The organism is Sporolactobacillus kofuensis, assembly GCF_024125425.1.
GTDB classification, from domain to species: domain Bacteria; phylum Bacillota; class Bacilli; order Bacillales; family Sporolactobacillaceae; genus Sporolactobacillus; species Sporolactobacillus kofuensis.
In genome coordinates this window covers 57,672-115,342 of the sequence record NZ_JAMXWN010000005.1, presented here as the reverse complement: position 1 = coordinate 115,342, position 57,671 = coordinate 57,672, and the positions used below count along the sequence as shown (strand labels likewise).

The 57,671-nt window shown below is 42.7% G+C and carries 60 protein-coding genes, 1 other RNA gene, 2 pseudogenes and 1 other annotated feature (2 of these 64 cut by a window edge); of the genes and pseudogenes, 19 read left to right on the top strand and 44 right to left on the bottom strand.

What is annotated here, in order from left to right; all coding sequences use genetic code 11:
• The 7 genes in view from NIE32_RS05770 to NIE32_RS05740 are tightly spaced (at most 19 nt apart) and all read left to right on the top strand, a layout consistent with a single transcriptional unit that may run on beyond the window.
• Positions 1–918: the 3' portion of a type IV pilus twitching motility protein PilT gene (locus NIE32_RS05770; protein WP_253053795.1), read on the top strand. The gene continues 117 nt to the left of window position 1, outside the view; the window shows 918 of its 1,035 coding nt (coding positions 118–1,035); its start codon lies off the left edge, out of view; it ends in the stop codon at positions 916–918.
• A gap of 4 nt (positions 919–922) precedes the next feature.
• On the top strand, positions 923–2,131 hold the full coding sequence (locus NIE32_RS05765; protein ID WP_253053793.1) for a type II secretion system F family protein: 1,209 nt from the start codon (positions 923–925) through the stop codon (positions 2,129–2,131).
• Positions 2,132–2,150: 19 nt separating this feature from the next.
• Positions 2,151–2,621 (top strand): prepilin-type N-terminal cleavage/methylation domain-containing protein, encoded by a 471-nt coding sequence (locus NIE32_RS14220; protein WP_290443471.1) that lies wholly within the window; start codon positions 2,151–2,153, stop codon positions 2,619–2,621.
• Positions 2,618–3,370 carry a prepilin peptidase gene (locus tag NIE32_RS05755; protein WP_253053792.1) on the top strand — a complete coding sequence of 251 codons (753 nt, stop codon included), beginning with the start codon at positions 2,618–2,620 and terminating at the stop codon, positions 3,368–3,370. The genes NIE32_RS14220 and NIE32_RS05755 overlap by 4 nt, the downstream gene beginning before the upstream one ends.
• A gap of 15 nt (positions 3,371–3,385) precedes the next feature.
• Positions 3,386–4,336, top strand: a complete 951-nt coding sequence (pilM, locus tag NIE32_RS05750) for a type IV pilus biogenesis protein PilM (protein WP_381450683.1) — start codon at positions 3,386–3,388, stop codon at positions 4,334–4,336.
• Positions 4,333–4,899 carry a PilN domain-containing protein gene (locus tag NIE32_RS05745; RefSeq protein WP_253053791.1) on the top strand — a complete coding sequence of 189 codons (567 nt, stop codon included), beginning with the start codon at positions 4,333–4,335 and terminating at the stop codon, positions 4,897–4,899. The genes pilM and NIE32_RS05745 overlap by 4 nt, the downstream gene beginning before the upstream one ends.
• 5 nt (positions 4,900–4,904) lie before the next feature.
• Positions 4,905–5,738 carry a hypothetical protein gene (locus NIE32_RS05740; protein WP_253053790.1) on the top strand — a complete coding sequence of 278 codons (834 nt, stop codon included), beginning with the start codon at positions 4,905–4,907 and terminating at the stop codon, positions 5,736–5,738.
• Positions 5,739–5,817: 79 nt separating this feature from the next.
• Here the strand turns inward: NIE32_RS05740 and ssrS are convergent.
• The 10 genes and pseudogenes from ssrS to NIE32_RS05690 form a co-directional block, all read right to left on the bottom strand.
• Positions 5,818–6,003, bottom strand: a non-coding RNA gene (ssrS, locus tag NIE32_RS05735) — 6S RNA.
• A gap of 76 nt (positions 6,004–6,079) precedes the next feature.
• Positions 6,080–7,852 (bottom strand): aspartate--tRNA ligase, encoded by a 1,773-nt coding sequence (aspS, locus tag NIE32_RS05730; RefSeq protein ID WP_253053789.1) that lies wholly within the window; start codon positions 7,850–7,852, stop codon positions 6,080–6,082.
• A gap of 84 nt (positions 7,853–7,936) precedes the next feature.
• Positions 7,937–9,199 (bottom strand): histidine--tRNA ligase, encoded by a 1,263-nt coding sequence (gene hisS / locus NIE32_RS05725; protein ID WP_253053788.1) that lies wholly within the window; start codon positions 9,197–9,199, stop codon positions 7,937–7,939.
• Positions 9,200–9,793: 594 nt separating this feature from the next.
• Positions 9,794–10,240, bottom strand: a complete 447-nt coding sequence (gene dtd, locus NIE32_RS05720) for a D-aminoacyl-tRNA deacylase (protein WP_253053787.1) — start codon at positions 10,238–10,240, stop codon at positions 9,794–9,796.
• Positions 10,241–10,256: 16 nt separating this feature from the next.
• Positions 10,257–12,434: a RelA/SpoT family protein gene (locus NIE32_RS05715; protein WP_253053965.1), complete on the bottom strand. Its 2,178-nt coding sequence runs from the start codon at positions 12,432–12,434 to the stop codon at positions 10,257–10,259.
• Between the two features lie 334 nt (positions 12,435–12,768).
• Positions 12,769–13,281: an adenine phosphoribosyltransferase gene (locus NIE32_RS05710; protein WP_253053786.1), complete on the bottom strand. Its 513-nt coding sequence runs from the start codon at positions 13,279–13,281 to the stop codon at positions 12,769–12,771.
• An 84-nt stretch (positions 13,282–13,365) separates the two neighbouring features.
• Positions 13,366–15,702, bottom strand: a complete 2,337-nt coding sequence (gene recJ, locus NIE32_RS05705) for a single-stranded-DNA-specific exonuclease RecJ (protein ID WP_253053785.1) — start codon at positions 15,700–15,702, stop codon at positions 13,366–13,368.
• 50 nt (positions 15,703–15,752) lie between these two features.
• A complete protein-coding gene (locus NIE32_RS05700; RefSeq protein ID WP_253053783.1) occupies positions 15,753–16,100 on the bottom strand; it encodes a LapA family protein in 348 nt (115 codons plus the stop codon).
• Between the two features lie 27 nt (positions 16,101–16,127).
• Positions 16,128–18,384: pseudogene (gene secD / locus NIE32_RS05695) on the bottom strand (protein translocase subunit SecD).
• A gap of 75 nt (positions 18,385–18,459) precedes the next feature.
• The gene (locus tag NIE32_RS05690; protein WP_253053781.1) at positions 18,460–18,750 is read right to left on the bottom strand and encodes a post-transcriptional regulator; all 291 of its coding nucleotides are present in this window, start codon (positions 18,748–18,750) and stop codon (positions 18,460–18,462) included.
• A gap of 16 nt (positions 18,751–18,766) precedes the next feature.
• Between NIE32_RS05690 and spoVB the strand changes: the two genes are divergently transcribed.
• Positions 18,767–20,533, top strand: a complete 1,767-nt coding sequence (gene spoVB, locus NIE32_RS05685) for a stage V sporulation protein B (RefSeq protein WP_354327151.1) — start codon at positions 18,767–18,769, stop codon at positions 20,531–20,533.
• On the opposite strand, the gene NIE32_RS05680 is transcribed toward spoVB, so the two are convergent.
• The gene (locus tag NIE32_RS05680; protein ID WP_253053779.1) at positions 20,530–21,072 is read right to left on the bottom strand and encodes a YetF domain-containing protein; all 543 of its coding nucleotides are present in this window, start codon (positions 21,070–21,072) and stop codon (positions 20,530–20,532) included. The genes spoVB and NIE32_RS05680 overlap by 4 nt on opposite strands.
• Before the next feature lie 184 nt (positions 21,073–21,256).
• Here NIE32_RS05680 and NIE32_RS05675 point away from each other — a divergent pair, with 184 nt between their 5' ends.
• On the top strand, positions 21,257–21,634 hold the full coding sequence (locus NIE32_RS05675) for a TIGR04086 family membrane protein (RefSeq protein WP_253053778.1): 378 nt from the start codon (positions 21,257–21,259) through the stop codon (positions 21,632–21,634).
• Positions 21,635–21,829: 195 nt separating this feature from the next.
• Here the strand turns inward: NIE32_RS05675 and yajC are convergent, their stop codons facing one another.
• The 9 genes from yajC to NIE32_RS05630 form a co-directional block, all read right to left on the bottom strand.
• Positions 21,830–22,123, bottom strand: coding sequence for a preprotein translocase subunit YajC (yajC, locus tag NIE32_RS05670; protein ID WP_253053961.1), 294 nt, complete (start codon positions 22,121–22,123; stop codon positions 21,830–21,832).
• A 30-nt stretch (positions 22,124–22,153) separates the two neighbouring features.
• The gene (gene tgt / locus NIE32_RS05665) at positions 22,154–23,299 is read right to left on the bottom strand and encodes a tRNA guanosine(34) transglycosylase Tgt (protein WP_253053777.1); all 1,146 of its coding nucleotides are present in this window, start codon (positions 23,297–23,299) and stop codon (positions 22,154–22,156) included.
• The gene (gene queA, locus NIE32_RS05660; protein ID WP_253053776.1) at positions 23,296–24,342 is read right to left on the bottom strand and encodes a tRNA preQ1(34) S-adenosylmethionine ribosyltransferase-isomerase QueA; all 1,047 of its coding nucleotides are present in this window, start codon (positions 24,340–24,342) and stop codon (positions 23,296–23,298) included. The genes tgt and queA overlap by 4 nt, the downstream gene beginning before the upstream one ends.
• Positions 24,343–24,360: 18 nt before the next feature.
• Positions 24,361–24,561 carry a DUF2905 domain-containing protein gene (locus NIE32_RS05655; RefSeq protein WP_253053775.1) on the bottom strand — a complete coding sequence of 67 codons (201 nt, stop codon included), beginning with the start codon at positions 24,559–24,561 and terminating at the stop codon, positions 24,361–24,363.
• The gene (gene ruvB / locus NIE32_RS05650) at positions 24,561–25,535 is read right to left on the bottom strand and encodes a Holliday junction branch migration DNA helicase RuvB (RefSeq protein WP_253053959.1); all 975 of its coding nucleotides are present in this window, start codon (positions 25,533–25,535) and stop codon (positions 24,561–24,563) included. Before ruvB ends, NIE32_RS05655 begins: the two co-directional genes overlap by 1 nt.
• A 46-nt stretch (positions 25,536–25,581) precedes the next feature.
• A complete protein-coding gene (gene ruvA, locus NIE32_RS05645) occupies positions 25,582–26,181 on the bottom strand; it encodes a Holliday junction branch migration protein RuvA (RefSeq protein WP_253053774.1) in 600 nt (199 codons plus the stop codon).
• Between the two features lie 169 nt (positions 26,182–26,350).
• A complete protein-coding gene (locus NIE32_RS05640) occupies positions 26,351–27,079 on the bottom strand; it encodes a YebC/PmpR family DNA-binding transcriptional regulator (protein ID WP_253053773.1) in 729 nt (242 codons plus the stop codon).
• A gap of 244 nt (positions 27,080–27,323) precedes the next feature.
• The gene (locus NIE32_RS05635) at positions 27,324–27,944 is read right to left on the bottom strand and encodes a YhcN/YlaJ family sporulation lipoprotein (protein WP_253053772.1); all 621 of its coding nucleotides are present in this window, start codon (positions 27,942–27,944) and stop codon (positions 27,324–27,326) included.
• Positions 27,945–28,094: 150 nt separating this feature from the next.
• Entirely contained in the window at positions 28,095–29,450 is a 1,356-nt protein-coding gene (locus tag NIE32_RS05630; RefSeq protein ID WP_253053770.1) for a LysM peptidoglycan-binding domain-containing protein, read from the bottom strand.
• A gap of 489 nt (positions 29,451–29,939) precedes the next feature.
• Between NIE32_RS05630 and NIE32_RS05625 the strand changes: the two genes are divergently transcribed.
• Entirely contained in the window at positions 29,940–30,476 is a 537-nt protein-coding gene (locus NIE32_RS05625; protein ID WP_253053768.1) for a transcription repressor NadR, read from the top strand.
• A gap of 9 nt (positions 30,477–30,485) precedes the next feature.
• On the opposite strand, the gene obgE is transcribed toward NIE32_RS05625, so the two are convergent.
• From obgE to NIE32_RS05555, 14 genes and pseudogenes are all read right to left on the bottom strand, one after another.
• Positions 30,486–31,769 carry a GTPase ObgE gene (gene obgE / locus NIE32_RS05620; RefSeq protein WP_253053957.1) on the bottom strand — a complete coding sequence of 428 codons (1,284 nt, stop codon included), beginning with the start codon at positions 31,767–31,769 and terminating at the stop codon, positions 30,486–30,488.
• Positions 31,751–32,305 carry a Spo0B domain-containing protein gene (locus tag NIE32_RS05615; RefSeq protein ID WP_253053766.1) on the bottom strand — a complete coding sequence of 185 codons (555 nt, stop codon included), beginning with the start codon at positions 32,303–32,305 and terminating at the stop codon, positions 31,751–31,753. The genes obgE and NIE32_RS05615 overlap by 19 nt, the downstream gene beginning before the upstream one ends.
• 238 nt (positions 32,306–32,543) lie before the next feature.
• The gene (gene rpmA, locus NIE32_RS05610; protein ID WP_253053764.1) at positions 32,544–32,840 is read right to left on the bottom strand and encodes a 50S ribosomal protein L27; all 297 of its coding nucleotides are present in this window, start codon (positions 32,838–32,840) and stop codon (positions 32,544–32,546) included.
• Between the two features lie 13 nt (positions 32,841–32,853).
• Complete coding sequence (locus NIE32_RS05605; RefSeq protein WP_253053763.1) at positions 32,854–33,183, bottom strand: ribosomal-processing cysteine protease Prp; 330 nt, start codon at positions 33,181–33,183, stop codon at positions 32,854–32,856.
• A 12-nt stretch (positions 33,184–33,195) separates the two neighbouring features.
• Positions 33,196–33,504 (bottom strand): 50S ribosomal protein L21, encoded by a 309-nt coding sequence (gene rplU / locus NIE32_RS05600; protein ID WP_253053762.1) that lies wholly within the window; start codon positions 33,502–33,504, stop codon positions 33,196–33,198.
• Positions 33,505–33,570: 66 nt separating this feature from the next.
• Positions 33,571–33,646: a sequence feature (ribosomal protein L21 leader region), on the bottom strand.
• Positions 33,647–33,700: 54 nt separating this feature from the next.
• Positions 33,701–34,867: a ribonuclease E/G gene (locus NIE32_RS05595; protein ID WP_253053761.1), complete on the bottom strand. Its 1,167-nt coding sequence runs from the start codon at positions 34,865–34,867 to the stop codon at positions 33,701–33,703.
• Between the two features lie 71 nt (positions 34,868–34,938).
• Positions 34,939–35,781 carry a site-2 protease family protein gene (locus tag NIE32_RS05590; protein WP_253053760.1) on the bottom strand — a complete coding sequence of 281 codons (843 nt, stop codon included), beginning with the start codon at positions 35,779–35,781 and terminating at the stop codon, positions 34,939–34,941.
• The gene (locus NIE32_RS05585; RefSeq protein ID WP_253053759.1) at positions 35,774–36,562 is read right to left on the bottom strand and encodes a M23 family metallopeptidase; all 789 of its coding nucleotides are present in this window, start codon (positions 36,560–36,562) and stop codon (positions 35,774–35,776) included. Before NIE32_RS05585 ends, NIE32_RS05590 begins: the two co-directional genes overlap by 8 nt.
• Positions 36,563–37,060: 498 nt before the next feature.
• Positions 37,061–37,858 carry a septum site-determining protein MinD gene (minD, locus tag NIE32_RS05580; protein ID WP_253053758.1) on the bottom strand — a complete coding sequence of 266 codons (798 nt, stop codon included), beginning with the start codon at positions 37,856–37,858 and terminating at the stop codon, positions 37,061–37,063.
• A 23-nt stretch (positions 37,859–37,881) separates the two neighbouring features.
• Positions 37,882–38,580 carry a septum site-determining protein MinC gene (gene minC, locus NIE32_RS05575; protein WP_253053757.1) on the bottom strand — a complete coding sequence of 233 codons (699 nt, stop codon included), beginning with the start codon at positions 38,578–38,580 and terminating at the stop codon, positions 37,882–37,884.
• A 117-nt stretch (positions 38,581–38,697) separates the two neighbouring features.
• Entirely contained in the window at positions 38,698–39,213 is a 516-nt protein-coding gene (gene mreD / locus NIE32_RS05570; protein WP_253053756.1) for a rod shape-determining protein MreD, read from the bottom strand.
• Positions 39,210–40,079, bottom strand: a complete 870-nt coding sequence (gene mreC / locus NIE32_RS05565) for a rod shape-determining protein MreC (RefSeq protein WP_253053754.1) — start codon at positions 40,077–40,079, stop codon at positions 39,210–39,212. The genes mreD and mreC overlap by 4 nt, the downstream gene beginning before the upstream one ends.
• A gap of 42 nt (positions 40,080–40,121) precedes the next feature.
• A complete protein-coding gene (locus NIE32_RS05560; protein WP_253053752.1) occupies positions 40,122–41,165 on the bottom strand; it encodes a rod shape-determining protein in 1,044 nt (347 codons plus the stop codon).
• Between the two features lie 124 nt (positions 41,166–41,289).
• A pseudogene (locus tag NIE32_RS05555) lies at positions 41,290–41,523 on the bottom strand (JAB domain-containing protein); the annotation flags it as partial.
• Between the two features lie 199 nt (positions 41,524–41,722).
• Between NIE32_RS05555 and NIE32_RS05550 the strand changes: the two are divergent.
• Together NIE32_RS05550 and NIE32_RS05545 are read left to right on the top strand one after the other, a co-directional pair.
• Positions 41,723–41,896, top strand: a complete 174-nt coding sequence (locus tag NIE32_RS05550; RefSeq protein WP_253053750.1) for a hypothetical protein — start codon at positions 41,723–41,725, stop codon at positions 41,894–41,896.
• A 245-nt stretch (positions 41,897–42,141) separates the two neighbouring features.
• A complete protein-coding gene (locus NIE32_RS05545; protein WP_253053749.1) occupies positions 42,142–42,354 on the top strand; it encodes a helix-turn-helix transcriptional regulator in 213 nt (70 codons plus the stop codon).
• Positions 42,355–42,468: 114 nt separating this feature from the next.
• On the opposite strand, the gene NIE32_RS05540 is transcribed toward NIE32_RS05545, so the two are convergent.
• A complete protein-coding gene (locus tag NIE32_RS05540; RefSeq protein ID WP_381450712.1) occupies positions 42,469–42,663 on the bottom strand; it encodes a helix-turn-helix domain-containing protein in 195 nt (64 codons plus the stop codon).
• Between the two features lie 216 nt (positions 42,664–42,879).
• On the opposite strand from NIE32_RS05540, the gene NIE32_RS05535 reads away from it, so the two are divergent.
• From NIE32_RS05535 to NIE32_RS05505, 7 genes are all read left to right on the top strand, one after another.
• Complete coding sequence (locus tag NIE32_RS05535; protein ID WP_253053747.1) at positions 42,880–43,182, top strand: hypothetical protein; 303 nt, start codon at positions 42,880–42,882, stop codon at positions 43,180–43,182.
• Positions 43,183–43,276: 94 nt separating this feature from the next.
• Entirely contained in the window at positions 43,277–44,407 is a 1,131-nt protein-coding gene (locus tag NIE32_RS05530) for an FtsK/SpoIIIE domain-containing protein (protein ID WP_253053746.1), read from the top strand.
• Positions 44,400–44,996 carry a hypothetical protein gene (locus NIE32_RS05525; protein WP_253053745.1) on the top strand — a complete coding sequence of 199 codons (597 nt, stop codon included), beginning with the start codon at positions 44,400–44,402 and terminating at the stop codon, positions 44,994–44,996. The genes NIE32_RS05530 and NIE32_RS05525 overlap by 8 nt, the downstream gene beginning before the upstream one ends.
• Positions 44,993–45,280, top strand: coding sequence for a hypothetical protein (locus tag NIE32_RS05520; RefSeq protein WP_253053744.1), 288 nt, complete (start codon positions 44,993–44,995; stop codon positions 45,278–45,280). Before NIE32_RS05525 ends, NIE32_RS05520 begins: the two co-directional genes overlap by 4 nt.
• Positions 45,281–45,315: 35 nt before the next feature.
• Positions 45,316–45,930: a hypothetical protein gene (locus NIE32_RS05515; protein WP_253053743.1), complete on the top strand. Its 615-nt coding sequence runs from the start codon at positions 45,316–45,318 to the stop codon at positions 45,928–45,930.
• Positions 45,931–46,240: 310 nt separating this feature from the next.
• Positions 46,241–46,633, top strand: coding sequence for a hypothetical protein (locus NIE32_RS05510; RefSeq protein WP_253053742.1), 393 nt, complete (start codon positions 46,241–46,243; stop codon positions 46,631–46,633).
• A 42-nt stretch (positions 46,634–46,675) separates the two neighbouring features.
• Positions 46,676–47,146 carry a helix-turn-helix domain-containing protein gene (locus NIE32_RS05505; protein WP_253053740.1) on the top strand — a complete coding sequence of 157 codons (471 nt, stop codon included), beginning with the start codon at positions 46,676–46,678 and terminating at the stop codon, positions 47,144–47,146.
• Positions 47,147–47,247: 101 nt separating this feature from the next.
• On the opposite strand, the gene NIE32_RS05500 is transcribed toward NIE32_RS05505, so the two are convergent.
• The 9 genes from NIE32_RS05500 to NIE32_RS05460 form a co-directional block, all read right to left on the bottom strand.
• Complete coding sequence (locus NIE32_RS05500; RefSeq protein ID WP_253053739.1) at positions 47,248–47,526, bottom strand: phage holin; 279 nt, start codon at positions 47,524–47,526, stop codon at positions 47,248–47,250.
• Positions 47,526–48,218, bottom strand: a complete 693-nt coding sequence (locus NIE32_RS05495; protein ID WP_253053738.1) for a M15 family metallopeptidase — start codon at positions 48,216–48,218, stop codon at positions 47,526–47,528. The genes NIE32_RS05500 and NIE32_RS05495 overlap by 1 nt, the downstream gene beginning before the upstream one ends.
• A 13-nt stretch (positions 48,219–48,231) precedes the next feature.
• Entirely contained in the window at positions 48,232–48,495 is a 264-nt protein-coding gene (locus NIE32_RS05490; RefSeq protein WP_253053737.1) for a DUF6275 family protein, read from the bottom strand.
• Positions 48,496–48,536: 41 nt separating this feature from the next.
• Entirely contained in the window at positions 48,537–48,866 is a 330-nt protein-coding gene (locus NIE32_RS05485) for a hypothetical protein (RefSeq protein ID WP_253053736.1), read from the bottom strand.
• A gap of 136 nt (positions 48,867–49,002) precedes the next feature.
• The gene (locus NIE32_RS05480; protein WP_253053735.1) at positions 49,003–50,067 is read right to left on the bottom strand and encodes an SGNH/GDSL hydrolase family protein; all 1,065 of its coding nucleotides are present in this window, start codon (positions 50,065–50,067) and stop codon (positions 49,003–49,005) included.
• An 87-nt stretch (positions 50,068–50,154) separates the two neighbouring features.
• A complete protein-coding gene (locus NIE32_RS05475) occupies positions 50,155–52,467 on the bottom strand; it encodes an SGNH/GDSL hydrolase family protein (RefSeq protein WP_253053734.1) in 2,313 nt (770 codons plus the stop codon).
• Positions 52,467–54,083 carry a phage tail protein gene (locus NIE32_RS05470; RefSeq protein ID WP_253053733.1) on the bottom strand — a complete coding sequence of 539 codons (1,617 nt, stop codon included), beginning with the start codon at positions 54,081–54,083 and terminating at the stop codon, positions 52,467–52,469. The genes NIE32_RS05475 and NIE32_RS05470 overlap by 1 nt, the downstream gene beginning before the upstream one ends.
• An 11-nt stretch (positions 54,084–54,094) precedes the next feature.
• A complete protein-coding gene (locus NIE32_RS05465; protein ID WP_253053732.1) occupies positions 54,095–54,919 on the bottom strand; it encodes a phage tail domain-containing protein in 825 nt (274 codons plus the stop codon).
• Positions 54,920–54,924: 5 nt separating this feature from the next.
• A protein-coding gene (locus tag NIE32_RS05460; RefSeq protein WP_253053731.1) for a phage tail tape measure protein crosses the window boundary here: on the bottom strand, positions 54,925–57,671 show its 3' portion. Its footprint extends 733 nt past the window's final position; the window shows 2,747 of its 3,480 coding nt (coding positions 734–3,480); its start codon lies off the right edge, out of view; the stop codon is at positions 54,925–54,927.

The following is a 57,671-nucleotide window of genomic DNA, read 5'->3' as shown; positions in this document are numbered from 1 at the left end:
GACAAGCCGAATGTTAAGCCTGAGAATACCGAAGAAATGGTGCGCGCCATTCTTTCTGATGCTCAAATGGAGAAACTTGAGGAACATGGAGAACTGGATTTTTCTTATAGCATTCCGAAACTGTCGCGCTTCCGTGTGAATGCTTTCAGGCAACGCTCTTGCTATAGTCTCGCCTTCCGTGTAATTCCGCAGCAAGTGCCGAACCTTGCTTCCCTCCAACTGCCGGAAGTGCTTCAGTCGCTCGTTCATCGCCCACATGGCCTTTTTCTCGTTACCGGGCCGACCGGGAGTGGAAAATCAACGACACTTGCCGCGCTGGTCGATGATATGAATCGTTCGATACGTCGGCATATCATTACCTTGGAAGATCCAATTGAATATTTGCATCGCCATGATCGTTGCATCATTCAACAGCGCGAAATCGGTACGGACACGCAATCTTTTGCTCTTGGGTTACGCTCGGCGCTTAGAGAAGACCCCGATGTGATTCTCGTTGGTGAAATGCGTGACCTGGAAACAATTCGCACCGCACTCACCGCAGCAGAAACCGGACACCTTGTCCTTGCTACTTTGCACACCAATGACGCTGTTTCGACCATCGACCGGATTATTGATGTCTTCCCTGCCGAGCAGCAAGGTCAGATTCGGATTCAGCTTGCTGCAGAACTGGTTTCTGTCGTCTCCCAGCGTCTCTTCCCGACACCGGACCACAATGGACGCCGTGTAGCCACCGAGGTTATGATTAATAATAAAGCAATCAGCCATTTGATTCGGGAAAAGAAAATCTACCAGATCCCCAGCGTGATTCAGGTTAATCGTGCACAAGGGATGCAAACAATGTCCGCTTGCGTCCAAGATATGCTGACGCGACGCGAGATTGCCAGTGAATCGGTGGAGACCTTTTTGTTGAGGGGGTAAGTACATGCCGCTGTTCGATTATATCGGGACAACGATGCAAGGCAAGACCAAAAAAGGCCGTGTCACAGCGGTAACACGGCAGGAAGCCCTGCTTGAGGTTGCACGACAAGGCTTAACGATCCGCTCGATTCATGAGCATAGCGATTCGATATGGTATAAAGAACTGTCGATCGGCCAGCGTGTCAAGCTCCAGGACAAAGTTGTGTTTCTACGTCAATTTGCCACAATTATCAAGGCTGGGGTCACGGTTTCAGATGCTTTGGAGATTCTGACCGATCAAGAGGAGAAAAACAGGTACTTCAAGCAGGTCATCATGGATATGGCGAATAATCTTCGCGAAGGACAGTCACTATCGCAAGCATTTGAAAATCAATCAAAGGTGTTCAGTCCAATGATCATCCATATGATTCGTGCAGGCGAAGGCAGTGGCCGACTAGAGGAAAGTCTTGATCATCTGGCTACTTATTACGAGCGTATGCATAAATCCAGGCAGAAACTTTCAACCGCAATGGTCTACCCAGCATTCGTTTTTATTCTGTCGATCGGTGTCGTTCTCTTTCTGCTCACCAGCATTATTCCCATGTTTCGGACGATGTTTGCCAGTCTGCATACTCAGCTGCCGATGATCACACGCGCCATCCTCAGCATAAGTGACTGGCTGCGTTCATTTTGGTATCTCTTGTTCCTTCTTGTTATTGTTGCGGTAACATGCGTATTTGTTCTATTACGAAATAAATCTAGTAAATTAAGACTAGATTATGCTATAATCAAGCTACCTTTACTAGGTACAATTATCTATAAAAGTGAACTTTCTCGATTGCTTTGGATGCTTGCTTTATTGCTCTCAAGCTCCGTTCCGGTGATCGATGCCCTGAATTCCATCGAGAAAATCACGTCAAATCTTGCCATCCGAAAGGCGATACATAATGTCGCTGAGGCGCTCGATTTCGGTCGGCCTTTATCAGAAGCTTTTCAGCAGGAAAAGGTATTCCCGACCATGGTTCACCACATGACCGCCATCGGTGAAAAAACAGGTATGCTCGATCAAATGTTAAACAGCGTCGCCAAGTACTACGAAGACGACGTCGAGCAGATGACCGAACGCATGAAAGTCCTGATCGAACCGCTTGTCATCCTCTTCCTCGCAGTTGTCGTCGGTCTCATTGTCCTTGCGATCATTATTCCTATGTTTCAAATTTATCAGAACGTTTAATCCATTGGGAGGAAAATCTATGCTCAAAAAAATCATTGCGAAAGCAAAGGCCAACAAGAAAAATCAAAAAGGCTTTACCTTGATCGAACTCTTAGCAGTAATCGTGATCTTAGCAATCTTGGCTGCGATCGCAATTCCGAGTGTGATTTCGATTATTAACAAGCAGAATGATAAGGCTGCAGTGCAGGATGCATTAACAGCTATTCATGCAGCAAGATTGTATATCGCAGATCATAATACTACTGGAAATCAAGATCTTGGTGAATCAGAACTAAAATCATACATCGATAATTCGGTCGAAAGTCAACTACCTGGCGATTACGAAGTTCATTACGATAGTAGTGCAAATAGTTATTCAATTGATGATACCAAACTACCCACTTCTTTTGGTGGCAACGCTACAGAAGCAGAACTACTAGCATTTAATAAAAGTGGTGCAACGCCTACTGGAAGCAGTGACGCTTCTAGTATTGCAGATCAAGAAGAATGATTTTTGTAATAATTTATGTATTTGCTCTTGGCCTCACCTTAGGCTCTTTCTACAACGTCGTCGGTTTGCGGGTGCCTGCAAACCAGTCAATCATTACGCCGCCTTCGCACTGTCCGTCGTGCGGGCGGCGTTTGACTATCTTGGATTTAGTACCAGTATTTTCCTATCTATTCTTACGTGGCCGCTGCCGTACATGTCACAGCAAAATCTCGCCGATCTATCCAACTAGTGAAGCGGTGAACGGATTTTTGTTCGTGTTCAGTTTTCTGCATGCAACGTCGATTGCCGAAATGCTGTGCGGATGGCTGCTGGTTTCATTACTGATGATTGTCCTCGTTTCAGACTTGGACTATATGCTGATTCCGGATAAGCTATTGTTATTCTTTTTGCCACTGTTTGCAGTGTTCCGAATCGTTTATCCAACTGATCCATGGTGGGATGCGCCGGCCGGGTTGGTGGCAGGATTTGCGCTACTGGCGTTGATCGCGTTAATCAGCCGCGGTGGTATGGGCGGCGGTGATGTCAAGCTGTTTGCCATCATGGGGCTACTGGTCGGAATAAAAACAATTATTCTCGGATTCTTTTTATCCGCTTTCTTTGGCGCAATCATCGGGATGATTGGGATGCTTTTCGGCATGATCAAACGCCGACAGCCGATCCCTTTTGTTCCATTCATTGCTTTAGGTATGCTGACCAGCTACTTTTTTGGCGACCAGTTAATCGCTTTTTACCTTGATCTTATCTTTTGATTAGGAATGATGTCTGTGTTTGAGAAATGGTTACAACTCTTTCAATCGCATGCACGTGTCGGCCTTACCATTTCCGATTATTCGATCCGCATGGTGCTGTCTCACGGTACAAGCAATGATGCTGCGCATCTCGATTATTGGGAAGAATGGCTGAGCCCCGGCATTGTTGAGAATGGCCGCGTTAAAGACGAAGAAGCATTTACTGCGCATCTTAAGGATATGGTGCATGCGTTGAAAGCAAAAGGCAAACGGACGTACTTTGCAATTCCCGATTCGCAGCTGATCCTTCGGCAGTTCGATTTTCCCGGCATTAAATCGGATCCTGAGCTGCAGAATTACTTTTTCATCGAGATTGGCAACAAAATACAGCTTCCGTTTGAACAAGCTGTTTTTGACTTTCATGTCATCAGCCGAGCAGCAACCGGTACGAAGGTACTGCTGATTGCTGCACCGGAAGCAATTGTGACACAATACCGGAAACTTCAGGGAAACGCCGGTCTGAATCCGGTAAATGCCGAATTCAGTGCACTTGGCACCGAGCGCTGGGTGCGGCAAAATTATCCCCAGTATAGCGACAAACAACGGATGTATGTGCAGCTGGAGAAAGAAGCACTTTATGTATCTATTTTCGATCAGGAGATTCCAATGTTCGTCCGCCAAGTTAGCCTCAAGGGCGTTGATCAGGAAGTCGCGCAGGAAGCTTTTGCACTGAATGCTGCGACCGAAATCGAACGGATGCTGAATTTCTACCAGTACAGCGTGCGAAAAGGAACGGATGAAGTGACGGCGATCTATCTGCTTGGCGATACCGAGCAGAGCGACCAACTCAAGGAGACCCTGAGCGCAATGGTGACGCAAGACGTGAACACCTTATATTTTGACCGTGAGCGCCTTCAAGATTCGGATTCGATGAGTACGGCATTTATTCCCGTCATTGGTCTCGCATTGAAGGAGGGGATGAAATGATTGATATTAACCTCCTTCCCTATGAACAAAAGACTTCACCGAAAATGATCCTCTTCATTATTGCATTCGCTATATTTTGTCTTGCAGGGCTGATTACATTAGCAGTATACAATTGGCATCTAAATAGCGAGCTGCAGTCGGTTCAGAAACAGGAAGCAGCCTGGAAAGCGCGCGCGAATAAAACGATCGAGTTTAAACAACCGGAAGTGAGTACAAAGCCGACGCCTGCCGATGCTGTCAATGAGATTCTACTTAACCGATTAACGCTTTTCACAACTTGGGCAGAGATGACTAAGGAACTGCCGACAAGCGGATCGTTCACAACTATTGACTACGATACAACCGGAAAAATGACCGTAACCGCTGACGTGCCGTCTTTTGCCGATATACGTCCCTATATTGATAGACTGAGAAAGCAACGTTACTTCTCAAAGGTCGTCGTAACTCAAGTAAATCAAATAGATCCCTCGAGTGGATCATCAATTGATCAAACTAAGGGTTATCAGCTAACCTTTACCATGCACACAGCAGCGAGCTTGCCGATCACTAAGAAAAAGGATTAATCGCCATGAATAAAACAGGCTTCATTAGCATTCTATCCATATTCATCGTCTTGACCGGGTTTACCCTCTTCTATTTTTTAAAAATCGCGCCTGTTCAGGATGATCTTGCGTACTCAAAAAAGAACATAGCTATGTATAAAGACACGGTGGCACTCAAGCAGAAACAGCTCAAAGAGCAAAAGAAAGCTTTAGCGGAAAAAAAGAAACAAGCGAAAGAGGAAGAACTGCTCGGGCAGAAAGTGGATCAATCGATTTTGCCAAAGGACCCGCGCGTGGAAGCCTTCTTCTCTTCTGCTCAGAATAAGGCTGCATCTATGGGCATTTCCTTTGTATCAATTGTTAAGAGCAATACGGATTCTGGAGACAGCGCTTTGTCGGGGACGTCATCATCGAGTGGTCCCCCCGACTCAAGCAGCAGCTCAAGTACGGGCGCCAAAGCGGCTACGCAATCAAAAGCTGATCTGAATAAATTACTCACAGCGAACACTTATCAGATCACCCTAAATTCATCTACGAATGCTCAACTTTATGCATTTGTCGGTTACCTTGAAACACAGAGAAGGCTGCTGGTCATCGATAAGGTAACCTCAACACGGACAAGCCAGAGTTCAAACACCGGAGAAAGTTCTGTTGTTTCATCCTCCGATGATTCCTCCTCTACAGCACAGAAGGAACCATCAGCAGTTCAGACAAACGCGGATGGTTCGGATGACCAGACAAGCACGTCAGACAGCAGTCAGACTGATGCTCAATCACAGAATGACAGCAGTTCATCTTCTGCTGCATCTGAGCCGTCTGCTCAGATGGTACTGACTATTACCCTGTACTCAGCTAAATAATATTATTTCTAAAATAAAGCAAAAATCCGGAACTGGGGATGTGATCTCCCGGCTCCGGATTTATTTTTCTGCAAAATAAAAAAATCCCGAACGTGCCGTTGCGAAGCCGCAGCTTTGAAACCCGCACTTATAAGCAGGTGGGTGCCCTGTTCCACAGTTTGCGGGTCCCTTGCGCGGGCATGCGCTCCGAGTGAAAACTTCAGACTCCCTATCAAAACATGTTCGGTCAAAACATAACGACATTCGACTAACACTTCAGGATTTTCTTCTTAACTGATGCATTTATCTTAACATATCTGAAAGCGCTTATCAAGGCTGTTCAGCCTGGATAATACTGGCAGTTATTTTAGAATCGTTGCGACATCAAGATGCAGCTCACTCAGCTGGGCAAGGCTGACTTCGCTTGGCGCCTTAGTCATCACGTCACTCGCGCTTGCGGTTTTCGGGAATGCGATGGTATCGCGCAGACTTGTGCGGCCGGCAAGCAGCATCACAATGCGGTCGATACCAAGCGCCATACCGCCATGTGGCGGAACCCCGTATTCAAAGGCATCCAGCAAGAATCCAAATTGCTTTTTGGCACGTTCTTCAGTAAAGCCGAGCAACTTAAACATACGTTCTTGCATCTCAGGATCGCTAATACGCTGAGAGCCACTACCAAGTTCAAAGCCATTCAAGACCATGTCGAAGGATTGGGCGCGTACGCTACCCGGATCGCTCTCAATTCGGTCGAGATCCTCGACAACAGGCATCGTAAACGGATGGTGTTCTGCTACATAGCGATGCTCTTCTTCGCTGTATGAGAGCAATGGGAAATGCGTTACCCATAAGAAATTGAAGGCTTTTTCATCGATCAGACCGAGAATCTTGCCAAGATGTAGACGCAAAGCGCCCAGACTGTCGGCAACAATTTTCTTCTTATCGGCAACAAAGAGCAATAAATCTCCCGGTTCCGCATTCGTCCGTTCAATAATACGCGCAGTCAATGCTTCGTCAAAGAATTTCGCGATTGGGCCTTTCATTCCGCCTTCTTCAACTTTCAACCATGCCAACCCTTTAGCTCCATAAGGTGTAACAATAGCTTTCAGATCTTCATCGACTTGTTTGCGTGAGAATTGCGATGCGGCACCTTTGGCATTGATCGCTTTTACGAGTCCGCCTTTTTCCTGAACTTCCTTGAATACCTTGAGTGTGCTGTCTGCAGCGATGTCAGTCAGATTAATCAGTGTCATGCCGAAACGCGTGTCCGGTTTGTCGCTGCCGTACAAATCAATCGCTTCTGCATAGGTCAAGCGTTTAAATGGACGCGGGATTTCAATCCCCTTCACGTCTTTCATCACACGAACGAGCATGTCTTCGATCATGTTTTGGAAGGTCTCCACTTCGAAGAACGACATTTCCATGTCAACCTGAGTAAATTCAGGCTGGCGATCAGCACGCAGGTCTTCATCACGGAAACAGCGAGCAATTTGATAGTATTTTTCAATTCCGGATGCCATCAGTAATTGTTTGAACAACTGTGGCGATTGCGGCAGCGCATAGAATTCGCCAGGATGAACACGGCTCGGGACAAGGTAGTCGCGTGCGCCTTCCGGAGTGCTCTTGGTCAGGATCGGCGTCTCGACATCGAGAAATCCTTTCCCATCAAGAAATTCACGCAAGGTATGTGTAATTTTGTGGCGCATCTTCAGAGTTTCCAGCATTTCCGGACGCCTAAGATCGAGATAACGATATTTCAAGCGTACATCTTCTGATGCGCCAATTTCGTCTTCGATTGGAAACGGCGGCGTCTTTGATTTATTTAACAAGGTAATATCGCTGATCATGACTTCGATCATACCGGTTTTAATCTTCTCATTGATCGCTTCCGGTTCGCGCTTTGTGACTTCACCGGTAACAGTCACACAATACTCACTGCGCAGTTTGTCTGCCTTGTTCCATGCTTCTTGAGACACCTGAGGATTGAAAACGATTTGAACGATTCCGGAACGATCGCGCAGGTCAATAAAAATGACACCACCCAAGTCCCTTCGTTTTTGCACCCATCCGGCTAAGGTTACTTTTTGACCGGCGGATACTTCGGTTAATTCGCCGCAATTCGCGTTGCGATACATTACTTTTCCTCCTTAGAATCAATCAATGGTATAATTCATTGCTCACAGGGTTCACTTTACAGTGAAAAATATCAGCTGTATGAATCAAAGCTTTTCTTTTAGATAATTGGTTAATTCATCAAATGCGATGTTTTCCTGCGTACCGTCTGCCATATTCTTGACAACAGCTTTCTGTGCGTCAAGCTCTTCATCGCCGATCACAATCACAAATCGTGCACGTTCGCGATCTGCCTGTTTAAACTGACCTTTGACCTTACGGGCCATATAATCCTTGTCGGCACGTAGACCGGCTTGGCGCAATTGATTCAATAGTACCGGTGCTTTCTGCTCAGCAGGATCGCCGATTGCGACGACAAAACAATCAAGCAACGCATCCGCATCGAGCTCAATCTTTTCAACTTCAAGCGCAAGAAGCAGACGTTCAATGCTTAGTGCAAAGCCAATACCCGGTGTTTCCGGACCGCCAAGTTCGCTGACAAGTCCGTTATAACGACCGCCACCCATCAATGTAGTGATCGCACCTTGGCTCGCACCCATGATCTCAAAAGTGGTGTGGTTGTAATAGTCAAGCCCACGGACAAGCGTTGGATCTAGCTCATAATCAATGCCCATCCCATCCAAAATCGCCTTAACTTTTTCAAAATAATCATGCGACGCCTCATTGAGGTAATCAACAATTGAAGGTGCTGACACCATCAATGGATGATTGTGGTCCTCTTTGCAATCGAGAATACGCAGCGGATTCTTTTCCAGACGATTTTGGCAGTCTTCACAAAATTCTCCGATCGACGGTTTGAAATGTGCGATCAGCGCTTCTCGGTGTGCTTTACGGCTTTCCGGATCACCGAGACTGTTCAGCACGAGTTTCAGCTTCTTCAAGCCGATTTTGCGATAAAAAGACAGTGCAAGCGCAATGACTTCTGCGTCGATTGATGGATCCGCTGATCCAAGCACTTCGCAACCGAATTGTGTAAATTGGCGGTTGCGCCCTGCCTGTGGCCGTTCATAACGGAACATCGGTCCAATGTAATAAAGTTTCTGCGGTTGATTTGGCGCTCCGTATAGCTTGTGTTCAACATAAGCGCGGACGACCGAAGCTGTTCCTTCCGGTCGTAACGTCAGATCGCGATCACCACGATCCTTAAACGAATACATTTCCTTTTGTACGATATCCGTGGTATCGCCGACGCCTCGCTGAAATAAGTCGGTGGATTCAAAGATCGGTGTTCGTATTTCTTTGTAATTAAATAAGGCGCAGATCTCTCTTGCGATTGCTTCGATTTTCTGCCATTTTACTGCATCCTCAGGCAGGACATCATAAGTACCGCGGGGAATTTGAATAGTCACAGAATAGTTTCCTCCTTTAACCATGTTCGCATCAATGCCGCTTATCGCAGCAACATCTCTTTCTGTGCAAAAAATTTAATTTATGCGTCCGGTAAACTGGGCACGCCAAACCTTTGGAAATCGCTGAATTTCCGCTGGATACGGTGACTTCCACATTGTACAGCGGACGTACGCGTGGTTAGTGGAAGTCCATTTCAACTTCCTTTATTGGGTCGTAAAAAAAGCTAAAAAAAACAAAAGCCCTTGTCCATCGGTAAACCGACAGACAAGGGACGAATGAACATTCGTGGTACCACCCTCATTTGAAGCATTTCAAAAAACGCTTCCTCTGAAAACCGGTTAACGCCCGGAATACGTTTCCCCCTACTGAGTGTTGATGTACAATCCTCAACCTGTTCAAAGGAACGCCTCTGAAGTGTCTGTTGTCTAGGAATCTTTGCCGACATGCTCTCAGCCCATGGCATGCATTCTCTGATGACCGATTTCCCAAAAACCTCTTCGTCACTGGCATTGTTCGTTCTTTTATACTACGTATCTTCGATAAAAATGTCAAGGGTTCGCAAAAAATGCCTTTTCTGACCATTTGCTGCTTTATTAGTGATTTTTACTTTCCACTATAAGGGTAACTGGACCGTCATTGACCAATGAAACAGCCATGTCTGCACCAAATACCCCCGTTTCAACGTGTAAACCATTTGCACTCAAGTTCCGATTAAATCGCTCATAAAGCGGCTTGGCTATTTCAGGCCGTGCAGCCTCAATAAAACTTGGTCTTCTCCCCTTTGATGTATCCCCATAAAGCGTAAACTGTGACACAGAGAGGATTGCCCCGCCGGCGTCCATAATTGATTGATTCATTTTTCCAACCTGATCTTCAAAAATACGTAAACCCACGATTTTATCCGAAACGTATTGAATATCTTCCTCGGTATCACCCATTTTGATCCCTACGAGTAGAAGTAAGCCATGGTCAATACGCCCGACAACTTTATTTTCAACCTCGACTTGTGCATGTGTCACACGTTGCAAAACAACTCTCACTGAATGTCACCCTTTTCTATTGCATCACACGGCGTACAGAATAAATTTCTGGAATCCGCTTGATTTTCTCAACAACGCGGTAGAGATGATCAATATTAGTGATTGCAATGGTCATGTGAATTGTCGCTACTTTATTTTTATCTGCTCGACCGGAAACACCATTTATAGGCGTATGTGCATCCGATACGCATTGAAGCACTTCATTTAATAATCCGCTTCGATCATAGCCCATAATTTCGATATCGACATTATAAGCTTTCGATTTCGATTCATTATTTTCCCACTCAACGTTCATTAATCGCTGATGTTCTTCATTCTTGATATTGGGGCAATCGATGCGATGAATCGTTACCCCTCGGCCACGGGTAATATAGCCGACAATTGCATCACCTGGAACCGGATTGCAACATCGTGCAAGCCGAACCAGCAGATTATCAACACCTTTAACACGAACACCAAGCGATGTTTTCCGATGTTGATTTGCACTTGGCTTATTTTCTGAAAACTGCTTGATCCGTTCTTCTGCTTCTGCTGCTTCAGATGGTTTGTGATCATCCTCTGTCAGCCGTGTCACCACTTGCTTCGCAGTAATGCCACCATAGCTAATCGCTGCGAACAGCTCATTTTCATGAGAAAAATTGAATTTCTTCGCAACGTGCATGATTTTTTCTTCAGTCAAATTGTCCTTCAAGCTCAGATTCTGGCTGCGGAGTTCCTTTTCCAGCATTTCGTGTCCCTTCGCCACATTTTCTTGACGTTGCTGACGCTTGAACCATTGTCTAATCTTATTCTTAACCGCTGAGCTTTGCGCAATCTTCAACCAGTCTCGACTCGGCCCATATGAATGGGAGGACGTCATTACATCGACAATATCCCCGGTTTTTAACTTATAGTCCAGCGGGACCATTTTCCCATTAACTTTTGCACCAACGGTCTTATTCCCAATCTCAGTGTGAATTCTATAGGCAAAATCAATCGGAACGGAACCTACCGGTAATTCAATCACATCGCCTTTTGGTGTAAAGACAAATACTGTATCGGAAAACAAATCCATTTTCAGAGATTCCATGAATTCTTTGGCATCATCCGTTTCTTTTTGATACTCAAGAATTTCTCGGAACCACGTCAGTTTATCTTCAAATTTGTTATTGATATTCTTAACTTTTCCTTCTTTGTATGCCCAGTGCGCAGCAATACCATATTCAGCGACATCATGCATCTCTTCAGTACGAATCTGAACTTCGAGCGGATCGCCTTTAGGACCGATTACCGTTGTATGGAGTGATTGGTACATATTGGCTTTCGGCATGGCAATGTAATCTTTAAATCGCCCCGGCATTGGTTTCCAGTGTGTATGAATAATACCTAAGATGGCATAGCAATCTTTTATACTCTTCACAATGATCCGGACAGCAAACAGATCATAGATTTCATTGAACTGTTTATGTTGATTCACCATTTTTCGATAGATGCTGTAAATATGCTTTGGCCTACCTGATATTTCAGCATCAATATGTACGGACTTCACATATTGCTTCAGATCTTCAACAACCTGTGCAACATACGCTTCACGTTCATCTCTTTTTTGCTTCATCAAGTTGACAATTTTGTAATATTGCTGCGGCTTCAGATAGCGCAGAGAAATATCCTCAAGCTCCCATTTTATCGTGGAAATACCGAGACGATTCGCCAGAGGGGCAAAGATCTCCATTGTTTCATTAGCCTTTTGAATTTGCTTTTCATGGCTCATGAACTTAAGCGTCCGCATATTGTGCAGACGGTCTGCAAGTTTCACAATCACGCAGCGCAAATCACGCGCCATCGCCACAAACATTTTACGATGATTTTCCGCCTGTTGATCTTCCTTAGATGTATACTCAAAATGCCGTAATTTGGTCACGCCATCAACAAGTTCGGCAACGTTGTCACCAAATTTCTCGCGGATGTCCTCTAAAGTAATCGGCGTATCCTCCACAACATCGTGCAGAAAGCCGCTCACAATCGTAATCACATCCATCTTCAGTTCTACCAGAATACCGGCAACTTCAATGGGATGCATGATATATGGCTCGCCTGATTTACGAACCTGTCCCTTATGCGCCTCATTTGCAAATTCATAGGCTTTCTTGAGTAGTGCAATATCATTTTTATCAAGATAGGTAGAAGCCTGTTGAATGAGTTCATCCATTGTCATCATATCATCACCTATAAGCGCAATCTCTTATCGAGACTCATGTTATCAGATTCTTGTCATTCATTAATAAAGGAGGAATAAATGATTATCTTAAAATAAGACCCAGCTAATTCTTTCACAGATCGTAACACGCATTTGTTCACTTATGTCATTGTCCTATTGATAGCAATTAACCAAAAAACTCTGTACCTTTAATGATCATTATCAAAGAAACAGCCAATAATGTAAAGTATTTATCAGTTTGTCCATTCGAACGGACGATAAAACCCCACCGACATGAATCCAATAGAGTAGAAAAGGGAGTGCCCTTCTTCAGGCACTCCGATAAAAAGATTTAGTATTTAATCAATGAGCATACATCGTAATCTTTGAGCAATTCGCTTCCGTTAAGTTCTGTCAATTCAATCAGAAAGACAACACCAACCACGATGCCGCCTAATTCCTTCACCAATTTAATCGTCGCTTCAATCGTTCCTCCTGTTGCCAAAAGGTCGTCAGTGACGATGACGCGTTGCCCTGGCTTAATTGAATCCTTATGGATACACAAAGTGTCTGTGCCATATTCTTTTTCATAGGAGACAGTGGCAACTTCACGAGGCAGTTTGCCTGGTTTCCGTACAGGAACAAACCCGATGCCTAGCGAATAGGCAAGTGGGCCACCAATCACAAATCCACGCGCCTCAGGTCCGACAACAATTTCAGCATTCTTGCTTTTTGCGAATTTTGCTAAATCGTTAATTGCGGATTGGTAAACCGGTCCTTCCTCAAGCAATGAGGTAATATCTCGAAAGTTAATCCCTTTTGATGGGAAATCCATGACTGACTTAATATACTTTTCATAATCCATGCTTTGTTTTCTCTCCGTTTCGATTATGTTTCCTGTCTCTCTTCGATGATGAGTACGTCTTTACATTTTAAAAGTTCCTTTGCATTACGACCGTTCAACGAGATTTGTGTCTACACTCAGATGACGACGAAACCATTCTTTTATTGTTGCCATCGGCGAATAACAGAAAAGTGCTTCTATTTCTCGCATCTTCTTCTCATGTTGATATACTGTTGACGTTGTTAGCGGTACCTTTTCAGGTGCAGGAACGTCCGTTAAAATACCCTTATCTATTTTAACAAAACCAAGATCAAAAAACACCTGTGTCATAAATGAAATCGCATGCTCCGTCCACCCTTTGTATCCTGAAATCTGACGAGTCATCGATGCGAGATCAAATGAGTGTCTTTGACGAATCAGTGCATAGTACCAAACAAAATGTTCACGATCTGGAAATGCAGAGAAATAATGATCCTGCGAATGGTAAAACACACAATAGAAACGATTGATATGCCTGTTTTTCTGAATAAGTTGCACAAGCTGATCTTCAGTGTCCGGTAAATCGAGCAGTACAAGTGCATTGTCTGAAATGCTGATACCTGATTCAAAGAGAAGAGTATCTGCCCCCAGCTGAAAATGATCAATCGTCTCTTGATGAAAAGCGAGAAATGTTACTGAGTCATCAAGCAAGAGACTCATTTTCTCTGCGAACATCTTTTCTGATCGCCAATCATACACCTGAACGTCTTCTACGCGCAGATCTCGAATCATCAGTTGTGGTTTTCTAAAACCATTCCATTCATTGATACTTAACTCACCAACAGCAGCAACTTCATCATCCGGAGAGATCATGTTCATCCATTTTCCAAAGCCAAAACCAATAGCATCTAATTCTTTCTGCTCACCCTTAAAGGTCATTTTCAAATGACTACTGTCACGTCCAACCGCACCAATTTTTGAAATTGGAGTCTTTTCAATCTGGAAAATCGGTCGTGGATTGTCCGTGCCGAACGGTGATAGCTTTGCTATTTCTTCAATTAATTCAACCGAAAGATCATCCACTTTAGATATTCCATCACAGATAAGCTGAGGCACAAGATCCTCTGGATCAAGGGCATGTTCCGCCGCCGCAACAAAAGTCTCTCTAAATTGATCAATTTTTGAGCTTGCAAGGGTTAAACCGGCCGCCATTTGGTGACCGCCAAATTGAATCAGAGCATCCGCACTATCCACCAACCCTTGGTAAAGGTTAAAGCCTTCAATGCTCCTCCCAGAACCTTTCGCAAGACCTGTCTCAGGGTCCACACTTAGAATGATGACCGGTCGGTAGTACTTATTTACAATTTTCGAAGCGGCAATGCCAATCACGCCTTGATGCCAATTCATCCCGGCAAGAACAAGAGCCTTATCTCCGCGTTCCACGTAACCGGCTGCCTGTTCATCTGCCTCTTTCGCGATTTGTTCAACAATTGCTCTTCGCTCCTGATTCAAACGTTCCAGCTGTTCGGCGAACATTGCCGCTTCCTCTGTGTCATCAGTGAGCAACAAATCCAGTGCAATTTGTGCATCATCCATTCTTCCTGCCGCATTAATTCGTGGAGCCACCTGAAAACCAATCACTTCGCTATCAACCGGACCTGCTCCTGATGCCTTCGTTTTCAGCGCATCAATTCCGACCAATGAGCCTTCGTTTATCCTTTTCAACCCTTTTACCGCAATCAGTCGATTTTCGGCGATAAGTGGAACAAGATCTGCTATGGTTCCGATCGCAGCCAGTGCAACCCAATTTTCATCAAATAAATTTGGTGGACAGATTGCTTGAACCAATTTAAGCGCTACACCTGCTCCAGAGAGGCCTTTGAAAGGATACATGCAATCTGTTTGTTTTGGATTAAGGATCGTGTCTGCATCCGGAAGGTGGGCCGGTGGTTCGTGATGATCCGTAATAATATAATCGATACCTAGTTTTTTGGCTAACTCAGCAGGCTCGCGAGCCGCAATCCCTGAATCTACAGTCACAATTAAGCGAATATGATCTTTTCTTGCTTGTTCCACAGCTTCAACATTAGGTCCATAACCATTTTTAAATCGATTAGGAATATAGCTGGAAACTTGTGCACCCAAAGCGCGCAATGCACGGACAAGTATTGCAGTAGACGTCACCCCATCAGCATCATAATCACCAAAGATTCGGATCGGCTCTCCACGATCGATAGCCTGACAAATTCTCTCAGATGCAGCATGCATTCCTTTCATTTTCAAAGAATCATAGAATGTAGTCTCGTCACAGTGTAAAAATTTCCGAGCAGCTTCGGGATCTTCAAGTCCGCGCGCCACAAGTAAACGTGCAGTAATCACAGAAATATGCAGCGACTCTGAGAGCCGCTGCACCTTTTCTTCATCTATTTTTTTTATTGTCCAATGGTTATTCGATTTCAGCATTCCGCCTCTGCGCCTCCTTCAATAATCGGATCCTCGGCTGAGGCTTAACTTCATCGTTTTGATCGCCGCTCAGCGGTTCGTGTCTCTCTCGCCGTGTCATCTTCATCAGTGATTTCTACTTTTATCCGATCGGAATCTTCCGGATGAAGTTCGATTAATCGATGAAGTTCACGTTCCAATTTGCTTATTCGGTGCCGCTGCTTGTAGATTGTCGAATAGGTAAAGAATCCAATCAATAGAGCACCGATAAGGATTGAACCGATAATGACAAGGATTAACGGCATTCTTAACGATCCGAACAAGTAACTAAAACGCACCGTATCCACATTTGCAATGGAAAAAAGAACAATGATTAACGTGAATACCAATACAAGCAGTATTCTCCATTGCTTTTTCACTTTACGGACACCTCCAATTCCTCCGGATTACTCTGCTTGCGTCTGAACTGTTCTCTTTTTCTTCCGTCTATCGAGATAGCGAACTTTCATCACAGCCCAAAGTGGGCAAGCAATACAGATGGATGAATAGACACCGGTAATCAACCCAACAAACAAAGCGAGTGTGAACGTACGAATCGATTCACTCCCGAAGATCATTAACAAGATAACAGGCAACAGTACCGTTAATACAGTATTGATTGATCTTGTTAATGTCTCGCGAATACTTAAGTTCACAATCTCGCCAATTTCTTCAATTGTCGATAGTCGTCTGCGGCTAAGCTTCAGATTCTCACGGACACGGTCAAAGGTGACGATCGTATCATTAATGGAATAACCGACAATTGTCAAAATGGCTGGAATAATTAAAATGTCGACCTCAATATGGAACAAACTAAAGACGGTCACGATGAAAAATGCATCGTGAATCAAGGCAAGCACAGCAGTTAAACCTTGGAGAAATTCAAAGCGAATCCAGACATAGATAATGATCCCAATTGATGCAAGGATTAAAGCAAAAATCCCGTTTTTCGCAAGATCTCGTCCGACTTGAGGCGATACAGTGCTTACATTAGGCTCAATTCCGAATTGATCCTTAATTTTGCTCTTAACTGCAGCAATTTGATGCTGATTAAGTTCTTTGTTAATACGCACGGTTGCGATATTTTTATGTGTACCGGAAATTACCGGACGTTCCGGGTCATAATGCATTGCCCGAAAAGCTTGGTCAACTTTCTCAATAGAGATCGGCTGGTTGCTTTGTACATCTACCCGGGTACCGCTTGAGAAATCAATACCCAGATTCAGTTTAAACACAAAGAGTGAAACAATACCCAGCAGTATAAGAACAGCAGAAAGAGTAAAGAACACATTTCTGTATTTCATAAAATCAAAGTGGTCATAAAATTTATTGTAATGTTTATAATTCATTTTATCATTCATTTCCACGAATATCCCTCCTCTTCACGCCAAGCAGCCATGGGTGGTCATTGAGAACGCGGCTGTGAACTAGAAGTCCGAGAAGCAGACGAGCACCATAAACGGATGTCAAGAATGTAACCACATTACTGATCAACAGCATTACAGCGAATCCTTTAACTGCACTGACGCCGAGTACGAATAGAACAGCTGCCGCAATGATCGTCGTTAGGTTGGCATCGACTACAGTCGGCAACGCTCGATGATTTCCTGCCTTGAATGCAGAGAGCACCGACTTGCCACCCCGTAGTTCATCTTTAATACGCTCAAGCGTAATAATATTCGCATCGACGGCCATTCCGATACCAAGAATCATCGCGGCGATACCTGGTAACGTAAGCACTGCTTGCAAGCCCACAAACACGCCCATGACAATCGCCATATAAATGACCAGGGTTATGTTTGCGATTAAACCACCCAAACGATAGAACGCAAGCATGAAAAGCATGATCGCTGCTATCGCAAGTGCACCTGCATAGATTGTTTCTTTCATGGAGTCTTGTCCGAATTGTGCACCTACTGAAGTAGAATAGATTTCATCCATCCGTACTGGCAAAGAACCGGAGTTCAGCAAATCCTTCAACGTAGTTGCTTCTTGCATCGTAAAGCTTCCGGTAATTTGTACATCGGATGTATTCAACTCACTGGTTACACTAGGGTCTGAAATAAATTTATGATTCTTTTTCCCAACTTCTTTTTGATAAGAATCGCCTTTCTTGTAATCCATCCAAATAACAAGCACATTATCGCGATTTGGAATGCTTGGATAACTCGAAATCTTCTTAGTAACATTTGCGAATTTTTCAGGATCTTTGAGCTGAAGGGTAACCATCGGTTTATTCATTTCATCGAAGGCAACCTTCGCCTTTCCCGGTTTCAAATCCGAGCCATCCATCATCAGCCGATCCTTATAATCGCGAAATTCCAATTTTGCGGTTGTCGATAGCAACTGACGGGCACGTTTTTCATTTTTAACGCCTGGAAGCTGAACCCGAATTCGATTTCCGTTCTCAATCGAAATGTTTGGTTCACTAACACCGAGCACATTGATTCGTTTATTAATTGCTGCTACTGCGTTGCTCATTGTATCACTGTCGATTTTTTGACCTGCCTTCAGTGGTTTGACCTGATACAGAACTTCAAAGCCACCTTTTAAGTCAAGTCCCAAGTTAACCCTATGTATGATGGGATTTACTGCAAAACCAATGATGATTCCCAGCACAATTATAAGTGCGAAAAAGGAAAAAATCGGTCCTTTTTTAACCATTGTCTAAGCCTACTCCCTTCTCTTTATCCAGCTCTCGCTTAAAAGCGAAAGCACCCCCCCGTTTGCGAATCTCATTTATCTGAAGAACGACGGGTCGCGGTCTTTCGAACTGTTTTTGAACAAGTCAACGCGCAACTTGTTCATATAATCATTCACTGTAAGCGCCATGACCGCCGCTACCACTTCATGTATTCGTTCGGGTTTTTCATCTTTCTTTTTTTCCAGTGATTCTTTCACGAATTGCCAGAACTCATCCATTTTCAAGTGATTAAGGCCAAGCAGATGAAACTCATTTAATTTGCTTTTAAGAAATGGCTCGATTATCGTTCGCCATTTTTCCATATCATCAATTTGTCCATCCGGCATTTCGATTCCTCCCATAATGCCTATAATAGCATATTTGAGAAAGAATACGAAACACAATTTGAATGGACTGACCGCCTATTTCATTAAATATGCAGAAATCAGTGACAGCTTGTCATGCTTATCCATCCTCAATGCATATAATTCAATTAGCCCACAGCTAAGTGTACAAACACTTGTGGTAAACCAAGGCGAACTTTATCTAAATGCAACAGTAAAAGGCGGACAAACAATGACAAGACAATCCTTTTTAAAAGGCTCCTTTATCTTAATGTCTGCGGGACTCGTTACACGCATTCTTGGAATGATTAATGGGATGGTTCTGGCAAGAGTTATTGGTGATGAAGGGGTCGGGCTGTTTATGATGGCGTTTCCTGCAATGCTCCTTGTTGTCACTTTGACTGAAATTGGCTTACCCGTAGCGATTTCAAAGCTCGTGGCAGAGGCGCAAGCATTTGGAAACTATCGAAAAATAAAATTAGTTTTGGTTTGGTCACTCGCTATTGTGAGTATTGTCAGTGTCATTCTGACAACCGTGATGCTCCTTATCATTCCTATTACTGCAAAGTATTTATTTGCCGATACCCGTGTTGTCTATCCATTGCTTGCCATTACCCCTGTTATACCGATTGTTGCGGTGAGCTCAGTGCTTCGCGGCTATTTTCAAGGGATACGAAATATGAAGCCTTATGCTTTTTCAGGAATTGTCGAACAAATCGTTCGTATTTCCCTTGTGGCAACGCTTGCTAATCTGCTTATGCCTTACGGTGTTGCCTATGCTGCTGCGGGTGCAATGATTGCCGGTTCAGCTGGAGAATGTGCCTCTCTCCTTTATATGCTTCATGTATTTAAACGCGAAGAGCGCATTAAGCTTAAAGGGCCAAAGAGGAAATCTTTGAGAGGAACACGTGAAATTCTCAGTGAATTGCTCCGTATCGGTTTACCGACGATGGGAAGCCGTCTCATTTCATCGCTCGGTAACTTCTTTGAACCTATGATCGTTTCACATGCATTGGTAATTGCTGGCTTTTCCGTCGCAACGTCTACACAACTCTACGGACAATTAACAGGGTACGCCATGACGCTGCTCTTATTGCCGAGCTTTATTACTCATGCACTACACGTTTCACTCGTCCCTGCAGTCAGTGAAGCGTATGCCCGTAAATCTTATCATTTGATTCACTATCGCTTAAACCAAGCACTTCGAATCGCAATGCTCACCGGTGGTCTTTCCATTGTTGTGACGTATATGTTTGCAGAGCCTTTAATGGAGATCATATATGATTCCCCGGAATCTGCACAATTTTTATATTGGATGACCCCATTCTTTCTTATTTTTTATTTCCAAGCGCCCATGCATGCGGTACTTCAGGCCCTTGATCTTGCCAAAGCAGCTATGTATAACACCCTCATCGGAATGATTGTGAAAACAGCAATGCTTTTCGTGCTTACCTGTCGCCCTGAGTTTGGAATTAGGGGCACGGCATTAGCAATTTGTACGAATGTTGTCCTGGTTACTGTTCTCCATGCGGTGGTCATGTTCAAAGCGATTGGATTCTCACTAATTATTCGAGACTATATTCGGACTGGCATCCTCATTGCCTTTTCAGGTTTTGTTGCACACATTCTGATTCAGCGTAGTTTCACAGGTTTAGCGCTTCTGCCTCGCACGTTCATTCTGCTCAGCTTAATCACCATCTTTTACCTGATGCTTGCTTTGTTTCTTGGCCTCCTGCAAAAAGAACAACTGAGCCAACTTCCTATGATTGGGAAATGGTTCAACTAATCTTTACGCAAGCGTTTATTTACGTCCATGTAGAAATTACCAAGAAGATCCATGGTCAGATAATTCACCTGTCGAAGGTTGCGGTAACCAAACTTTCTTAATTCCTGTCTTAGCCAAAGTGGCGTCTTTCCGATCTGTTTCAAGTGATCACCGCGAACCTTTCCGTCCTCGATAAGTGCGATTCCCATCCTAGGCGGCTCGTTAATCGCCGATTCGTGTTTCGTCGATGTTTGACGTTTCTTTTTTAGCTCGTGTTTATCCAAAAATTCAATAAGGCGATTTCGATTCGACCATTCCGCCATGATCCGATAGCACAAAAATCGTCCTCGGTAGAAACAAATAAGAATAAGAAGAGGAACTAAAATAGGGAGCAACGGTTTGTACGGTTGAAGGATCGCTGCAACGGCGAATTCCACAGCAGAAAAAATCATCAGAACTTCCGAACATGATTGATCCGACATTTTGGTGGATAATGACTTTCTAAATCCAAAAAACATGAGTAACGCCAATACAATGATCCGTGTTGATGAAGTCCCCATTCCGCTCCTCCTCATAATTCTGATTCGTATTTATTATGAGCAAAGCACAGAATTTCATGAATCGGACAGGTCATCAAAAGTGTCTTGTCCGAATAAACATAACTATGAATAGGTCATGGTGTAGCATTTGACAGTTACCTTAAGTTACTTTTTTCATTGATATTATCCAAAGGAGGAATGATACATGTCTCGAAATTGGCTAAGTGCCGTCACTTACGGAATGATCGCTGCGATCATCATTGTGCTCGCTTCTGCCTTCTTACTGGCTTCACTTTTGCGTTTCACGTCATTTGCTGAAGGCAGCGGATCGATTCTTCCCATTATCATCTCAATTCTCGCTTTATTCATTGGCGGAATGATCTCAGGATCAAAGATGAAAGAAAAAGGATTAGTAATTGGTGCTTTAACAGGGCTTGCTTATAGCTTGTTCAGTCTTTTTTTTCAGTTTCTTGGACTCGATCAGCACCCAAGTCTAAATCAATACCTCTTTTCTATCGCCAACATTGCTGCTTCATCACTCGGCGGCGTAATTGGCGTTAATCTTTTTTCCTTAAAGCATTAAGTGATCAAGAAGGTTGTGTAAAGAAACGTTGTATGTATTTGAGCGCATCCTACTTATATGCATGAAAAAAAGCGGCCGAAAGAATACTCGGGCGCTTTTTTCATCATTAATAAAGTAATTCTGCAAAATCTGAAGTATGTGCAAAGAAGGTTCAGTCTAGGCCGGAACGATGGCTTAACTGACAGTTCATGATCTTTATTTTTCGCTTTTTTCTTCCGCTTCCGCAGCCGGTTCAGGTGCATTAGCCTTTTTCAGGACCGAACGGATTGCATTACGTTCGAAAGTCAACTTGTTTCCGCCGCAACGAAGTACTGCATTCTGATCGTCAATGGAATCGATCGTACCTTGGAGTCCACCGACCGTAATAACCTTGTCGCCTCTGGACAATGAAGCCTGCATTTCTCTAGTTTGTTTCGTTCTTTTTTGCTGCGGGCGAATCAGAAGAAAATAAAAAATCGCCACGAACACTAATAACGGTAAAAATTGCATCAGGTTCAATGAATATCTTCCCTTCTCATTTCAAAAGTTTTTTGCATCCGGTTTGTTAAAACCGTAAGAATCAAAGAATGATTCCCTGAACTCAAGCAACCGATCTTCTCTGATTGCGGCTCGGACACGCTTCATTAATTTTATCAGAAAATAAAGGTTATGGTAAGTAGTTAGACGAAATCCGAACGTTTCATTTGCTTTCACCAAGTGCCGAATATAAGCACGCGAATAATTTCTGCACACTTTACAATCGCATGAAGCATCAATTGGCCCGAAATCATGGGCATATTTTGCATTTCGAATGACCAGCCGCCCATGTTCGGTCATGCAGGTACCATTTCGAGCAATTCGCGTCGGCAAGACGCAATCAAACATGTCGATGCCTCGGATTGCGCCATCAATTAACGAATCCGGAGACCCAACCCCCATCAGATAGCGCGGTTTATTCGATGGGAGTAACGGTGTCGTATAACTCAGCATTTCGTTCATTTTTTCCTTAGGTTCACCTACGGACAAGCCGCCAATTGCATAGCCTGGAAAATCAAGTGAAGTTAGATCACGCGCAGACTGTTCGCGCAGTTCTTTAATACCGCCACCTTGAACAATCCCAAACAAAGCTTGCCGTTCCGGGTGTATGTTTGAAGCGAGACAGCGCTCCGCCCATCGACTGGTCCGTTCAACTGAGGTTTTCATGTAATCGAAAGATGAGTCAAACGGAGGGCATTCGTCAAATGCCATCATAATATCTGACCCCAGTGCATTTTGAATCGCAATCGATTTTTCAGGGGACAAGAACAATTTTTCACCGTTTAAATGATTGCGGAAATGTACACCTTCTTCAGAAATATCTCGAAGCTTACTCAGACTGAACACTTGAAAGCCGCCGGAATCAGTGAGAATGCCTTGATCCCAGTTCATGAATTTGTGCAAACCACCGGCTTCTTCTACGATTTGTTCACCCGGTCGCAGCCACAAGTGGTAGGTGTTGCTGAGGATAACGCCAGCACCCATCTCCTTCAATTCTTCGGGGCTCATCGTCTTAACGGTTGCTTGTGTCCCAACGGGCATGAACATCGGCGTGTCAAACGTACCATGTGGTGTATGAAGTTTACCTAGCCTTGCACCGGTTTTTTTATCCGTCTTGATTAATTCATAAGTTACTGCAGCATGGTTCATGAATGATGAATTCCTTCCTCAATAAACATAGCATCGCCAAAGCTGAAGAAACGATACCTTTCCTTAACTGCTTCACGATATGCTTTCATCGTAAAGTCTTGACCCGCAAATGCACTGACAAGCATGATCAATGTTGACTTTGGTAAGTGGAAATTAGTGATCATACCATCTATAGAACGATAACGGAAGCCTGGATAAATGAAGATATCCGTCCAACCGGAAGTTTCTTCAAACTTGCCGTCAAATTTTGCTGTTATGGTCTCTAGTGTACGAATAACGGTCGTCCCACAAGCAATAATACGTTTTCCTTCTTTGCGCGTTTTTGTGAGCTGTTCTGCTGCCTGAGCGGACATCTGATAGAATTCAGAGTGCATGGTATGTTCCTCGATCTTGTCCACTTTTACAGGTCTGAACGTGCCGAGTCCGACATGCAAGGTGATGAACACAAGATGCACGCCTTTCTTCTCAATTTCCGCAAGTAATTCTTTTGTAAAATGCAAACCTGCTGTTGGTGCTGCTGCTGAGCCGCGATGCTTCGCATATACGGTTTGGTAGAGATCCGGATCATCGAGTTGTTCTTTAATGTAAGGCGGTAATGGCATTTTCCCCAGTGCCTCAAGCACTTCATAAAAAATACCTTGATAGTGGAAAGTCACCATGCGACGGCCTTCATCAAGTTCCTCCGTACATTCTGCCACGAGCGTTCCATCACCAAAGGAAATACGTGCACCTTCATGCACACGTTTCGCTGGCTTTGCTAAACATTCCCATGAATCTCCTTCTTTTTGCTTCAAGAGCAAAAGTTCAATCTTCGCACCCGTTTCTTCTTTATGACCGATTAAACGTGCAGGAAGCACTTTGGTATCATTCAATACGAGACTATCGCCAGGATTCAGATAATCAATAATTTCACTAAAAGTATGATGCGCAATGCGGTCCTTATTCGGATTCAATACCATGAGACGGGATGCTGCGCGATCTTTTAGTGGTGTTTGTGCAATCAATTCTTCCGGTAGTTCATAGTCAAAATCTGATACGTCCATTTGAGCACTCTCTTCCATTTATCTAAAATGATTAATAATATACATAATTAGTGATAAAACAAGACTAATGATAATGCATGAAACAATAGGGAAAATTATTGTGACATTCCCTTTTTTAACAAAGAGGTCACCGGGCAAACGACCCATGAGCGGCCAACAGAGGCCAATTAAAAAGAGGACAACACCAATGATCATAAGAACTTTGCCGAAGTCACCCATCAGTTCCGTTCCTTCCTCTCCATATGAAAGTGCGCATAGGCTTGTTCCGTTGCAACACGTCCGCGGGGCGTTCTCTGAATAAAGCCAATTTGAAGCAGATAGGGCTCATGAACATCTTCAATGGTATGGCGTTCTTCACCAATCGCAGCGGCCAATGTATCCAATCCAACCGGTCCCCCATGGAACTGGCCGATGATCCCGAGCAGCAGCTGGTGATCGACGCGGTCTAAGCCTGCTTCATCAACATGCAAACGTTTCAAACCATTACGTGCGGTTTTCTGATCAATAATACCGTCACTTTCCACTTGTGCGAAGTCACGTATACGCTTCAACAAACGATTGGCAATCCGAGGTGTACCACGTGAGCGGCGCGCAATTTCGAAGCATGCATCCTCTTCGATATCTGTGACCAACACTGAAGCGGTTCTCTTAATAATCATCGCCAACTCTTCCGGTGTATAGAATTGCAATCGGCTGATAACGCCAAACCGATCTCGAAGCGGCGGAGAGAGATATCCCGCACGAGTGGTCGCACCAACTAATGTAAAAGGCGGCAAGTTAATCCGTACTGAATGTGCGGTCTCATCTTTTCCAATGACAATATCCATACAAAAATCTTCCATCGCCGGATAAAGGATTTCCTCAACATGGCGTGGCAAGCGATGAATTTCATCGATGAAAAGCACATCACCGGGTTCAAGCGAAGACAGTACTGCTGCAAGGTCTCCTGGGCGTTCAAGTGCCGGCCCTGAAGTTGTTCGAATACCAGCGCCCATCTCCGCTGCAATAATCATAGAAAGTGTCGTTTTTCCAAGGCCTGGCGGTCCATACAACAGTACATGATCAAGTGGTTCCTGCCTTTCTTTCGCTGCACGAATAAACACTTTTAGATTCTGTTTGATTTCTTCCTGACCAATATATTGGTCAAGATCTGAAGGGCGAATGGACCGGTCAAGCCCTTGATCTTCAAGCATGGAGTCACTTGAAAGTAAATGATCGTCTTCCAAAACATCGCCCTCCTTAGCGTTTTGATAGTTGTTTCAGAGCTACTTTCACATAGTTTTCAGCAGATAGGTTCTGTTTTCTTAATTCTGGAACAACCTTGCGGATCTCACGTTCGGAATAACCGAGCATGGATAGAACATCAACGGCTTCAGCCAATGTGTTCTCCAGTTGTGTATCGGTTTCACTTTCCTTTGAAAGGGAAGGTTGAATCGAAAATTCTTTAAGTTTCCCTTTTAAATCAAGCACAATTTGTCCTGCGGTTTTACGACCAATACCCGGAAAACGTGTCAGAAATTTTTCGTCCTCTGCTTCGATAGCCTGAATCACCTCATCCGGATCACCCGAAGCAAGAATGGCCAGTGCATTTTTAGGACCGATTCCCGAAACAGAGAGTAATCGAACAAAAAGTTCTCGCTCTTCTCTTGTTTGGAACCCATAGAGCAGGCTTGCATCCTCACGTAAATACTGGTAGAGATAAACCTTTGTCTCTTTGTTCAGCAACGGCTGATAACTAAAGGGATTGGCACAAAGTATACGGTAGCCGAAACCACCATTTTCGATAACAATACCATTACCAGAGAGATACGTCAGAATGCCTTTGATATAATCAAACACGAATTTAACCCCTCATCTATCGATAACTTCGATCTTTACTTAACCTTCGTCTATCATATCATAAGGCAGACGTTTGCCCCAAGAAAAACCAAATAGACGCTCAACCGATAGAAAAGGACATTCGGAGTCGAATGTCCCATTAAGTCTATCCACATTATTTATTCAATCATTAATCCTCATCAAGATTGCTGTAGATATCCTGAACATCATCGTTATCTTCAAGTGTTTCAATCAGAGTTTCCATCTTTTCCAGATCCGTACCCGTCAACGCTGTTTTTGTCGTTGGAATCATCGTGACTTCAGCACGATCAATTTCATAACCTTTCTCTTCCGTCAACGATTTCCGAACATCCTCGAATGCTTCCGGTGTTGTTACGATAATAAAACGATCATCCTCAGTTCTCATATCATCGGCACCGGCTTCAACAGCATCCATCATGACTTCGTCTTCATCCAGACCGTCCTTGGCTTCGATCTCAATAATTCCTTGTTTATCAAACAAGAAAGATACGCTCCCAGATTCACCAAGATTACCACCGCTTTTTGTAAAGGCGTGACGGATATCTGAAGCTGAGCGATTTCGATTATCCGTCAATACGTCAACCATGACAGCAACTCCGCCTGGTCCGTAACCTTCATAGGTAATCTCCTCATAAGTGACGCCATCCAAGTTACCAGTCGCTTTCTTGATTGCCCGGGAAATGTTATCGTTTGGCATATTTGCACTTTTGGCCTTTTCGATTGCATGCCTCAAGCCGGCATTCATGCTCGGATCTCCGCCCCCATGACGGGCTTCAAGAAAGATATCCTTAGATAGCCGCATAAACACTTTTCCACGTGCGGCATCCATTGCATTTTTCTTATGTTGTATGTTATTCCACTTTGAATGTCCAGACATTGTCTTTTCTCCTCTCAAGATGATTGCGGGTTCGAACAACGTAAACTGTACAGAAAAAAACATAAACACTAAAAAGAGCCGGTCACAGCCGTACCCCTGATGACCCCACTTTTTAGCGGGTTATGTTCCTCGCCATACGTTCAACGTACTCCGCAAAACTCATTCCGTTCCCATTATACCCATTTTTTATACTAAAAAAAAGAGCAAGGGTTTGCCCTTGCTCTTTTCCTGGAACATACTTTACTTATTTCGTGTTATTTTGAAATGGACGTTTGATTGCTTTGGAAAGGTCATCCATGATCCCAACAATGTCTGAACGGACTTCTCGAGTGGCTTTTCCTGCATTAAAGTTGGCTTCTGTTGCCGTAATACGTTTGACATACCGTTTGTCGGTAGAGACCAGTACCTCACGATCACCGGCAAGTGGCAACACAGCTAAACGTACTTTTTTTCTAAGATTTGCGTAATTGTTCTGTCCTTTTTCAGGAATGGCACCAATCGCTACATTATTCCCTGTCACAATAACATGAGCCTCTTTTATGCCCTTTACCGAATTCGCACGATCTGCGATCCGTTTCGCTAACCGTTTCTGATCCGTGTAGCTGACCCTGTTAATTTGGTTACCATTACCATTAAAGTTTGTGTAGTCCGGTGATGTAGGCGGTACACCATTGGCATTCGGATTGTTATATCCCATTCCATTTGGATTGTTATACCCTGTGCCATTTGGATTGTTATACCCTGTGCGATAATTTACGTCACGTGGTGTTCCCGGTCGATTATAAGCAGCATTATCTGCCTGACAGCCAGCAAGAAATGCGCTTAATGTCAGTACTGTTCCCAATTTCATAAATGCTTTTTTCACTTTTACTCCCCCTTTCACATTTAGCATGTGTGAAGAGGAGCTTTTTTACGCTTAAGAATTTTTTCCGTTTAATTAACAAAAATTAGAAGAAATAGGTGTCATTCATCCTACGTTAAACCCATTATCCCGGCGATTTTTGAACGAATGCTTTCATTCACGTTTTTTTGATGCTTCTGGTTGATAAATCGGTGCATTTGGATTTGACAATGCTGAATAGGGCATAGGCTGCGCTTGCGGCGGTTGATTTCCTGCATAATAACTTCCAACAGGCATTTGTGCATATGGAGAATAGAGTGTTGGCCCTCCACAATCCGTACATGGTCTCTTCGCTGCCGGCATGTATGGAGAAGAATAACCACCAACTTTTCCCGATCCTGCCGGGGATAATTTTCCTGTACTTGGTTTCATCATTGATGGATTACTTTGCGTCGATGCGCTCGCGTTTTGCGTATTCGACCAAGGAAGTGTTTTCGGCATTGTTTCACTTACACCTGCATAGGGCTGATCAAGCTTAATTGTTCCATGACTAACCGGATACTGAGGTTTATTCCCGCTCCATGGCGTCATCGGTGGATAATAGGGACTCATCTGCCCCATTTGAGTGGTCGGATGATAGGGATTCATTGGTGCGACCTGCGGTGTTGATTCGCCTGCCATGCTTGTCGGTTGAGGGTAACTCTTTGCATTATTTTCCTGCATCGCAGGACTCATGACATTTCCGCCACTTCCCATTGGATAATAAGGGTTGACACTTGCTCCCTGCATCATCGGATTCACAAAACTCCCCATAGTACCAGCTGCATTGCTTCCCGGGGTCATGGCAGGACTGATTAAACTGCCGCCATCGTCTGTGGGGTAATAAGGATTGAGCGCATTTCCCTGAGTTTCCGGACTAACCATCCCCCCAGTATTCGGATAGTATGGACTTGAGACTCCTTGGGAAGCAGGGCTAACTGCATTCCACATCGTACCTTGAGTCGCAGGACTAATGCCTGTTTGGCCATGAGGTCCCGAACTATTTGGATAAGCGTCTGCTCCCGATGTAGTCCAATTCTCTTGCATCATGGGATGCTTCGGATAAAAAATATTCGGATACTCTGTCGGTGCTGCTTCTGTACCTTGCAAACCTGTATTCGCCGATGGTTGTTGTGCTGTTGCTCCTAATGTAACGTTTGGTGTCATTGGCATTTGTTCTGGTGTTGGGGCAGGTGTTGGTGCTTCCATAGTTGGTTGTTGTTGGCTTGTTGGTTGTTGGTCAACCGGAGCTGATGGCACTTGTTGCGTCTGTGGTGCTTGAACATGTGGTGCCTCAGCTCGGTCATTTGCCTGAATAACTCGTTTGAGTGGCTGCTTTCCAATTGCTACTTTTACTTTCATCCCTTGTGTTAGCGATTCTTCGGATAATCCTGTATTCATTTTCCTAAATTCGTCAATGGTCATGCCATGCTTACGCGCAATTTCCGCCAATGTATCATCTTTTTGGACAACATATAGTTTCACGGTCATTCATCCCTCCTGTGAAAGTCATTTTATATATATGGCCGGTTTAGGCTTTTTGCCACTCTTTCCTTTTGAAAATTATGCGCAGAAGTTGTCTTTTGTTTATACTATAAGTAGCCAAACTTTCTCAGTGAGAAAAATTTGGTTAAGCGACGTTCTTGGCTGTCACTCTTTATGCAGCTTAAATCTTCATAGTTGTGCATCAATACCATCACTGACACTTCAGTTGCTGACATAAACGGGTGCGACCGTGGGTGATCCGGAAGCCTGATTGATCCGCTGTTTCGGGTCTCCCCGAACGCGCATCACTAGAGCCGGTCCGGCAGGAATCTCGCACATTCGTGTTTGATCCTCTATTTTGACAAGGATTTTATATTTTCATTCAAGCGGTGTCCCACCGCCCCAAGTGAGTCATGAATGGTTCTGATCTTTTTTAACAAGAAACTTCATGTCCTAACCGACCACAACACAAATGAACGATTGGAGTGTATCCCTATGACACAGGCAAAAGAGAAACGTATATCCGCTCAGGTACGCAGAAATTCAATCTTAAAGCGTTTGCAAAAAACATCAGATCCGATAAAGGGAAATGACCTTGCTGAATTCATGAACGTAAGCAGACAAGTGATCGTTCAGGATATTTCTTTACTTAAAGCAGAGGGTCAGCCCATCATTGCCACTTCACAGGGTTACCTCTTATTAAATCAAGCACAAACAAATGGGATTAGAAAAATTGTCGCCTGCAATCACACTGTAAGCGAAACAGAAGATGAATTAACACGAATTGTGTCCTGTGGTGTAACTATTCTCAATGTAACCGTAGAACATCCTTTGTATGGAGAAATAACACGTTCATTAATGATTCGCAATCGATCTGATGTCCAAAATTTTGTTCAGAATCTCGAAAGTACAGGTGCATCATTACTCTCATCATTGACAGATGGTGTCCACCTACACGAACTCGAAGCGGAGAAGCCTGAACAAATGGAAGAAGCAGTTCACTCATTAAAACAGGCAGGTTATCTGCTGTAACCCGCCTGTTTAGTCTGTATATTCAAATTCAAAATCCATGATCCGTACGGTATCTCCTTCAGTCACGCCTTTTGCCCTTAGTGCATCATCTACACCCATACCTCGCAATTGCCGTGCAAATCTTCGGATCGCTTCGTCATGCTGAAAGTTTGTCATTTTGAACAACAATTCAACTTTTGGCCCAGATACATTGAATACACCATCATCATCCCTCGAAATAACAAACGGTGCCTCTTCCTTTTCATAAGTATAGAGAGCCTTTTCATCTGTTGTTTCTTCCTCTTCTAAAGGAAATTCAGGAGTAGTTAAAATGCGATCATAAACAGCATTGATTAATGCTTTCAATCCTTCTTGAGTAACAGAAGAGATCGGAAAAACTGGAACATCAGGATCAATTTTCTTTTTAAATTGTTCAAGATTCTTCTCTGAATCCGGCATATCCATTTTACTTGCAGCAATAACTTGTGGACGCTCAAGTAAGCGCAGCTGATAGCTCTTTAATTCTTCGTTAATTTTTAAATAATCTTCGTAAGGATCTCTTCCTTCGCTTCCTGACATGTCCACAACATGAATGATCACTCTTGTGCGTTCAATGTGACGCAGAAACTGATAACCGAGACCCGCACCGCTACTCGCACCTTCAATAAGACCAGGAAGATCAGCAAGAACGAAACTTCGCCCTTCATCAACCGAAACAACGCCTAAGTTAGGAGCCAACGTTGTAAAATGATAAGCAGCGATCTTCGGTTTTGCTGAGGTTACAATGGATAATAACGTTGATTTCCCAACACTTGGAAAACCGACAAGTCCGGCATCAGCCAGTAATTTTAGTTCGAGCTGAACTTCTCGTTCAACCCCAGGCTCACCATTTTCAGAAATATAGGGTGCAGGATTTGCTGGCGTTGAGAAACGTGTGTTGCCACGCCCACCTCGTCCACCTGCAGCAATTACTGCAGTTTGACCATTCTCTGTCAAATCGGCAATCACTTCACCAGTTTCTTTATCCCGTACCACAGTACCTGGCGGAACCTGAACAACGAGCGAACTCGCACTTTTCCCATGTTGATTTTTGGTACGTCCGTTTTCACCTTTTTGACCTTTAAAATGCCTTTTATAGCGAAAATCCATCAAAGTTCGTAGTCCTTCATTAACGGCAAACACAACATCGGCGCCTTTGCCTCCATCTCCACCAGCAGGACCACCGTCAGGTACATATTTTTCACGTCTGAAGGCAACCATTCCGTTTCCTCCGTCGCCGCCTTTAACGAATACATTTACTTGATCGACAAACACATCGTCCACCTCACACTTCCATCACTGTCTGTATTTATCATATAGTGTTCAACCCATTGAAAAGATTGATTCACTGGCACCTTGCTTAATTGCTGTGAAGCTTTTTCTTTCTCCTGTAATTTTCCTTCAAAAATAAGAAGAATACGCAATTTCTCTTCCGTATCGAGCACAATCCGAACACTATTATTCCCCACTGGTGAAGAACTTTCTTCAAGAAAAGCGAACAATTGCTGAAACATTTCTGTCAGATCGTCATCATACTGTGCAAGATTGTCTTCATGTCCAAGAACTTCATAAGTCAATCGAAACGCATGAGATGAGGACCAACCATACTGCATGAGATAAACCGAGCAGTTTGGCAAGTGTAAATGCGACAGACGCGATTGCTGATTCAACTTTTGTGTGACTCGTCCGATAATTTCTTCTGCTTTATCCGGCTTCTTCAAAAAAAGATATCCTTTAATCAATTGAAGATCATTGAGAAAATCATGCCGAGCAGAACACAATAAATCGACTTCATCCTTCGGATTGAACATAGTACATTGCCAACCTCTCCAAAAAAATCCTATTTCTAAGTATATCAGAAATAGTCTGGTTCGGATTGAATTCGTGCCTAAACCCATTAGCCTCGATTCATTTTTTCGGATCCTCTGAGTGATTAGACACTTCTCCCCATTTTGAAGATAACAGAATAAAAAGGCGGCAGATGTCATTCTTTGCTTGAGCAAAAAAATCATCTGCCGCCTCAAATTGCTATGTGCTTTAAAGGAGAAATTACGCTTCTTTAACAGCTGCTACAGGATAAACGCTAACTCTTTTACGAGCATGTCCGAACTTTTCGAACTTAACAACGCCGTCCACTTTGGCAAACAAAGTATCGTCACCGCCACGGCCAACATTTGTGCCCGGATAAATCTTCGTGCCGCGTTGACGATAGAGAATTGATCCACCTGTTACCAATTGTCCGTCTGCTCTTTTCGCACCCAGACGTTTTGAGATGGAATCACGACCGTTTTTTGTACTGCCGACACCTTTTTTGGATGAAAAATACTGAAGATCAAGTTTAAGCATGTTCAGCACCTCCTTAATCAGTTATTCGTATATATTGCCCGTAGGACTTTTCAATCGTTCGCATTGAAACAAGCATTGCTTCCAAGATCAATTGGGCCTTCTCCAGATGAGCATCAGCCGGACAATCGGAAATTTCACATTCAAGATATCCGCCCTCATCCCTTTGCGCCACATCCATTCTTAGTTTAGCAAGAGATTCTACGGCATTCACTGAGCCAAATGCTATGGCAGAGACGGCTGCGCAGACCAAATCTTGTCCGTGAGGTCCGCTGTCCGCATGCCCAGTCAACTTAAATGCGACAATTTTTCCATAATGATCCCGCCGAATGGTTAGCTTAACCACTGGCGTTCACCCTTAGGCATTAATCTTTTCAATAATGACTTTCGTGAACGGTTGTCTGTGTCCTTGTTTGCGACGATAATTCTTTCTTTTCTTGAATTTGAACACGATGATTTTCTTGTCTCGGCCTTGTTCTACAACTTTCGCTGTAACTGTTGCACCATCAACAGTTGGAGCGCCAACCTTCACAGATTCGCCACCAACGAAAAGCACCTTGTCAAACGTAACCGTGTCACCTGCTTCAGCAGCAAGTTTTTCAACAACGATCGACTTTCCTTCTTCTACCTTAAGCTGTTTGCCGCCAGTTTCAATAATTGCGTACATTCTGATGCACCTCCTTTAGGATCATGTTTGAAATACATGGACATACCATGTCTTCAAAACATACTCTGTCATTCTCAGACTCGCCAGAGAAAGGCTGCCGGATTGGGCATTGAAGGCCTGTTCTGAGCGGTTGGAGCGAGATGCTCCTTAGTCCTCTAACAACACAATAACAAGTTGATAGTAACACAAAGATCAATTAACTGTCAACATTTCTTCTGGTGTTCCTTCGGCGATCTACGGTTCGATCACGGAGCCCATACCGCTTTCTTTTCCTTGTCAATTCGACAAGTCCCATCTTCGTATAGCCATGGATATGTACTAAACTTGGATCTGCTGTTGTGTACTTTGAAAATTTTTCAAGCAACTTTTCCCTACTGGATGCTTCTTTCATTCTGAGAAAATCAATCAGAATCATACCGCCAATCTGCCTAAGTCTCAGCTGCTTTGCTATTTCTTTTGCTGCCATACAATTGATCTGATAGGCAGTATGTTCCCAATTATCATGAAAACGCATTGCACCCGAATTCACATCAATGGTTGTCAAAGTCTCCGTATATTCAATAATCAATGAGGCACCTGATTGAAGCGGTACTGAAGGTTGCAATGCAGCCTCATAAATAGATTCAAGATGATGAGCTCGGAATGGATGTGCTTGGATCGTCGATTGAATGATTGTAGATGCGGACAATCCATCTAATGAAAGTGCAACATTGGAATACAGCAAACATTTTGATGGAAAATGATTTTCATTGATCAATGCGGGAACAAATGAGAACTGGCGAAAGATCCGTTTCTGTTCGTTCTCAACCTCAAGTTGATTGATTAGTTTATGCCATCTTTGTTTCAACGCCATAAATTCCGCGTATAGGGTGTCATCGTCCAGCTGTGCCGCAGCAGTACGAATGATTGCGCCTTCCCCCTCGGAACACCAACCGGATACCATCCTTTTTAAGCGCTCACCACACTGAACAAGAATCTTCTTCGATACCGCTACATACGATCGTCGGGGCAGCAAAATAATGTGCTCACCTGTGATTTGAATATTCTCAGTTAGCCCCGCTTCTTTACCGTCCCGTGCTTCTTTATCAATCTGAACAAGACGGAACGCTCCCGTCTCAGGCAGTGGTCCATTCCCACATTTATTCCTCGGTAAAAATCCGGTTAAGTCATTACCTAGGGAAATAAACCAACCCACTTGGCTTAAGCGGTTCTCTAATACTTTGCCAAGAAAGAGGTCCCCTAGGTAGCCCTCTTTTGTGTCGGATTGGAAGTAGAATGAGACAACCTCATCATGTTCTATGAGAGCAGCCCGCATTCCTTCATCTTCTTTTTCCACAACCAACGTTATCTGTTCACTCGACACAGCATCACCCGCTACCTGTATTCTCCAAATATTATCGCAAATGACAGAGACAGGTGCAACATAGAGGGTGATCACCGATAGTCGCCGATTGTATCGCCTTCTAAAGTGCCATTAAAATAGGCATTGGCTAATCTTTTCCCATCAATGGGTGGATCATTCCGATCTTTGATCCGAATATGATGTTCTGCATTTCTATAGAACAGAGTGAAGATTTCTGCAAAGGTTGTGCCCTTTGTGACTGTAAGATTTTTGAAACGCGGGTATACGTTTTTTCTGCTCGAGACAGCGAGTAGAAAGCGAAGTAGACGAAGAGGGAGTAACCGCCTCTCTTTATAGATTGCAAATAGGATAAATATGACAACCATCCAAAGGTTTACAGAGAATGGATAGTGCCAACAGACGAGCAACCCAAAAACAAAAAGTGCAGCAGTCGAGAAGTAAAGTACGCGTTTGTAGGCGGACTTATACGGATACACCATGTCTAGAAAGACATGCAAAAGTCTTCCACCATCCAGTGGCCAAATAGGGAGCAAATTAAACAAAAGCAACGCGTTATTCTGAGCAAGAAAAATCTGATGTTGCGCCTCCCCCCAAAAGGAAAAATTCAAAAGTCCAAATGAGAGCAGCGGCAACCAGAGATTCTGCAATGGACCGGCAATCAACACAAGACATTCTTCATGAAAAGGATGTTCATTATGGCTATCAATTTTTGCTACTCCCCCAAAGGGCAGCAATTCTATTTCGGTTACGTCCCAGCCAAACCATTGTGCGACAAGCGCATGACCAAGTTCATGAATAAACACAACCGTAAAAGCAATGACTGTCTCCCAAAGATGTCCAGTAAGTATTCCAGCAGCGATCATCAGCCAAAAAAGTGGATGTATGCTGATCTTTGAAAATCGATGACTATTCAAAAGACATCACCTGTATTGGATCAATAAATTTTTCACCTTTTTTCAGAGCAAAGTAAACCGTTCCTTTTTTATCTTTTCCGGAGGTTATGCCGATATTCTGGCCTTTCTTCACCTCCTGGTACACTTTTACATTTGCTTTATCAAGCTTACCATACCAAGACTCATCGCTATCTTTATGCTGGATGATGACCGTCTCACCAATGTTCTTCTTATGACCGACAAAGACAACTAGTCCGTCTTTAACCGCTCTAACTGATGAATGAGATGAAGTTTCTACGGTTACCCCTTTGGTTGTGTTGCTGTAAGGAGATTTTACCTCCCCAATCACCGGCTCAGCAAATGAGGACTGTTTGTTTTCTGCACTTAACGAATGATCCGTAGTGGCTGACTGCGTTGTTTTACTGGAAAAACTGGGCAAGAAGCTCATCGGATCGCCTAGATTTTTCTCATACCAGTTGGAGACAGCGACAAATTGAAATTCTTGTGTCATTGCCGTTTGAACAGAACTTTTTAATGCGTGAAAGTGACTTCCACCGCTTGTATTGACCCAGTAAACGGAACCAACAAGCATTGCCGAAACCATACACTGAACGAGAAAACGACGTGTAGGATTGACCTGAGGTCGTTTCGGTTCATCGGGAAATTCCCAATAGGGGGAACCGTTCCGATAATGGCTTGTCTGTTTCGGTTCCTGGTAGGCTTTCGGGTAAGAGTGAAGAGCCATCAATTTTTTTCTTTTACGATCTAAATGCCTTTTTTTATAGTCCATAAGTGCGCTCATAAAAAGCTCCCTTTCTCCATTGTCCGACTTAATCGTAAGGATTAATCATGGATGGTTTAAGCGTATGTCAGAACAAAGCTTCTATGGACACTTTATGCGCAGGTGGACAACTTTATGTATTTTGTTATCTTTGTGAATATCCACGGTTTTTGATAATCATAGAAACAAAAATGAGACTATTAGAATGCTTGGCGAAGCCAATCGTCAGCGACGGATGGGGCTTAGTTGCATTTTTTTTATATCGTATTAACGCGTTGAGAAAACACTGAGAAAATACTGTCCGGTCCTTATTTTGCATCGGTTTTGATTCGATTGCTCGTTTGCCGCGGGCGCACCGCGAGCCTCCTCGAACAGGCCAGAATCTGCGGGGTCTCGCTGGCACGCCGATCATCTGGAACAGTCCCGCTGGCGTCTCGCTTCTTTGCTGCTTTTTAGCCCAAAAAAATAAATCGCCACGCAGTATTTTCTACGTGACGGTTTTAGTCAAGTATTCTCTTTTTAGCGCATTCCAAGCAATGATTTGAAGCGTTGGAAAAATCCGTTTTTCTCTTCAATCGCCATTAATGGGACTGTCTCACCAAGAATTCTACGCCCGATATTACGGTACGCTTGAGCGGCCTTAGAAGACGGATTGAGTGCTACCGGTTCCCCTTTATTTGAGGAAGAAATAACACCGTCATCATCCAGAACAATACCCAATAAATCAATGGCGAGTATGTTCATAATTTCGTCGATCTCCAGCATTTCTCCCTTTTTGAGCATATGTTGGCGAATTCTATTAATGATCAAGCGAGGCGGTGTAATTTGCTTTTCTTGCTCGAGTAGTCCTATGATTCGGTCGGCATCCCGGACCGATGAAATTTCCGGAGTGGTGACGACAATCGCATGGTCGGCACCCGCTACGGCATTTCGAAAACCACGTTCGATCCCCGCCGGACAATCAATAATGATGTAGTCAAAGTCAGCTTTTAATTGATCAACCATTTTCTTCATCTCTGAAGGTTTTACTGCGGTTTTGTCAGTCGTCTGGGCAGCCGGAAGCATACTCAAACAGTCAAAGCGTTTATCTTTGACGAGTGCCTGATTTAATTTACACCGGCCTTGAGCGACATCAACAAGATCATAGATAATACGATTTTCTAGACCCATGACTACGTCTAGATTCCGTAAACCGATATCCGTATCCACAAGACAAACTTTCTTTCCCTGCAAAGCAAGAACTGTGCCGACATTTGCCGAAGTTGTCGTCTTGCCGACACCGCCTTTGCCTGAAGTCACAACGATTGCTTCCCCCATGGTTGCACCCCTCTTCAATAATGTTACATTTTCTCAAGTGAGTAAGGCAAATTATGTTTTTTCAGTACGGCTTGCATCCTGTCAATGACAATTTTACCAATCGTTCCATCCAGATAGGCACATTCCGGTATATGTTTATTTATTGTGTCTTCTCGACGTTCTTCATCATCAGTCCGACTGATTACCTGACCAATCTTCAACTGTGTCGGTAACATAACTGATGCAACAATTACAGCGTGTTTGCCATCGTCTAATGAGCCAGCAATCGCAACCCCGCGTAGTGTACCAAGAATATAAATATTTCCCGTTGCAATAACGGTACCTCCTGGATTTACATCGCCAATTAATAACAGATCTCCCTCAACGGAAAGCTTTTGTCCGGAACGGATAATTCTTGCTATCGGCACGATCCTTTCTTGTGCCTTCTTCTTAGAGAATTCCTCAACAGTCATCACATTTGAATGTATATCTTCAACCTTTAAATAGTCAAATGTATGAATCATTTGTTTTAATTCTTCTCTTTGAGACTCGCTGAGATAACGATTTCCTGCTTGAACTTTTACTGAGATATCCGGACCATTTTTCTGATACATATTGGTGTTCATCGTCAATTTTTCTTTCAGTTCATGCAACAAATCGTTATAAGCACAAGAATCATCCATGACAAGTACAAGCCCGTCTTTTCTGCCTTTAATCGTCACAAATGGATGATTGAGTGACATCGGGATTTTCACCTCGATACGTTTGATATTCAATGTAGAAGTACTAAATTCCTTCATTTTTGAATCGGTATTCGCAAAAAAATAGTGATACTGTTTAATTTATCGGACGAATAACGATTAATTTTCAGGCCCGTTCGTTATCTTTTCCAAATATCTTCTAAAGGGTAAATAAATAATCGCTGCGAATAAAGCATTAAGAACAACTGTAGGTAAAAGGCGCAATTGTATAAAATCAACAAATGTTTGATCCGTTAAACCAATCATCAAATAGATTACGTACACACCTAACTGCATGAAGCATACACCTACAGCGCTTAATAATAGCGTCATCGCCGTATTCATGTTCACCCATCGTGAGATCGTGTACACACAATAGACCGTGAGTACCAGACAGAAAGCATAAACACCCAGAACTGTTGAGTAAGTCAGATCGATTAAAAAGCCAAATACCATAGCATACTTAAGTCCCCAACTGAGCGAACCAAAGAAAGCAATCATAAGCAGGGCAACAAGCACAAAGTCCGGAATAAACTGTAGATTTTTCCACAGTCCATTCATGGGAATCAACGGCATAACCGTACCTTGAATGAGAAAAAGGATGAAAAGAAAAATGAAGACTTTTATCTGCTTCAATTGCCTTTCACCCCACTGCCAACAGTTGCTGCCTTTCTCTCAATGACCATCACATTCGTCAGATCATTCAAGTCGGCGGCAGGCTTCACCTCGGCTGCCTTTGTAAGTCCGTATTGATCTGTAGTCACATGTGTGATCTTGCCGATAATTAAACCGCGTGAATATTTGCCACTCAGACCTGAAGTTGAAACAACCTGGCCCTTCTTGACTTTTGCTTTAATAGGAATTTTTTGAAAGAGCAATACACCTTTATTCTGATCATAACCTTCGATCATCCCATAGACTCGAGTGCCTTCAATTACTGCCGAAATTTGATTCACATTTTGATGATCAGAGATCAATGAGACCTTACTTGTAAAATTACCAGTTTTGGTAATACTTCCGATTAACCTTTTACCTGAAGTAATAACCGGCATACCATTTCTAATGCCATTAACTTTCCCTTTGTCCAACGTCACCAGTTGATTCCATTGGTCAAAAGATCTACCAACCACAGTAGCTGAGTACTTTTTGAAATCGGATAAAGAAGGATCATTGAGCATTTTCAGTTGAGCTTTTAGCTCTTTGTTCTGAACAGAAAGATCGCTGTTCTGTTGCTCAACGCTTGCATAATTTGCTAGATTTTCTTTAAGATGCTTGTTCTCTTTATAAGCGTTTTCTATATCATTGACATTCTGAAAGAAACCCGCTACATAGCGAGCGGGTACATTGACTACATATTGGAACCCTCCGACAATATCCTGAACAAATTGTTCCGACCAAGTTGCTCGGGCACCCTCTTTTAACGAATAACTAATCAGGGCAATCAATACGATAAGTCCAGTGAGAAGGATAATCAATTTTTTATTTGAGAAAAATGAAGGCATAGGGACACCTGCTTAATCATTTACATTCCGTTTCAAGCGAAATTATTTTTTATTTGACATTGATACTGACTTAGCTTTTGCACGAATTAACGGCAAATTTTCCAGTGAACGACCTGTTCCGATGGCCACGCAGTCAAGTGGATTTTCCGCAACCATAACCGGCATTTTCGTTTCGTCACTAAGTACGTGATCCAGGTTATTGAGCAGCGCACCGCCACCTGTCAGGACAATACCACGATCCATAATATCTGCCGCAAGTTCCGGTGGTGTTTTTTCCAATGTAACTTTGACGGCTTCAACAATTTGATTCACCGAATCATGCAGTGCTGATGCAATTTCTTTTCCGGAAATCTCAATTGTCTTTGGAAGACCGGTTAACAGATCACGACCACGAACTTCCATCTTTGCATTTTCCATTTCTTCCGATCCACCGGCAGAGCCTATTTCAATCTTCAATGATTCAGCAGATCGCTCACCAATCATCAAATTATAGGTTTTCTTCACGTATTGGACAATTGCCTCGTCCATATCATCGCCAGCGATTCTAATGGATTGGCTCGTTACAATACCGCCTAATGAAATAATCGCTACTTCAGTCGTTCCTCCGCCGATATCAACAACCATACTTCCTGTTGGTTCCCAAACCGGAAGATCAGCACCAACTGCAGCTGCAAAAGGTTCCTCTATTGTATAAGCTTCACGTGCACCTGCTTGCTTGGTGGCATCTTCTACCGCACGTTTTTCAACTGCTGTGATTCCAGAAGGTACGCAAACCATTACATTCGGTTTACGGGAAAAAATTGACCGTTGTTTTTGAGCCTCATCTATAAAATATTTCATCATTGTTGCTGTTGTTTCAAAATCTGCAATCACACCATTTTTCATTGGTCGTACAGCTACGATATTACCTGGTGTTCGCCCAATCATATTCTTGGCTGGCGTGCCGACCGCTTCGATCAGACCAGTGTCCGTATGCAATGCGACGACTGATGGTTCTCTAACAACCACACCTTTTCCTTTAACATATACCAACGTGTTGGCTGTTCCGAGGTCAATGCCCATATCTTTAGAAAATCCGCCAAACATCTATGTAATCTCCCTTCAAGTTGCAAAACTCATGCACTTTATTATATCTTAATTGATCTTGAATTTGTAGGGCTTGACTAAAATGAACACAAAAACTGCTCACTAACGGTTTAGACATAGACCCTTAGATTAAACTTTTTTGCTTTAGACTAATAAATTTACGGTCACCTATGACGATATGATCCAATACATCAACACCAAGCATTTTTCCGCATGAGACAAGTCTTTTGGTCACATCGATGTCTTCTCTACTAGGCGTGGGATCTCCGCTCGGATGATTGTGAAAACAAATGATCGATGCCGCTGACTGTCTTACTGCTTCCTTAAACACTTCACGGGGATGGACGATCGATGCGTTTGGTATTCGAAATATCATCTTGTGTTAATTAAGAATTAAACAGCTTGTCTAATGCTTTTTAATTTTATTGATTGATTAACTTAGCTTGATAAAACTTGCCTTAAATTATTTGGTTTGTCACTTTTGTGTCACCTGATGACTTAATTAACTTTCGCAAAAACTCTAGTGTTTATGTAGGTTAAAAAGGAGCGAACAAAAAATGATTAAATTTAGCGCATCAGATACGCTGATTACAGCAAATAATCACAAACTGAGTGTTCTAAGAAAATACGAAATAGACCATCGTCACAACTTACCAGTAGATGCGATTTACTGGGCAGTCGTTCATGAGATCGAATACCTTGAACAACAAAATAAGGAGCTTGCCGATTAAGGCAAACCCCTATTGAGACTCCATTGTGGGGTCTCTTTTTTTGTTGGCCACTCCGTTATTTTTTTGCAGTTACCGCACTCTCTGATGATTGTTTCCCTCATTGTGTCATAATCAAACGTTTTGAAAATGTGTACCTCATTTCCACAAAAGCGGCAATACTTATTTTTTCTCTCATCAGTCATACCGTGTCCCCACTTTCGTTTGTTGTTTGCTATAATGTTGATATGTAATTAAGGAGGAAAAATATGGCACTCCGTAAAGGGAGATGTCGTTTAAAAGATCAACTCAATATTTCTCAAGCTGAATTTGCCCGAAAGATGGAAGTCACAGAATCGACCGTATCACATTGGATTACTGGCAGACAAAAAATGAATTTAGACAACGCTGTCCTGGCTTCCAGAATCCTGCATTGTAAGGTTGAGGACTTATATGAGTGGATTGAGTATAAACGGCTTTAGGCGGTTTTTATCCGCCATCCCTGCGGGGTACTTGGTTGTTGACCAAGTTATGAATACAGTATAAGATTTTTCTGTAAATTTTGAAATGGTAAATGTAACCAATTTATTAGTAATTTAATCCATATTTCCCCATAGATCCTCTACAGTCGTTCCGAGTGCTCTGGCCAGTCTTATAGCTACACTTAAGGATGGCTCTTTTGTTTCTCCACTAATGATCTTCGATAATGTACCCGGCGAGATTCCGCACTTGTTTGCAATAAATCCTTTGCGTAATCCTTTTTCTTCGATAATCCGTGCAATTTTATTCACGTCCATTTCACCTCTGCTTATCATTTCTTCAAATTTTCTGCTTGTCCTTTATTTATTTTTAGTAAAGGACAGGCAACGGACAAGCCCAATTGACCATAGTATCTACCAGAGCAGCTGCCCAGGGCATCACTCGGGTAGACGTACCCGAGTTTATAATTTGTCCTTACCTAATACAAAAGGGTTTTTAAAATTTGTAATGAAAGGTGTTTAAAAAAAATGTATTTACAAGTGGTCGACTGGCGCGAAATTTTTGATGAGCAAAAAAAATGCCGAATTGCTCCTGTAACAGCCGGAAGTTTGCTCACTCTTTCTCCTCAAATGGCACTTGGTCTTGGAGTTATTGTCATTGTTGGAGGTAGCGCAATTTTAGCTGCACATCTGGAACGAAAGCTTGCCGAACGTGGGAGCTATCGAGCACATGAAGTTGCCGTTTTTGTAATTGGCACTTTAATGGTGCTTGGCTTTGTCGGCTTTGCCTGGCTTGTTATAAAAAATCCATTATGGGGGTTGTTTCGATGATCTATCTACTTATGTATCTCAATTATTTTTCTTTTTGTGGGCGTTGCGGAAGGGTAACAGAACATGAAGGGTTTTATTGTAAGGAGTGTGGCAGATGATCTTCTTAAAATGGGATCCGTACTATAAAAGACTACGGCATTGTTTTCGTGCTGCTGGTCTCTGCCGACAATGGACGATCGGCAACAATACGTATGAGGTGCGCCCTACGATTCATGCGGTGCAGCGCAAATTGTCCGAAACCATCCTGACCTTTACTCTACCGACTGGTATGGATCCGTCATCGGTAAAAAAGTGCGACTATGCTTTTAAACAAGAGTTTGGCCGCAACACGGTAGTTGTCGGTGACTTAAAAAAGTTCACCGTTCACATTTATCGGCACAGCATGCCAGCAGCGATCAAATATAAGCCGGATGATGTTAAAACGGCCATCGGCGATATGGCTATACCAATCATTGCTGGCTACGACCAAACTGCTTCACTTATTGCTTATGACATGCGAAAACATCCACACCTACTCATCGCTGGTGAAACAGGATATGGCAAGTCTACGGAGCTCCGGGCCGTTCTTACTACACTCATGATCTGCCGACCATCTGTGCGTTTTATTCTTGGTGATCTTAAGCGTTCAGAGTTTCACGTTTTCCGAAATTGCGAACCAGTTGATGCACTCTGTACAGATGCTGGCCAGTTATCCATCGCTCTTGATAAAGTGATGTCCGAACTAGAAAAGCGTGGCAAACTGCTTGATGATAAAGGATTGACTAGTACGGCAGAAACGGATCTTCCAGATATCATCGTTGCGATTGACGAGGTTGCTCTACTCAAAAAAGAGAAAAAGATCATGGCTGCAATTGAGGATATTAGTGCAATCGGAAGAGCACTTGGTGTTTATCTAATCCTGTCCATGCAGAGACCAGATGCACAGGTATTAGACGGCAAGCTAAAAAACAACTTGACTGTTCGGATCTCCTACAAACAAGCGGATAAAGTTAATAGTCGGATTGTACTCGGTGATTCCGGTGCGGAAGATCTCACTCACCCGGGTAGAGGTCTGTTAAAGATTATGGATACTCGGGCTGTACAGTCTCCATACTTGGACGTTGCCCGGGCAAGAACGCTACTTGATCCAATCCGTACTCGGGTAGATGACGGCTTGTCTGAAATCGTACCCGAGCAAGAACCGAAACAACTCTTTGACCTACTCGGGGGTGCTGACGATGCGTGAGCGAGATACCCGGATACTCAAAGACCTGGCACGGTTCCGCTGCCTGTCTCGAGACGATTTAATTGATCTTCATTTTAGTGGCCTGGTTAAAAAAATATCTCGAGCGAATGAAGTTCTGCGCCGGCTTGCAGATCGAGGATTGATTAAAGTCGATCGGACGCATAGCCCGTACCTTTACTTTCCAGCCGAATTTAACATTAATACCAATAGCCAAAAGATTGAACATTTCCGAGGTATCTTTAAAGTGTATAAGGATCTGCGTCGAAACGGATTGCTCGAGCGATTTGATGTTGAACCAAAGCTTGGACCGAAAGGAACAGTTGAGCCCGATATCTTTGCCATTTGGAAACGCGCACCGTTTTTTATCGAGGTCCAGCAATCCAATTATATTAACAGCATTATTACAAAAAAGTTGGCTAGATACGAGAACTATAAGTACAGCCGTGAATGGGAAAAACTCGACTGGCAGCGTCATGATAAGAAGCTATTCCCAAATATTTGGATCATCGGCGATCGTCGTATTGAAGGCGCAGGAGTGCTGCAAACACGCAATGTTGAAGAATTATTAAAAGGAGCTGTTCAAAAATGAAAAGCTATGAAGAAATTATCTCTTTTTGGGCCGAACTTAATAACGATTGTAGAAAAAATTATAACAATATGATTAACCTCTCAGGTAAGGCAAAGGTAACGCTTGGGATTTCGGAACTTGAGAGCGAATTTTTAAAGCATAAATTATTGGCCCAAAAAGCATTTGTGCTTGCATATATCAATGCCCGTAGGAGCGGAATGAATAAACATGAGATATTCGGTTTATTAGAGGCAGAAGCGAGGGAGATAGACCGGAAAATTGATGCCGCACATGAGGACGATTAATGTATAATTAAGGAAAAAAGACAGGGGAAAATTTAATGAACAAGAAATTAGCCATCATCGGTGGTAGCATTATCGGTGCTATCCTACTCGTAGCCATCGTCATTTTTAGCGTCAACCAAGTACAGCAGATGCAGGAGCGCAACGCTAAAGCCGCTGCGCATGAAAAAGCGGTTGCAGTGCAAGCAAAAGCAGCCAAAGCAGAAAAGCAGAAGAAAAAAGACTTTTCAGGTGCATACGATTTATTCGTCGGTTTTGCAACGACTACGGCTCAAGATGCTGAAGAAATCGGCGGAAAATACCACGATGTATGGCAGAAGACAATTTTTGATGATAGCGTGACAATCAAGGGGAAACGATACACTGATTTCAATGACTCAATCCAAGCACAGTATGATGTGTTCGAAGCCAATGGTAAAAATAAAGATGCCAAAGAGGCTTTCGATTCGATGAAAGTACAGTTTGACATTATGACTGATTCGTTAACATTAGCCAATCAAGCAAAATATGATGATGCCAAAAAGCTATACGACTTAGTAAGCAAATTTTACAATTTATCAATTGATCCTTCAGGTACGTTGCAGTCCTATACAGAAGATTTTAACCAGTACGATAATGACGTGGCAAGCCAACTTCAAACACTACAGAATTAAAAAAAATCGTAGCATTTAACCATTCGTAGTGTATAAAACTATTCAAATTAACTACTTTTAACCGTTATTTTTAGCAAAAAGGTAATTTGCGGTATTTAAAAGTTTTATGCATAATAAAGTTGTTGGGAAGGCTGCCTAGTCAGCGGCTAAATGGCATAGTACCCGTCCTTAGGTCAGGACGGGTATTTTTATGCGCTTTTTAATGATCCATCTTATAAAATATTTTTTTATAAAACCCTTTACATGCGGTGTCGCACATGGTATATTATATACATGAGATGCGATAACGCATTATAAAGGAGCGATTAAAATGACTACTGTACTCACTAACATGTCCGAAACAATCAAAAAATTGGCTGATGATTTGTACTATGATTACGATGTTGTCGGTGTACGCTTCGAGGATAAGGATCGTGTGATCGGTGAAATTTGTGAAAACAGCCGCCACAACGAAGATCGTGAAGATGAGCGAGATTTTCCGGAATATGGAACAGACGAATATGAAGAAATGGAAGAACTTGATGGCACATGCGCATGGGATACCGATTGTGAGTTTATCCGTGACATTGATAATTATAGTTACAGCAGTTTTACAACAAACCATTGCTACTTTATCGCTGGAGACTATGGACGCACGAACGAAACAGGTGATGTTGGCGAAGTCGTTATCAAAAACGCAAAGGTAATCGCTAAACTGTTTTGATCTAATCGACATTGGCTATACTGCATAATTGGAGGGATTACATTGGACAAGGAACTTAGGGCAGTAAAATTTGGTCAGGCATTAAGCATCTTAGATACACTTTACAATCAACTTTTTAATCACAAACAACAATTGTTGACCAAAGAAAAGTTTGACCGTTTTGCTCAACGCCCTGTTGATGGATTGATGGAGTTGCATAAGGACGTGATGCAATACGCGCCACAATTTAAACCGTCACAAGGCTATTTGTTTAAAATGCTAGAAGAAATTATCAGTTCGCTTGATGACGACGAATATACAAACGATCCGCTCGATCCTAAATTTTTATATGGATATTACAAAAAAAATACTGATTTAGATATGTTAGCAGGTGTTGACTATGCAGCAGATATTCTAAACCTATCTCCTGGTACAGTAAAAAATAAATGTGCTTCCGGAGAAATACCTGCAAAAAAGATAGGTAAGACATGGATTATGGACAAAAATGACCTAATTAAAATAAAAGGAAAATAACTCCGGCAGTTGACCGGGGTTTTATTATGTATGGAGGCATCCTTTGGCTTTCGCCATCCGACACCATGATGCCCGGCTATGCCAGGCAATAAATCATTATGTCATTTCTTAGGTTCTGTGTATGTCAATGCTTGCTCACTATCACCCACACCTGCAGTTGTAGGGTCATGGACGATGCCGAGTGAACCGAGTGCCCCAAACACTACGGTGATTGCATTAAGCGTCACACTCGTCACCTGAGCACTATCAAACTTAATCGACCATAATCCTGCCACATTACCTAGATTGACCACAGCTGATGCTACAGCAATACTTGCAGTGGCAATTGCCATCACTGTTACCTTGTTTTGTAATCTAAGTTTCCAATTAATCTTTGCCATCAAAACATCACTCCCCAAGTTTTTTCACCGATAATGCCATCAGCAACAAGCCCATGCCGCTTTTGGTAGGCTTGTACCGCTTTTTTAGTTGCAGGACCAAACTTGCCATCCGCTTTTACGCCAACCGCATTCTGCACGCGTTGAACGTCTTTACCTTTGCTTCCCTGTTTCAAAATACCGGGGAACTTAACGACGGATATTGTCGCCTTTTTCGATGTTTTCGGTTTCGTAGGTTTAACAGACTTTTTGACGGCAGTCGGTGCTTTCTCTCCACCTGCTGCGTCATACAATTCAAAATGTGGATTATCCTTAAATGAACGCCAGTCACCGCCCCACTTGAAACCTTCTGCCTTCATGGCCGCGACAACCTTGTTGAATAGTCCGCCTGTTTGCCAGGATACGGAGCTGCCGTCTGCCGAGTACAAGCATAGATCCACGGCAACACCGAAGTTGTGATTACTCTGACCACCACGTGCGTTGGTGACAATCTTGCCTGACTTGGTACGACCAAGTGCGTACAATGTATCCTGGTCAGCCTTTGAACGATATCCTTGTGCCACGCAGATATAGATGCCTTCAGCCGCCAATTTTTTAATCACGGCTCGTGTCTTGTCGGCAACCGCCGCCAACATGCCTGTATCGTCTAGTTTTCTATTTGCCTTACTGATTAACCAATCTACTGATAATGTCATGTGAATCCCCTCCTTATTTGCTGTAACGACCGTTGCTAAATTTCTTGTAAGCATCAAGATAATATTCTTCTTTGTCACCGTTGTAGGTCACCTCATAGTACATACCGTCAGGAAGGTTCGTACTTAGAAGCACCTTAGCGTTCTGTAGAGTTTTAGTAAACCAAACAATGTAAACTTCTTCTGGTTTAACTGAAACTGAGTCTGTTTTATCAATGTGGTGATTTGTGTACTCAGCAACCAGTTCCTTTGCTCTAGAAACGAAATTGAAATCATACATAGTAAATCCCTCCAATTAAAATAGGCACCCGATTGAGTGCCTTAATGAAATAAGCTAATTAATACAGTTACGATCAACCCGACAACCGATAACAGTACACCGACAAGCCACCTGCGTGTGCTGACTCGGTCTGCTTGCAGCTTGTCCTCTCGGCGTGCTTGATTTTCCTTGTGCTGTTCAATATCAGCCTTAACCTCCTGAAGATCGTGCTGACCTTCCATTGCGATTGCCAGCGCCTTACGTGATCGTGCGTCTGCTTCATCAATTTTTGCGACTGATGCGTTAAAACCTTTTAACTCACCCTTTAATTCTGAAAGCTCCTGCCTTATCTGCAGAAGCATTGCCCACACCCTGTCGTCTCCCACTTCCATCCTCATCACCTCGAAAATTATGCATAAAAAATAGACCTCGAAAAGGTCTGAAGATGGTTCACCTCTTTTAATGGGGTATGAAAAAAGAGCCATGATAGGCTCTTAATCAATTTTTAAGTTGTTGCGCAGTAGTGTCCTACTGCAACGCATTTATCTTTTCAGCACTCTTCAATATGCCATTAAAATATCCTAATTTGTTCATTCTTTCGTACACTGCTTTACCAATTATTTCATATCCATATGATTTAAAATGGACTTGGTCAGATAATAAGCTTGGTGGAACGGCTCCCTCACTCATCGCTTGCTTATCAGCTGAGGAAGGTTTTAAACCAGCTAATTTAATTCCGTTTTTGCTGATAAATTCTCGAAGGTTTAGATATTTTTTGCCAAATTCATTTTCCATAGCTTTTTCTAATTCAGATCTATTAACCGCATTACCTGAGGTCAAGCCAAGAACTAGGTACTTTTTATTTGATTTGCTCAAATTTAAAATTGAATGAATTTGCTTTATTAAGTCATCTGGGGAAGCATATCCTCCGTTTTGTCCCATGAAAACAACGGGAACATAGTTTTCAAATTTAGATTGTGAATCTATTTTTACAACTGTTCCATCTCTAGCTTCTTTACTTATCCCTGTTCCCAATCGTTGAAAATTGTAAGCAAAATTTTTACTAGAAACCGAGTCTTGTTCAATGCTAATAGTCCCTTTAACACCATCAATAGTTACTGGATTTATTCCTCCGTCACCTTGACGCAGTGGAGCAACCTGATTTCCATTAGATGATTTTATATTAATTTTAACTTTTGATGTATCATCTGGAATAGTGAAAGAATCGGTCACAAAATTTTGACTACCTGCCCTTGCCATAATTGTTTGAGTATTCTCTCCGCCTACACCCATATTAATAACGGGAATATCAAAAATATTTTTTGTGATCAATTGATGTAGTACGTCAGGATAGGTAGTACCATTTCCTCCTGCACCCTGGGTTAAACTGTCTCCCCAAACTACAATACCTGGTATATCATTATAAATTGATTTTTTAATTGAATTAATTTCACCTGTTTTTTTGTCAACTTCAGCTTGATAAGCTAAAGCTCGATGATTTGTATTAGCTAGATTAGAATCATAGTGATGTTTTCCAATTAAAATAACACTTAAACATAAAATTGCAACGAATATAACGAATATTTTTTTCACAAACACACCTTCTTAACTAGATATATACAATCTAAAAAATTATATCATATTATTAATAATGAATTTGTGTAGTTGGAAAAAATACCGTTACCAATATCCTAATTCTTGTCCACGCTTATATATTTGATTAGCAACAATTGGATATCCATGTTCATTGAAATGTACTGTATCTACACGCAGCGAGTCAGGAACAATTCCTTGGGACATCTGATCCATATCAGTACTAGTTGGTATTAATCCTGCGTCATCCATGCCATATTGTGATATATAATCACGCAAGTTTACATAATGCCTTCCAAATTTTTTATTCATTAAGGCCTCAAGAGACTGTCTATCTGCTGCAGAACCTGATGTTAGTCCGATCACTAGATATTTTTTATTGCCCGCATAATCAATCATCATTTCATACTGATCAACTAAAGTTTGAGGATCGTTATTCCAGCCGCCATTTTGACCTATCCAAATAATAGGAATGCTCCTTTTTTTATTCTTTTGATAGTCTGTAATCAATGCTGTTGGACGATTAATAATGACTGCATCACCAGCGGTTTCTCTTGTGAAATAATAAATAACATCAGTAGATGAAATAGATGTTTGGCTTATAGATAGTGTTCCTTTGACCCCGTTTATATAGCAAGGATTTACACCAGAACTACCTTGACGCAATGGAAATGAATATGTTCCGTAATTGGTTAAAATTCCAGTATTTGTCCCACCAATCTGAACAGGATTTGTATCCGCTGGAATGGTTATGTTATTCACTAACATCACCATGCCACCTTGCCTGGATGCTATGGTTTGCGTCTGTTCTCCTCCTACACCATAGTTAGTTACTGTGTGGTCAGTGCCTAACAAAGACTGTAAAACATCTGGGTATCTTATGCCATTTCCGCCCGCTCCTTGAGTCAAGCTGTCCCCCCATGAATCTTCACTTTTATCACTATCATCAGATGAACTTTCAATAGCTTTAACCGTATTAATTACTATAGAATACAGTTCCGAAAAACCTTTTTCATCATTCCATAGTTTAAGCAATTTTCCATAAGTATCAGTACTTAAATTAGGATTATCCATAGGAATAAGCATAAGACTATTTATCGTATACGTTAGTGCTTGATCGGCTGTTTTATTAGTTACAGTTATATACAATCTAATGTCCCCAGACAATTCATAATCTGAAAACGATCTACTGAACAGTATAAATCTTCTCTCGTTGACATTTATTGGAGAAACAACTGCCTGAACGCCAAGATTGTTATTACCGCTATATATTAATATAGTTAATCCTGGGTTAGAGTATCCCTCAATCTTGTTAAAAGCTGTGGATAAATCAACAAGAAATAAATATTCAACGTTAGAACTTAATTCAGTTGTTAATAATCCAGAATTAAGATAGCCTCCAGTTTTGGGCGCACCAATATTTGTTGCATAATTGTAAATCAAATTTTTAAATGCTGCTATATTTGATAGATTAATCTTATCATCAGTTACAGACTTATTTCCTAACTTTTCTGTAGTAACTGCCCCATCATTTATATAAAGATTTACTTTAACATACATCTCAATATTTAATGCGGCTGACACATTAATTACTGGATCCCCATTTGCTCCAATAGCGAATTTATAATATGGGTGACTCATCACAACATCCATATCTGAATTATATGAAGATTTCCCAATATAATTTTTATCGTCATCAAAATAGAACATACTTAATCCATAACCAGCATTCACATGAAGATGAATTGTTTCCCCGCTAAAGCCGTGAAAGTTCGCTGTTCTTATTCGTTGATTTGATGATGCATTATTCCCATTTGCATCTAAATTGCCAGACTCCCAATCACCGGGTTCAAATTTAGATAGACCTGTTACCATGGTTTTTTCTATATTTGTTATCCTGTCACCAGATGTTGTAAAAGAACTGCCAATCGAATCTGATCGTATCCCTAAAAGTTCTGCATTGCCATCAGTATTTCCAGCATTTGCGACCAAAGTATTAAATTGTGACTGTAGAGAAACTACATCGCTTTTTTGAGCCTTTTTAATTTCTAAATCTTCATCTTTAATTTGTCTTTGTTGCGCCTCATCCGCCAACTGCGCAGCAACAGAATCGTTCTGAGTCGCCAACTGCGCAGCAGTGTCTGCATTAATTACCGCCTGTGCAGCTTCTGTTTTCCCGATCTCGCCAAGTACCATATCCCTAGCAACTGGATAGGTTTGGCTATCTCTACCAAGATGCATGTCGACAACCTCAGACGGTTGCTCTACGCCATTGACGAGGTTATCTACACGTGTCTTCTGTTCCTGCATGTCACTGCCAACATCAGCAAATAGCTGTTTTAATCGATCATAAAAAGCTTTCATGGATTCGATCATGTCAAAACTATATGGCCATTTCATTAGGGTGTACCTCCTTCGAGTGTTGCAATCCTTGTTTCAAAATTAGATAAAACGTCCGAAAGATTCACATACGTTCCTGAATTCTTAGGATCTTCGACTTTCGGATTAAAGCCACTTCCGCTAAACCAAAGTGACAATTTATTTAGGTTCTGCTTATCTATGAAACCGAGTAACCCATCATCTGTTTCTGTGGCTTCAGCAACACTGCCATCCTCATTAGCAAGTAATGAGTGTACCTTTTTAACATCTTCAGGCGACATTAGACCGCCGAATACGACATCTGAAACAAGAACCTTATAAGTAACTTGTCCACCTGGCCCGACAATGCCGACCTCAGGAAGTGAAGCAACAATTTGGTGATACTCTTTGCTCAATAAGCCGTCAATGGCATCCGTGGCAAGTGGTATGCCGTCTTGCTGTATAGGATCATACCCAGCCGCAAACGTGGTACCGGGTCCAATACGCGCCTGTGATTCTTGTATTTTTCCAGTCGATTTCGTTAAGTCAAGCAGATCATCACTTGTCACTACACTATTAATCTTCTGTACCGCGTCTGCAACAGTCGTTCCTAGTGCTTCAGTTCTTACCTGACCGTTGTCGTCAATCACCTTACCTACTGTCGTTCCAACGTTAGCAAAACTCGACATAACATCAACCATGTTTTTCGTTGAGTTACTAAAAGTGACTTCAGGTGGCTTATTTGAGCGCGGATACTTCGAATAAGCGATAATCTGGACATCTGTATCAAGATTTAGCGGCTCGTAAATTAGTAAGCGGTGCTCTCCGCGGCTGATATCCTCTTTTGTCTTTAACGGCGCAGACAAGCTGACAACGGGCTCATCTTGTAGCTGCGTTTGCAAATAAGTAAGCATCGAATCGGCATATAAAAACCGATCATCTCTGATCGGCGCAGCATGTCGTTCTCCGTATTTTGTTATGTTCGGGCTTGTGTAAGTAACCGGATCAAATACATATGAGCCATCATCATTTTGCTTCCCGTAGCCCCTAATCACTGTCTTAAGATTACTCGTGTCGACCGTACACTGAACGCCGTCTGTGTTGTGCTGATACCGGATCACTTTTTCTGATATGGACCCCCATTCAGCAGCCGAATACAGAATAAGATGCTTATTATCTGCTTCTAGGATGGCACCAAACTTATTTAAGATATCGCTAAGCATAGATAGTGCGTCATTATCGCCAAAATTGTCAATCTGTACGGTCGGAAATGAACCAATGATCTCAAAATCAAACCCCAGCACATTGTTATCAAACGCCCAGTGCATCGCTTCATCAATCGACCAAATTTTTGACTGCTGGTCATACTGCCGATGATCTTGGCATGTAAAATAAATATGCGGTGCAGTGACTTCTTTGTAAGTTACCGGGCCGGTTGCATTTGGGTTAAGACTTTTAATAATAAACTGCTGACCTTCATAGATGATAATTTTATCGCCTTGTATCATATCGTAGGTGATGGCATTCCGTACTGTTCGAGGAACGGTGAAACCAATTGACCAGGCACTGTTTTTCTGCCAATCTTCTTTAAAACTATCTGGATCAAAGTCGATCAATATTTCTTCGTTTACCCCATCATTTATCAGTAAATCATCCATAATATCTAACCTCATTTCGTGTACAAGAAATAAAATCCGAAGGTTGACTCTGGATTGCTTAACCCGGTCAGCTCCATATCATTCCAACCAGGAGCGATTGTAATCAATCCATGGTTGGTATCTCGCCCACAATTAACACCGTTAAGCTTTGGATAAACTCCTTCGATCGTCAATTCATCATCCGCAGATAGTTCACTATTGTACTGAAAAACATCACCAGTTGTAAGATTTGTCAGTGTTGGGGTGCCTACACCTTTGATCGAGATTAAAAGAAAGTGCTGGCGTGGATTAATCGTTTCACTGCCAGCGTTAAAAATTCGAAAACTACTTTCTGTGTGATGGTAGATCGGGTCTTCAGACATGTCAAAGCCTTGGCCAATCATCTGATATTTATCAGACAGCATGTTAATCGGGTCAAGATCAGTTCGGCCAACTGATTCAGGATAGCCCTTGAATGCATCGAACTGGACCGTGTACGATGCTGTCCATGCATTTAAACGAGAATATTGAAACGGTTGGCAATGGACGAGATAACGCATGCCCGGCATTCGAGACCAGCTGATATAATAAGGCTCACGGCTGAATAATTTTGACCATATAGCACGAGTAGCCAGCGTATAAGAGTACTTATCAATACCGGCTAAGGAAAACGTCGCAGTGATGGGGCGTGAATCAAAGGTTGTCCCATTATCCTGCTTGCCATCAACCCCAGCCATCTGACTGTAATTAATCACAGGCTGAGGACCCTGATCATCACAAGTTAAGAGCATTGCCCCATTAATATCCTGGATATCTTCTTTGGTTCCGTCTAATCGTTCGATTGTCAGAGTTTCCATAACGCTCACCTACTCATGTATATAGCATTGCTGTACATCTTTCCAAATCGTTTACTCATAAAAGTGTCAAAATCATTCGGATTTAAATTAATATTAGGATCCTTCATCAAAATCTTGGCTAATAAATCGACCGTTTGTTGCGCCATAGCAAGTTGCTGTTTCATGGCCATAAGCAACGCCGAGTTATCATTGTTCACAGTTACCTGCGGGGCAGCCGCCGTCTGACTCACGTCCGGCACGTACCGATTCATCAAACTATCGAACGCGTCACCAACACCGACAGCAAAACCTCTCAACCCGAGTGCTTTACCTAATCGTTCGGTGTCCGCGTTTTTAAGCACAGAAGAACCAGCAGACAACGGAACGATCGTCGGTTCATTGACCAGGTACGTACCAAATTTCTTATCATGGACAAATTCACGGCCAGCTTCACCCACGAGTGCGACCTCATCATGCGGTATGTTTCTGGCACCAGTAGCATGACTATTTACATATTCCTGCAACTTAGATGCGTGGACCTTAACATAAAGATTTTTTGTAATGTCGTCAGTTAGATTGTAATAATCTTTTGGTTTGTTAACCTTTACGTTCACACTTTTACTAACTGCATTATCAAGGCTTTTATAGGTTCCATCTGTGTGTGTATGAGAATTAACATCCTTATTGATGTCCTTTCTCAATTCCTTATTCAGGCTGTATGCTCCGTCAGTAGCATTAGAAATCTTGTGGCCAACACCTGTAAGCTTATCAATCTGGCCTTGGATTGCTTCTCGACCTTGATTATATTGGGCAGTTGATAACTTTCCGGATGCATGGTTTTTAGCTAGTTGGTCACCTTGTTGTTTCAATTTTTCTACTTGCTGAGCAAGTGCACTTATTCCGGCATGCCCCTGCTCAGTGATACCCACAGACTTCAGATAAACATTAGCGATATTTGCTTTAAGTTGATTTGAACGATCAAGTTGTTCCTTATCATAGCCGATCTTTTTTTTAGCTTCGTCATTCTGGGACATCATTGTCGACAACTGCGATTTTAGAGATGCTCCGTTATTCGAAAGCAATTGATTGATGTCACGGCGATAGCGAAAATGTTCTTTTGTTGCTTCAACACCGTGCTCATTTAAGTAATTTGCGATCTTTGATAAGTCGTTTTCATGCGCTAAGCCAACGTTAAGATTACTTTGTAAATTAGCAATCTCTTTTTTGTATTTCGCTTCATTGCCTTCAGCAGCATTCTTCTTAATCTCTAGTTCACGTAACTGTTGTTCTAGTAGTTGCGAATTATATGCTTTTGCTTTCTTTGTATTTTCGGCAATACGATTTCCTTGATCCGTAATTTTATCCGTTGCACCTGGTACAGATTTGACAAGCTTACCGTTTAAATCAACCATTTCAGACAGTTGCTTATTGGATAGTCCCGACTTATTTTGCAGCTGATCGGCTTCATCTTTGAGTTTCTTAATTTCATTTGCACTAGACGTTTTTTTAAGCTGTGACTGAATATCGACAAATCTTCCAAATTCATTCGATGTTAGCTTAGATTTTCCGGTTAGTTCATCATATCGGTTGATTAGCGGTGTGAGTTCTGCGCGTTGCTTACCAATTGCATCGGCCGCCGCAGTCGACGTGTCCTGTATTTTGGTAAAGTGATGATATAAACCATAAGCCGCAAGGCCAGCGGCACCAATACCAAGCGTAACAAGGCCAACAGGGCTCGTTAGGGCGCCAATCGCTCCTGTTAGTAATCCAGCACCTTTAGTCAGCGTGCCAACTTTACCAGCCGCTCCTGATGCCCCTGCACCAATATCAGCTACCGATTCAGCAGCACGTGCAGCTTTAACTTCCCGGAAAGCTGTATTGACCGCATTAATTCCAATAGCAAGGCTTCCAAACTGCTTAATTCCTCCGCCAATCGCCATGGTCATCGCACCCATAGCAGTGCCAACACCTAACGTTGCAGTCGTTCCGAGAGCCGCTTTAGCAATCCATTGCTGGGTAGCAGGATCAAGCTTATTAAACCAGTCAACAACGCCCTGGACGTCCTTTGTCAGGCTCCTTAGCGATGGTAATAGCGCATTACCGACTGTAATGCCCGCTGTTTCTAAAGAGCCGCGTAATTGCTCTAAGGTGCCTTTCATATTATCGAGCTTCTGCTTGGCTACGTCTGCTGCCGATATTTTACTAATCGCGGTCGCCATATCGGTTGCACCCTTAGCGCCTTCGCGCATTAAGATGTTGGACGCACGAACGGCATCCGTACCAAACATGGTTTTTAAAGCCTGTTGTTGTTGGGCTTCCGTTAAGTTATCCATGTGTGTACGTAAAATTTCGGAAATATCGGCAAGATTTTTGAATCGCCCATGTGCATCAATAAATAAATTGTTACCGTCTTTGGTGATGAGGCCCAGGTCTTTCATCGCACCTGCTGCCTTAGTCGTTTGCGGTTGCAAGTTTAAGAGCATTGTCTTGAGCGATGTCCCTGCATCCTGTCCCTTAAGCCCGTTCTGAGCGAATTCAGCAAGTGCAGTGCTTGTGTCTTTAAAACTCCAACCAACGCCAGCGGCGACCGTAGAAACAGCAGATAAGCCAAATTTAAGCTCTCCAACATCCGTAGCGGAGGCATTAGCCGCACCGGCTAAAATATCTGCAGCTTGAGAAACTGAAAGATTGTCATTCTTGAAAGCATTAAGCGCAGTTGATGCAATTTCAGCGGCATCTTTTAGATTAAGAGAACCAGCAGTAGCAAGGTTAA

Excerpts from the sequence above, each read along its gene's own strand:
- NIE32_RS05765 (WP_253053793.1), top strand. The coding sequence starts at position 923 with ATGCCGCTGTTCGATTATATCGGGACAACGATGCAAGGCAAGACCAAA.
- NIE32_RS14220 (WP_290443471.1), top strand. The coding sequence starts at position 2,151 with ATGCTCAAAAAAATCATTGCGAAAGCAAAGGCCAACAAGAAAAATCAA.
- NIE32_RS05755 (WP_253053792.1), top strand. The coding sequence starts at position 2,618 with ATGATTTTTGTAATAATTTATGTATTTGCTCTTGGCCTCACCTTAGGC.
- NIE32_RS05745 (WP_253053791.1), top strand. The coding sequence starts at position 4,333 with ATGATTGATATTAACCTCCTTCCCTATGAACAAAAGACTTCACCGAAA.
- NIE32_RS05740 (WP_253053790.1), top strand. The coding sequence starts at position 4,905 with ATGAATAAAACAGGCTTCATTAGCATTCTATCCATATTCATCGTCTTG.
- aspS (WP_253053789.1), bottom strand. The coding sequence starts at position 7,852 with ATGTATCGCAACGCGAATTGCGGCGAATTAACCGAAGTATCCGCCGGT.
- NIE32_RS05715 (WP_253053965.1), bottom strand. The coding sequence starts at position 12,434 with ATGACAATGGATGAACTCATTCAACAGGCTTCTACCTATCTTGATAAA.
- NIE32_RS05710 (WP_253053786.1), bottom strand. The coding sequence starts at position 13,281 with ATGGATTATGAAAAGTATATTAAGTCAGTCATGGATTTCCCATCAAAA.
- recJ (WP_253053785.1), bottom strand. The coding sequence starts at position 15,702 with ATGCTGAAATCGAATAACCATTGGACAATAAAAAAAATAGATGAAGAA.
- NIE32_RS05690 (WP_253053781.1), bottom strand. The coding sequence starts at position 18,750 with ATGCCGGATGGACAAATTGATGATATGGAAAAATGGCGAACGATAATC.
- spoVB (WP_354327151.1), top strand. The coding sequence starts at position 18,767 with ATGCCTATAATAGCATATTTGAGAAAGAATACGAAACACAATTTGAAT.
- NIE32_RS05680 (WP_253053779.1), bottom strand. The coding sequence starts at position 21,072 with ATGGGGACTTCATCAACACGGATCATTGTATTGGCGTTACTCATGTTT.
- NIE32_RS05675 (WP_253053778.1), top strand. The coding sequence starts at position 21,257 with ATGTCTCGAAATTGGCTAAGTGCCGTCACTTACGGAATGATCGCTGCG.
- yajC (WP_253053961.1), bottom strand. The coding sequence starts at position 22,123 with ATGCAATTTTTACCGTTATTAGTGTTCGTGGCGATTTTTTATTTTCTT.
- tgt (WP_253053777.1), bottom strand. The coding sequence starts at position 23,299 with ATGAACCATGCTGCAGTAACTTATGAATTAATCAAGACGGATAAAAAA.
- queA (WP_253053776.1), bottom strand. The coding sequence starts at position 24,342 with ATGGACGTATCAGATTTTGACTATGAACTACCGGAAGAATTGATTGCA.
- NIE32_RS05655 (WP_253053775.1), bottom strand. The coding sequence starts at position 24,561 with ATGGGTGACTTCGGCAAAGTTCTTATGATCATTGGTGTTGTCCTCTTT.
- ruvB (WP_253053959.1), bottom strand. The coding sequence starts at position 25,535 with ATGCTTGAAGATCAAGGGCTTGACCGGTCCATTCGCCCTTCAGATCTT.
- NIE32_RS05640 (WP_253053773.1), bottom strand. The coding sequence starts at position 27,079 with ATGTCTGGACATTCAAAGTGGAATAACATACAACATAAGAAAAATGCA.
- NIE32_RS05630 (WP_253053770.1), bottom strand. The coding sequence starts at position 29,450 with ATGACCGTGAAACTATATGTTGTCCAAAAAGATGATACATTGGCGGAA.
- NIE32_RS05625 (WP_253053768.1), top strand. The coding sequence starts at position 29,940 with ATGACACAGGCAAAAGAGAAACGTATATCCGCTCAGGTACGCAGAAAT.
- NIE32_RS05615 (WP_253053766.1), bottom strand. The coding sequence starts at position 32,305 with ATGTTCAATCCGAAGGATGAAGTCGATTTATTGTGTTCTGCTCGGCAT.
- rpmA (WP_253053764.1), bottom strand. The coding sequence starts at position 32,840 with ATGCTTAAACTTGATCTTCAGTATTTTTCATCCAAAAAAGGTGTCGGC.
- rplU (WP_253053762.1), bottom strand. The coding sequence starts at position 33,504 with ATGTACGCAATTATTGAAACTGGCGGCAAACAGCTTAAGGTAGAAGAA.
- NIE32_RS05585 (WP_253053759.1), bottom strand. The coding sequence starts at position 36,562 with ATGAGCGCACTTATGGACTATAAAAAAAGGCATTTAGATCGTAAAAGA.
- minD (WP_253053758.1), bottom strand. The coding sequence starts at position 37,858 with ATGGGGGAAGCAATCGTTGTGACTTCAGGCAAAGGCGGTGTCGGCAAG.
- minC (WP_253053757.1), bottom strand. The coding sequence starts at position 38,580 with ATGTCACTCAATCATCCATTTGTGACGATTAAAGGCAGAAAAGACGGG.
- mreC (WP_253053754.1), bottom strand. The coding sequence starts at position 40,079 with ATGCCTTCATTTTTCTCAAATAAAAAATTGATTATCCTTCTCACTGGA.
- NIE32_RS05560 (WP_253053752.1), bottom strand. The coding sequence starts at position 41,165 with ATGTTTGGCGGATTTTCTAAAGATATGGGCATTGACCTCGGAACAGCC.
- NIE32_RS05550 (WP_253053750.1), top strand. The coding sequence starts at position 41,723 with ATGATTAAATTTAGCGCATCAGATACGCTGATTACAGCAAATAATCAC.
- NIE32_RS05545 (WP_253053749.1), top strand. The coding sequence starts at position 42,142 with ATGGCACTCCGTAAAGGGAGATGTCGTTTAAAAGATCAACTCAATATT.
- NIE32_RS05535 (WP_253053747.1), top strand. The coding sequence starts at position 42,880 with ATGTATTTACAAGTGGTCGACTGGCGCGAAATTTTTGATGAGCAAAAA.
- NIE32_RS05530 (WP_253053746.1), top strand. The coding sequence starts at position 43,277 with ATGATCTTCTTAAAATGGGATCCGTACTATAAAAGACTACGGCATTGT.
- NIE32_RS05525 (WP_253053745.1), top strand. The coding sequence starts at position 44,400 with ATGCGTGAGCGAGATACCCGGATACTCAAAGACCTGGCACGGTTCCGC.
- NIE32_RS05520 (WP_253053744.1), top strand. The coding sequence starts at position 44,993 with ATGAAAAGCTATGAAGAAATTATCTCTTTTTGGGCCGAACTTAATAAC.
- NIE32_RS05515 (WP_253053743.1), top strand. The coding sequence starts at position 45,316 with ATGAACAAGAAATTAGCCATCATCGGTGGTAGCATTATCGGTGCTATC.
- NIE32_RS05510 (WP_253053742.1), top strand. The coding sequence starts at position 46,241 with ATGACTACTGTACTCACTAACATGTCCGAAACAATCAAAAAATTGGCT.
- NIE32_RS05500 (WP_253053739.1), bottom strand. The coding sequence starts at position 47,526 with ATGGCAAAGATTAATTGGAAACTTAGATTACAAAACAAGGTAACAGTG.
- NIE32_RS05495 (WP_253053738.1), bottom strand. The coding sequence starts at position 48,218 with ATGACATTATCAGTAGATTGGTTAATCAGTAAGGCAAATAGAAAACTA.
- NIE32_RS05490 (WP_253053737.1), bottom strand. The coding sequence starts at position 48,495 with ATGTATGATTTCAATTTCGTTTCTAGAGCAAAGGAACTGGTTGCTGAG.
- NIE32_RS05485 (WP_253053736.1), bottom strand. The coding sequence starts at position 48,866 with ATGGAAGTGGGAGACGACAGGGTGTGGGCAATGCTTCTGCAGATAAGG.
- NIE32_RS05475 (WP_253053734.1), bottom strand. The coding sequence starts at position 52,467 with ATGAAATGGCCATATAGTTTTGACATGATCGAATCCATGAAAGCTTTT.
- NIE32_RS05470 (WP_253053733.1), bottom strand. The coding sequence starts at position 54,083 with ATGGATGATTTACTGATAAATGATGGGGTAAACGAAGAAATATTGATC.
- NIE32_RS05465 (WP_253053732.1), bottom strand. The coding sequence starts at position 54,919 with ATGGAAACTCTGACAATCGAACGATTAGACGGAACCAAAGAAGATATC.